Source organism: Labrys sp. E2SS-1L, from assembly GCF_057073705.1.
This window is the reverse complement of the sequence record NZ_CP172712.1, coordinates 4460808-4517724: the sequence shown is the minus strand read 5'-3', so window position 1 is coordinate 4517724 and position 56917 is coordinate 4460808. Positions and strand designations below refer to the sequence as shown.

Sequence of the window (56917 nt, the reverse complement as noted above, 5' to 3'; positions counted from 1 at the left end):
GGTGGTGGACCGTCGATCGGCTGATGCTGATGACGATCCTGGCTTTGATGCTGACCGGTATCGTCCTCCTGCTGGCGGCGAGCCCCGCCGTCGCCGAGCGTATCGGCATCTCCGACATGTTCCACTTCGTCAACCGCCAGGCGATGATGATCCCGGTGGCCCTGATGGTAATGATCGGGATTTCCTTCCTGTCGCCGCAGTCCATCCGTCGGCTGGCCCTGGTGATGTTCCTGATCTCGATCGCGCTTGTCGCGGCGACGCTGTTGTTCGGCGCTGAGGTGAAGGGTTCCAGGCGTTGGATCGCCGGTATCCAGCCTTCCGAGTTCCTCAAGCCCGCCTTCGTCGTGCTGGCGGCCTGGCTGTTTTCCGAAAACGTCAAGCGGCCGGACGTTCCCGCCAACATCCTCGCCATGCTGCTGCTGGCCTGCTCGGCGGGACTGCTCATCCTGCAACCCGACTTTGGCCAGACCATGCTGATCTCCATCGTCTGGGGTGCGCTGTTCTTCATGGCCGGGCTGCACTGGTTCTGGATGGTCGGGCTCGGAGGCGTCGGCGTCGTCGGCATCGTGGCCGCCTATCAGTTCATTCCACACGTCACCTCCCGCATCGACCGCTTTCTCAAGCCGGAGGGCACCGATACCTTCCAGGTCGACGTGGCGCGCGATGCCTTCCTCAGCGGCGGCTGGCTGGGCAAGGGGCCGGGCGAGGGTACCTACAAACTGATCCTGCCGGATTCCCACACCGATTTCATCATGGCGGTGACCGGCGAGGAATTCGGCCTTCTTTTCGTCATGGTGGTGGTGGCGATGTTCGCCCTCATCGTGCTGCGTGGCTTCTGGCACGCCTACAAGGTCGAAGATCCCTTCTGCCGCTTCGCCACCGCCGGCCTCACCCTCCTGTTCGGAATGCAGTCCTCGATCAATTTGATGGTCAATCTCCACATGATGCCCGCCAAGGGCATGACGCTGCCCTTCATCTCCTATGGCGGCTCCTCGCTGATCTCGGTGGCCTATGGCATGGGCATGGTGCTCGCGCTCACCCGCCGCCGCCCACGTACCGACATGCTCGAAAGCGCCTTCAGCTTCCGCGACCGCAGGGCCCAGGGCGCAGCTGGTATCGGATTGTCGTCGTGAGCGGCAAGATCGTACTGCTCTGTGCCGGCGGTACCGGCGGCCACCTGTTCCCGGCCGAAGCGCTGGCGGGAGCGCTCATGCCGCTCGGCTTTCGTCCGCATCTTGCCACCGACGAACGGGTGGAGCGCTATACCGGCACTTTTGCCTGGGAGGACATCCACGTCATCCCATCCGAGACCGTGCGTTCCCGCTCGCCGCTCGCCATGGCCAATACGCTCTGGCAGCTCGGCACGGGGACGTTTTCGGCCTGGCGCATGCTGGGGCGTCTGGCCCCCGCCGTGGTGGTGGGTTTCGGCGGGTATCCGACCCTGCCGCCGCTGACGGCTGCGGCTTGGCGCAAGATCCCCACCATGATCCACGAGGCCAATGCGGTGATGGGCAGGGCCAACCGCATGCTGGCACCCAAAGTGACGCGCATCGCCACCGGCTTTGCCGATGTGGCGATGATGGACAATGTGCCGAAATCGAAGCTCGTCCATACCGGCAACCCGGTCAGGCCGGCGGTGATGGAAGCGGCCAAGGTGCCCTATCCTGATCTGGACGGGCCCATCAACCTATTGGTCTTCGGCGGCAGCCAGGGCGCCGCTGTGATGTCGGCGATCGTGCCGTCGGCGATCGCGCGGCTGGACGAACCATTGCGCCGCCGGCTCAGGATCGTGCAGCAGGCGCGCCAGGAGGACCTTGCCGCCGTGCGTGAGACCTATGCCGGCCTCGGCGTTGCTGCGGACGTGCAGGATTTCTTCCGAGACTTGCCCGCCCGTATCGCGGGGGCTCATCTGGTGATCAGCCGCTCCGGTGCCTCGACCGTGGCCGAGCTTTCGGTCATCGGCCGCCCATCGATCCTCGTGCCGCTGCCGGGAGCGCTCGACCAGGACCAGGCTGCCAACGCCCGTACGCTCGCCAATGTCGATGGCGCCCGGATGGTGATGCAGCCGGACTTCACCGCGGAAACGCTGGCAGCCGATCTCACCGCGCTGCTCGCCGATCCGGTGGGGCTGCAGGCCATGGCCGCCAATGCCCGGAACGCCGGCATTCCCGACGCTGCCGATCGCCTCGCCGACTGGGTGGTGAAGCTGGCGGCGATGTGACGGGGGCGGGTCCTCGGAGCACGGACATCCTGTCCGCTCTTTGCAGTCTCGCAAGCGCGGCGTCTCCAAGAGGCGGACTGGAAGTCCGCGCTCCGAATTTTCTCCAAATTTGCCTCCCGGCCCTGTCGCCCCTATACGAACCGAAATCCCATCTTTTCGAGAGACCTCATGAAGCTGCCCCGTGAAATTGGCCCCATCCACTTTGTCGGCATCGGCGGTATCGGCATGTCCGGCATTGCCGAAGTGCTGGTCAATCTGGGCTACACGGTGCAGGGCTCGGACGCTGCCGACAATTACAACGTCAAGCGCCTGAAGGATAAGGGCGTGAAGACCTTCATCGGCCATGCCGCCGAGAATATCGGCGATGCCGAGGTGGTGGTGGTCTCCACCGCGATCAAGCGCGACAACCCGGAGCTCGTCGCTGCTCGTGAGATGCGCTTGCCGGTGGTGCGGCGTGCCGAGATGCTGGCCGAGCTGATGCGATTGAAGACCTGCGTCTCCATTGCCGGCACGCATGGCAAGACCACCACGACTTCGCTGGTGGCGACGCTGCTCGATGCCGGCGGTTTCGATCCCACCGTGATCAATGGCGGCATCATCAACGCCTATGGCACCAATGCACGGCTCGGTTCGAGCGACTGGATGGTGGTGGAGGCCGACGAGAGCGACGGCACCTTCCTCAAGCTGCCGACCGACGTCGCCATCGTCACCAATATCGATCCCGAGCATCTCGATCATTTCAAGACCTTCGATGCCATCAAGGATGCCTTCCGGACGTTCGTCGAGAACATCCCGTTCTACGGCTTTGCCGTGATGTGCCTCGATCATCCCGTGGTGCAGGAGCTGGTCGGCACCATCGAGGACCGCCGCGTCGTCACCTATGGCGAGAACCCGCAGTCCGATGTGCGCCTTCTCGATCTCGACCTCTCGGGAGGCCGTTCGCGCTTTCGTGTCGTCATTCGCGACCGCAAGACCGGCGCGGTGGTCGAGCTTCCCGATCTCGGCCTGCCCATGCCGGGCGGCCACAATGCCCTCAACGCGACCGCTGCGATCGCCGTTGCCCACAATCTCGGCATGGACGCCGAAGCGATCCGCAAGGGCCTGGAAGGCTTCGGCGGTGTCAAGCGGCGCTTCACGCGCACCGGGGAGTGGAACGGCGTCACCGTGTTCGACGATTACGGCCACCATCCCGTGGAGATCTCCGCCGTGCTCAAGGCGGCGCGGGCCTCGACCACCGGGCAGGTGATCGCGGTGGTGCAGCCGCATCGCTATAGCCGCCTGGCGAGCCTGTTCAACGAATTCTCCGCCTGCTTCAACGATGCCGACATGGTCGTGGTCGCCGATGTCTATGCGGCCGGCGAGGCCCCGATCCCGGGAGCCGACAAGGAAGGCCTCGTCGCCGGCATCCGGGCGCGCGGCCACCGCCATGTCGTCGCGCTCGATGGTCCCGGCTCGCTTGCCGGCCTGGTCGCTTCGGCGGCCAAGCCCGGTGACTACGTGATCTGCCTCGGTGCCGGTAACATCACGCAATGGGCCTATGCACTGCCGGGGGAACTGGCGGCGCTCGGGTGAGATGCAAACCGTAAGTGGGGTCTTGCACTTCGGTCGCGTTTTCATACCAAGAGGGGTTGGAGTGTCAGCCTCCCGGCTGACATCTTGAAAAGGAACGCTCGTCGGCAAGCGGGGTGTCAGCCGGGAGGTTGACACTCCACTGATCCGGCGTTCCCTCATGCAGCGCCGATGCGGTGCTGGGAGAATGGGCATGCGCCTGGCCGAGACGATCCGCGCACGTCTGGCGGCCGCTGCCGATCCCTCGCGTGCGCCGGGCATGCAAGCCTATATGAAATCGGCGATGCCCTATCTCGGTGTTTCCGCTGTGCCGCTCAGGCAGATCTGCAAGACCATCTTCGCAGATCTGCGCTTCGAGACCGCAGGGCACTGGCAGGCAGAGGTTCTCGCCATCTGGCGTGGCGCCCGTTTTCGCGAAGAGCGCTATGCCGCCATCGAGCTGACCGGCCTGCGGGCCGCCAGGGCGTTCCAGCGCTTCGACGTCCTGCCGATGTATGAGGAGCTGATCGTCACCGGCGCCTGGTGGGACTATGTCGATGCGATCGCCGCGCACCGTCTCCTGCCGATCCTGCGCAGTGACGGCGCGACGATGCGGCAGGCGATGCTCGCCTGGGCCGTCGATGCCGATATGTGGAAGCGCCGAAGCGCGATCCTCTGCCAGCTCGACGCCAAGGGGCAGACCGATCTCGATCTTCTCTACGCCTGCATCGCACCGTCGATCGGCTCCAAGGAATTTTTCCTGCGCAAGGCGATCGGCTGGGCTCTCAGGCATTATGCACGCATCGATCCCGCGGAGGTTGCCCGTTACGTCGACGAGCACCCCGAACTCAGCAATCTCAGCCGTCGCGAGGCCTTGAAGCATATCGCAGGGTGAGGTTGACCGGGGCTCATTAGTGGTTCCGAAGGGTCATTCCCTTTGCGCGATGGGAGCAGGGTAGCCGGCGGCGGCGAGGAGCACCTGGAGATGACCGTCCTCCCGTTGCCCGAGCTCGATCAGGGCCTGATAGGGATCGCCTTTCAGGCGCAGGGCCGCGGCGAAGGCGGGTTCGGTCTTCAGGCCGGCCCGGCGATGATGCATGACGCTGCTGCGGAAGGGCTCTCCTCCCAGCGTGAGCAAGCGCCGCTCTGCCAAATAATGGCGCCAGCCTGCCTGTTCGGCCACCGGTTGAATGGAGGCGAAGATCTCGAAGCACCAGCCCTGCGCCGTAAAGGTGGCGACCACCGGGCGCCCACCTGCGGTCCATTGATGGATGGAGAAGGCCGGCGCTTCAGCAAGAGCCTCCCAGACTGTCCGAGTGAAGGCGAGGGTATCCGGGGCGTGGCAGAGGATGTCGATGTCGCTGGCGGGCAGGTCGACGCCGAGAGGGGGCGTGCCCGCGACATGCGGATCATAGGCCTGCAACAATTCGAGCAGCCTGGTTGCCTGCAGGGCCTGCGCATAGCCCGGCCTTGCCGTCATGGCTGCAGATCCACCAGGCGCAGTTCGGGCCAGATCGCCTGGGCGCGTGCAGCCTTGGCGGACAGGCCCTTGTCACCCGGGCGCCCCGGATTGGGGCGGATGACCATGCCGAAGACGTCATCGAGGCCGAAGGGGGCGGCGATGTCGATCGTGTCGTCTTCTTCCAGCCGAATGCCGACCGCATGCACGATAGCGGCATAGTGCCCGAAGGCCTCGTCGGCCGAATGGAGTTGCGGATAGGGCAGGCCGAAACGCTGCTCGAACCACAGATGGACCCGGGCCTGGTTGCGGATCTCGACCGGCCAGCGCCCGTCGAAGAGGGGAGCAGCACGCCGGATCACGGCATCCTCGGCTTCCCAGCTCACATCGGTGGCGTCGAAATAGATGAGATCATAATCCTTGATGCCGGTGCCGGTGGATTTCCCGGTCAGGCTGTTCCACACGCTCTGGTAGACGCAGCCCGCCGCCAGCCGCCATTGCGGCAGACGCAGCGAGCGGGCGGCGACGAGAAAGGCCATGAGGTTCTCATCCGTGCGGACGATGGCGCGGAGGCGTTCTTCCGGGGAGGTGGACCGATCCGGCAATGTTCGCTCCAACTCGTTGGTTCGACACGTCTTTGCGCTTCCGCAAATCGCAAGACGCCTTGGCAGAATCGCTGGGCTTTTTAAGCGAATGTAGGCAATAAGGCCGGCATTCCAAATCCCTGATCCCGCTATGGGGCGATCAAGAAGACCCTGCAGGATTTTAAACACTTGCAGAATATCTCAATGCTGCCCATTCGTGGGCAACATTGAGATATTCCGCCATTGGATCTTTTCGGACCCCATGACCTTTCCCGACCTCATTCCCTCGCTTCGCCCACTCATGCCGGGATTGCGCGGTACGCTGGAAGCCAATGCGCCGATGGCGCCGCTCTCCTGGTTTCGCACCGGCGGTCCGGCGCAGCTGCTGTTCACGCCGGTGGACGAGGAGGATCTGGCGCAGTTCATGGCCGGCCTGCCCGCACAGACACCCTGGATGGTGGTAGGACTCGGCTCCAATCTTCTGGTCCGTGACGGCGGCGTCGAGGGCGTGGTGATCCGCCTCGGCAAGGGTTTCGGTGCTATCGCCGTCGATGGCCTCGCCATCACGGCCGGCGCGGGAGCCCCGGATGTCAAGGTGGCGCGTGCGGCAGCGGAAGCGGGCATCCAGGGCCTGTCCTTCCTGCGCGGCATTCCTGGCGCGATCGGTGGGGCGCTGCGCATGAATGGCGGCGCCTATGGTGGCGAGACCAAGGATGTCTTCGCCTCGGCGCGGGCGGTCGGCCGCGACGGCTCGATCTTGATCTATGACGCACCCGCCATGGGCTTCAGCTATCGTCGCTGTGCCGTGCCGACGGACGTCGTGTTCACGCAGGCGACATTCCGGGGCAGGCCGGGGGATCGCGAGGCGATCCTGGCGGAGATGCAGAAGATCACCGAGGCGCGTTCCTCGTCCCAGCCGGTCAATACCCGCACGGGTGGCTCGACCTTCAAGAACCCGCCCGGCCATTCGGCCTGGAAGCTGGTCGACGAGGCCGGTTGCCGCGGCTTGACCGTCGGCGGCGCCCAGGTCTCGCCGATGCACACCAATTTCCTGGTCAATCTTGGCACGGCCTCCTCGGCCGACATCGAAGCGCTGGGCGAGACCGTTCGCGAGCGCGTACGGAACCATGCGGGCATCGAGCTCGAATGGGAAATCAAGCGCGTGGGACGGGCGGCCTGACCCCGACCACGTTTCTCTCGATCGAGCCTCGGGCATGCCTGGGAGCAGCTCGCGAGACACGAACGTCCGTGGAAATTCCCGGCGTGATCCGGTCATGGGCCCTGCCGACAATCCCGGTTTGCCGGGTGCAGAGTGACCTTGCGGCATGTCGAGCCGGAAGTGGTGTCGATTTCTGAGCCGCGCCAGGGCCTAAAGCGGCAAAGCTGAAGCGCTGCTAACCGATTGTTTACTGATTTGTCCGAAAGCTAACCTTAATGGGGCATGAAGCATTTCCCGCTTGAGGGGGGTGGTCAGCTCCTGAGATCGCCCTTCAAAAGACCGTCCCAACCGGCGGTTCCTCAAGAGCGTTGGCTTCGAGCATATGCTGCGTTTGTTCAATCTGTCCTCCCTGCGCCAAGCCGGATTCACGACCAGGACGTTCGTGGATCAGCGCTCGTCGCGGCTGCAGCGTCTGCTGGCAAAGCCCCCGCGGGGACTGGGCCTCATGCTGTCGGCCGCCTTTCTGGTGGGAACCATCGTCTATGGTGCCCAGACCGGACCGGTCTGGCCGCAGATGAAGGTTCAGTATGGCGCGCCGCTCGACATGGCGGCCAATCTGTTCGGTTTCCGGGTCGAGACCGTCGCCGTCACCGGCCAGCGCGAGCTGACGGATCAGAAGATCTTCGCCGCTGCCGGGGTCACCAACACCTCGTCGCTGCTGTTTCTCGATGCCGAGGCGGCGCGCGAAGGGCTCGAGAAGCTGCCGCTGGTGAAATCGGCACAGGTCCGTAAGCTGTTTCCCTCCACGCTCTCGGTCACCATCGAGGAGCGCGCGCCCTACGCCCTGTGGCAGCGTGACGGCTCGGTCAGCGTGATCGCCGAAGACGGCGTCGTGATCGAGGATCATGTCGAGGCCCGTTTTGCCGCTCTGCCGCTGGTGGTGGGCGAGGGGGCCGAGAAGCGGGCCAGCGAAATCGTTGCGGCGGTTGCCGCCACGCCCGAACTGACCGGCCGGGTCAGAGGGGCAACGCTCGTTTCCCAGCGCCGCTGGAATCTCACGCTCGACAATGGCGTGGTCGTTCGCCTCCCCGAGGACAATCCGGACCAGGCCTTGAAGAGCCTGGCCGGCCTCGAGCGGAAGGGCAAGGTTTTGGAAAAGGATATTCTGGCAGTCGACATGCGTATGCCCGATCGCGCTACCTTTCGTTTGAGTGAGCAGGCCGCGGCTGCCCGGGCCGACGCGCTGTCCAAGAAGAAGGCAAAGGGGGGCAAGGCATGAGCCCCTTCGAGAATGGCCTGACCCCCAAGCTCAAGCCGTTGGCGCCACGTCGCACCACGGTGATGTCGGTGCTCGACGTCGGCACCAACAAGATCGTCTGCCTGATCGCGCGACTGCGTCCGCTCGAAGGGGCCGATCTTCTGCCGGGTCGCAGTCACCAGGCCCAGATCCTGGGTATCGGCCATCAGCGTTCGCGCGGGCTGAAGTCCGGCGCCGTCGTCGACATGGAGGCCGCCGAACAGGCGATCCGCCATGCGGTCGATGCCGCCGAGCGCATGGCCGGCGTGCGGGTGGACTCGGTGATCGTCAACATTTCCTGCGGGCGGGTGGCGAGCGAGCACTATTCGGCCACGGTGGAAGTCGGCGGCCATCAGGTCTGCGATCTCGACATTCATCGCGTTCTCGATGCCGGCGCCAGCCATTCGGTGCGTGACGGACGCGCCGTGCTGCATTCGCTGCCGATCGGCCACATGCTCGACGGCGTCGGCGGCATCTCCGATCCCCGAGGCATGCTGGGCCGCCAGCTCGGTGTCGACATGCATGTGGTGACGGCGGAGTCGACGCCGGCCAAGAATTTGATGCTCGCCATCGAGCGCTGCCATCTCCATGTCGAGGCGATGGTCGCTACGCCCTACGCCGCCGGCCTGTCGGCGCTCGTCGACGACGAGACCGAGATGGGCGTGACCCTGATCGACATGGGCGCTGGCACCACCTCTGTCGCCGTCTTCGCCAATCGTGCCTTCGTGCATGCCGACAGCCTGCCGGTGGGCGGGGCGCATGTCACGACCGACGTGGCGCGCGGCCTGTCGACCAAGCTGTCGGAAGCCGAGCGCCTGAAGGTTCTCTATGGCGCCACCATCGCCAGCCCCTCGGATGATCGCGAGACGATCGCCGTGCCGCCCGTCGGGGACGAGCAGGGCGACGGCATCCATCACGTGCCGCGTTCGCGGCTGGTGCGCATCATCCGCCCGCGCATCGAGGAGATCCTCGAAATGGTGCGCGACCGCCTGCGCGGGTCCGGTGCCTGGGCCGAGGCGGGCCGCCGTGTCGTACTGACCGGGGGCGCATGCCAGTTGACGGGCACGGTGGAACTGGCGCGCAAGATTTTGGATCGGCAGGTCCGCATCGGGCGTCCGCTCGGCATCGCCGGCATGCCCGAAGCCGCCAAGGGGCCACCTTTCGCTACGGCAGCTGGCCTGCTGGTCTATCCGCAAATCGCCGGAGTCGAGCATTTCGAACCGCAGGTTCGGACGCGTGCGCAGGCTACCGGAACAGACGGTTATTTCGGTCGGGTCGGGCGTTGGTTGAAACACAGTTTCTAAACTTCGATTTGCAAAAGGGAAATCGAGTTTCGAATCGCAAAGGTAACGTTGAGACATGAAGAATGGCCGGTTTTTCAAGGCCATTTTGACTAATTTTTCCGGTCAAATTTAACCGGATTACACAAATGCCTGCTTCGCAAATCAGTAACTTTCTGATTCAAAGGGCAGGAAGGGGTCGTAAGGCCTTGATGAAGGTCAATTAAGGGGCGCGGCGACGCGTCTTGCAAAAGAGGCGAACCATGACGATCAACCTCAAAATGCCGGATATCCGGGAGTTGAAGCCGCGTATCACCGTGTTCGGCGTTGGTGGGGCTGGCGGCAACGCCGTCAACAACATGATCGAGGCCGGACTGGAAGGCGTCGACTTCGTCGTCGCCAACACGGACGCGCAGGCGCTGACCCTTTCGAAGGCCGATCGTATCGTGCAGATGGGCATCCAGGTTACCGAGGGTCTCGGCGCGGGTTCGCAGCCTGAGGTCGGTCGCGCCGCCGCAGAGGAAGTGATCGACGAGATCCGCGATCATCTCAACGGCGTCCACATGGTTTTCGTCACCGCCGGCATGGGCGGCGGCACGGGTACTGGCGCTGCGCCGGTCATCGCCCGCGTCGCTCGTGAGGTCGGTATCCTCACCGTCGGCGTCGTCACCAAGCCCTTCCATTTCGAGGGCCTGCGCCGCATGCGCCTGGCCGAGTCCGGCATCGCCGAGCTCCAGAAGAGCGTCGATACCCTCATCGTCATTCCGAACCAAAACCTGTTCCGGGTCGCCAACGACAAGACCACCTTCGCCGACGCCTTCGCCATGGCCGACCAGGTGCTCTATTCGGGTGTCGCTTCGATCACCGACCTCATGGTCAAGCCCGGCCTGATCAATCTCGACTTTGCCGACGTGCGCGCCGTGATGCGCGAGATGGGCAAGGCGATGATGGGCACCGGCGAAGCGTCGGGTGAGCGCCGTGCGATCCTGGCCGCCGAGGCGGCGATCGCCAACCCGCTGCTCGACGACGTTTCGATGAAGGGCGCCCGCGGCCTGCTGATCTCGATCACCGGCGGCCCCGACATGATGCTCTACGAGCTCGACGAGGCGGCGACCCGCATTCGTGAAGAGGTCGATCCGGAAGCCAACATCATTCTGGGAGCGACCCAGGATCCGTCGCTGGAAGGCACGATGCGGGTGTCGGTGGTCGCCACCGGCATCGACTCGGCCATCCTGCCCCAGGCTTCGCCCTCCAAGGACGACATTCGCCTGGCGGAAATGACCCAGCGCGTGCGTGACCAGGCTGCAGCCCAGGCCGCTCAGGCTGCCCGCGTTGCCGCGCCGCGCAATGTCGCGCCGGCGGCTCCGGCCCCGGTGGCGGTCGAGCCCGCCCCGATCCAGCAGGAAATCGCCCAGCCGGTACCGGCCGCTCCGGTGGAGCCGGTGGCTGCCGCCAATGACGTGACGCTGCGCCCGCTGGCGCCCAAGCCGACCCTGTTCCGCGAGCCGGTGGTCGAAGAAGCCCAGCGTGCGCCCGAGCATCATCCCGAGCCCGAGCATTTCGTGCCGCCGGCGCCGGAGCGGGCCGTCGTTCGCCCGCCGCGCATGCCGCGCATCGAGGATCTGCCGATGCCGGCGCAGGCCCAGATTGCCGCCCAGCGTGGTCCGGAAGCCCCCCAGGCTGGCGACAAGAAGCGCATGACGCTGCTTCAACGCCTGGCTGCCGTCGGCCTCGGCCGTCCCGAGACGGATGAAGTCGAACATGAGCCGGCGCCCGTGGCGCGCCAGCCCGAGCCGCGCCCGGCTCCGCAGCGTCCGCCCGAAGCCCAGCGTCGTCCGCCGGCGCCGCGTCCGGCCCCGCAGCAGTCCCGCTCGATCGAGGACGATCAGCTCGAGATTCCGGCCTTCCTGCGCCGCCATTCGAATTGAGGCCGATTTCGCCTTCGTGACGAAATCGTAACCATAGTGCGGATCAATGACGGCCCGGGTCCATCGCCCGGGCCGTAATTTTTTGAAATGATTAAGGATTTTAAAACTAGGCTCACAAGCCGGAACTTGGCGAGCTTGTGTTACAGACCGTAAGAAAGCGTGATTTGGCTAAAGCTTTGGTTTTTGCTTTACGTATTTTCGAAGAAAGGTCCGAGTCCATGCCCCCGTGGCAGGGAATGAAAGGACCAAAGGGTCAAACAGAAAGCAGGCCGGTCTAGTTTCGGTTGGGTACCGCCACCCTGGCGGACGGCTTGTGGAATACGCACATGAAATCTGGTTTCCAGACGACTTTGAATGACCGTGTATCCCTCGAAGGGATCGGGGTCCATTCTGGCAAGCCTGTCTCCATCACACTGCATCCCAGCGAGGCCGACAGCGGCATCGTTTTCCTGCGCACGCATCTGGAGAACGGGCGCGAGCGGGAGATCCTCGCCCATTATCACAACGTCGTCGATACGCGCCTGTGCACGGTCGTCGGTGATGCCACGCGGGCTTCGGTTGCCACCATCGAGCATCTGATGGCGGCGCTGCGCGGCCTGGGCATCGACAATGTCACGGTTGAAGTCGACAGCGCCGAAATCCCGGTGATGGACGGTTCGTCCGCGCCCTTCATCGAGGCGATCGATCAGGTTGGCATCGCCACGCTACGGGCGCGCCGCCGGCAGATCAAGGTGCTCAAGCCGGTTCGCGTCGAAATGGGGCGCGCCTGGGCTGAGCTGACGCCCTGGGACAAGTCCGGCAATGCAGGCTTCCGCCTCGACGTCGAGATCGATTTCGAGACGCCCCTGATCGGCCGCCAGCGCCGCGCGCTCGACCTGACACCCGACAATTTCCGTCGTGAACTGTCGCGGGCCCGTACCTTCGGCTTCGTCAAGGATGTCGAACAGCTGTGGGAGAGGGGCCTTGCGCTCGGCTCCTCCCTGGAGAACTCGGTGGCCCTGAGCGAGGATCGCATCCTCAATCCGGAAGGTCTTCGCTATGCCGATGAATTCGTGCGTCACAAGATGCTCGATGCGGTGGGCGACCTGGCTCTTGCCGGTGCTCCGCTGATCGGCCAGTTCCGCTCCTATTGCGGCGGACATCGCGTCAACTACATGATGCTTCAGGCCCTGTTCGCCGATGACAGCGCCTGGACCATGGTCGATGCACCGGTACGTCGCGAGAGCGGCCATGCCGAGCTTTCCAGCGGCCTGGCCGCAGCGGCCTTCGCGCCCGATACCAATTGAGTGCGAAGGCTTTTGCCTCGCTTGACAGCGCCGCCGCAAAGCATTGTACAATTTTGCAGAGGCGGTGGCGCTTGGCCGGACAATCGGCTACAAGGGCCCCTGCATTGCCGCCGGTATAACGGCCTATCCGTCTGGACGGGCTGGTGCTGGCTGTGAATGTCGAACCACGAAGTCTTAACGTTGTGGTGCGAAGCTGATGGATGGGTTCATCCGCCGGAAACGCGCGACAATGCTGGTACTAGTCGAAGTAGAGGTCTGAGTGATGCCGCTGCGTTCCCTCTCGTCTTCCCGCACCGTCGCGACGCGGCTCGCGGTTCGTGCCGTCGCCATTGCGCTGATGGCGACGCCGCTGGCCGCCTGCGGTTTTTGGGATGACGATCCGGGCTACAAGACCCAGGCGACCGACCCGCCGGATCTTCTCTACAACCAGGGCCTCGTCGCCATGAAGGGCGGCGACTATTCCAAGGCCTCCAAGCGTTTCGAATCGCTCGACAAGCAATATCCGCAGACGGAATGGCAGAAGAAAGCCATTCTGATGATGGCTTATTCGAATTACACGTCCGGCAATTACGACGATGCCATTACCTCGTCGCGCCGTTACGTGACCCTGTGGCCGAACGACAAGGACGCGGCCTACATGACTTATATCTGGGCCAACTCCCAGTATAAGCAGATCCCCGACATCACGCGCGACCAGGACCGGGCCAGCCAGGCGCTTGCCGGTTTCCAGAAGGTCGTCACCGACTATCCCAAGTCGGAATATGTCAGCGACTCCAAGTTCAAGATCCAGGTCGTGCGCGACCAGCTCGCCGGCAAGGAAATGGAGATCGGCCGCTTCTACCAGAAGCAGCAGAACTATTCCGCTGCGGTCAACCGCTACAAGACCGTGGTGAAGGACTATGCCCAGACCCGGCAGATCGAAGAGGCGCTGAGCCGCCTGACGGAATGCTACATGGCGCTCGGCCTTTCCAGCGAGGCGCAGACCGCCGCTGCCATCCTGGGCCACAACTACCCCAACAGCCAGTGGTACAAGGATGCGTATACGCTGGTGAAATCGCACGGCCTGGAGCCGCGCGAGGATACCGATTCCTGGCTGAGCCGGACGTTCCGCAACGCGATCACGCTCTAAGGCGCTGGTAGCGACTGTCGAATTTGCAAAGGGCCGGTCGCAAGATCGGCCCTTTGCTTGTGAGCAGCCTCATGTTTTGTCATGCGGCGCAGGCGTAAGCCCGGTATAGATCTGTCATGCTCGTTCAACTCGCCATTCGCGATATCGTTCTGATCGATCGGCTCGACCTCGAATTCGTCGCGGGCCTGTCCGTGCTGACCGGCGAGACCGGCGCCGGCAAGTCGATCTTGCTCGACGCCTTTGCCCTTGCGTTGGGCGGACGTGGGGACGGCTCCCTGGTACGTCATGGTACGGGCCAGGGGCAGGTCAGTGCCGTCTTCGACGTTTCGGCCGATCATGCTGCCCGAGCCGTGCTGAAGGCCAACGACATTTCCGACGACGGCGACCTGATCCTGCGCCGTGTACAGATGGCGGACGGCCGCACGCGTGCCTTCATCAACGACCAGCCCGTCAGCGTGCAGGTGCTGCGCGCCACGGGGGCGGCCCTGGTCGAGATCCACGGCCAGCATGACGACCGGGCCCTGACCGATCCTGCTTCCCACCGCGCGCTCCTCGATGCCTTCGGGGGGCTGGAGGATCTGGCGGCGGAAGTGTCCGGCAAGCATGCGGCCTGGCGCAAGGCCACGCAGTCGCTGGCACAGCACCGGGCCCGGCTGGAAAAAGCCCGGGCGGAGGGCGACTGGCTGCGCCATTCCGTCGATGAACTCGGCAAGCTCGATGTCCAGCTCGGAGAGGAAGAAGCCCTGGCCGAGCGACGCACCCATATGATGCAGGCCGAGAAGATCGCCGTCGATCTCAAGGAGGCCTATGAGGGGGTCGGCGGCAACGGCTCTCCCACGCCGTCGCTGGCGGCCATCATCCGGCGCCTCGAGCGGCGGGGCGCCCAGGCGCCACGCCTGGTCGAACCGGCCATCGCCTCGCTGGACCAGGCGCTCAACGCCCTGGAAGAGGCCCGCATCGCGTTGCAGACGGCATTGGACGAGGCCGATTTCGACCCGGCGGAACTGGAGCGCCTGGAAGAGCGCCTGTTCGCCCTGCGCGCGGCAAGCCGCAAATATGATGTCTCCGTGGAAGACCTGCCGGCCCTGGCCGAGCGTTATACGGCCGACCTGGCCGCCCTGGACGAGGGGGAAGGGCAGCTCCAGGCCCTGGAGCAGGCAGACCGTGCCGCTCGTCTCGCCTATGAGGCCTCGGCTGCGGTGCTCTCCGACAAACGCAAAGCCACCGCCGGCCAGCTCGATGCTGCCGTCAACGGCGAATTGCCGCCGCTCAAGCTCGACAGGGCGAAGTTCACCACTTCGGTCGAAAGCGACAAGACCCTGGCCTCGCCCGACGGGTTCGACAGGGTCGAGTTCTGGGTCCAGACCAATCCCGGCACCCGGCCCGGGCCGATGATGAAGGTGGCGTCCGGCGGCGAGCTTTCGCGTTTCATGCTGGCCCTCAAGGTCGCGCTGGCCGATCGCGGTTCGGCGCCGACCCTGGTGTTCGACGAGATCGATTCCGGCGTGGGCGGCGCCGTCGCCGATGCCATCGGCCAGCGCCTGGCGCGGCTGGCGGGCAAGGTGCAGGTCATCAACGTCACCCATGCCCCGCAGGTGGCCGCCCGGGCAGCCACCCATTTCCTCATCGCCAAGCAGGCCGAGGGCAAGGACAGGGTCGCCACCCGCGTTTCTCCTCTCGACACCGAAAAGCGGCGTGAGGAAATCGCCCGCATGCTCGCCGGCGCGCATGTGACCGACGAGGCGAGGGCGGCGGCTGATCGGTTGTTGGGAGGAGGGCTTCAGATCTAGCCGCATCCGAGGGGAGAACGTTGGAGCGAAAATACAGCGCAAATAATCTGCCAATGGAAGGTGGAGGCCACCGTGGCTGGTACCAACCGCACGGTTTGCCGCACTTTGATACCCCTGAGATCGTGCAGTTCGTAACGTTCCGGCTGGCAGATAGCCTCCCCGCCTGGGTCGAAGATCGCCGCGAAACATCAGTGGAGATGCGACGGCGTGTGGAAAGTAAGCTCGACGAGGGGATGGGGACTTGTTGGTTGGCGAATACGGACATTGCTTTGCTGGTCGAGGGTGCGTTGCTTGCTTTCCACATGCAACGCTATCGTCTGTGGTCTTGGTGCATCATGCCCAATCACGTGCACTGTCTTTTCGACTTGAAGGATGGTTGGCGCCTGGCGGATGTGGTCAAGTCGTGGAAATCTTACACTGCTGCAAGGGCCAATCGAATTCTGGGGCGGCAGGGCGTTTTCTGGCAAGCCGACTATTTTGACCGTTACATGCGTAGTGAAGATCAAATGGCTCGAACGATTGATTATATCGAGCGCAATCCCGTTAAGGCAGGACTTTGCACCCATTGCACTGAATGGCGGTGGTCGAGCGCGCGCCGAAAATTGGGGGGCGGGTCTTCAGACCCGGCGTCTAACTTCATCACCGAGTAGTAGTCGCGGGTCTGAAGACCCGCCCCCCATCCTGGTCGCTCCCCTCTGCCTCGATTGGAATGGTTGTGTTAAGCCACAGCAAAGCAATGCATCGGTTGGCCTGTCATGAACACTCCCAAGCCCGTCTCCGACCTCTCGCTCAAGGAGGCCCGCGCTGACTACGAGGAACTCGCGGCGCGGTTGATCGAGGCCGACAAGGCCTATTACCAGGAAGATGCGCCTGACATCAGCGATGCGGACTATGATGTCCTGCGACGTCGCTACACGGCGATCGAGGAGCGCTTTCCTGAGCTCAAATCGGCTGAGAGCCTCTCGGACAGGGTCGGTGCGGCGCCGTCCGAGAAATTCGCCAAGGTGCGCCACCGCGTGCCGATGCTGTCCTTGTCCAACAGCTTTTCCGATGAGGATGTCGAGGAGTTCGTGGCCCGCATCCGCCGCTTCCTCGGTCTTGCAGAGAGCGATGACCTAGCGATCACGGCCGAACCCAAGATCGACGGCCTGTCCTGCTCGCTGCGCTACGAGAAGGGCAGGCTGGTGGTGGCGGCGACGCGCGGCGATGGCGCCGAGGGCGAGGACGTCACCGCCAATGTCCGCACCATCGGCGACATTCCCAATGTGCTGAAGGGCAATGTCCCCGAGATTTTCGAGGTGCGCGGCGAGGTCTATATGAGCCACGCCGATTTCAATGCCATGAATGAAAGGCAGGCGGCTCTCGGCAAGCCCCTGTTCGCCAATCCGCGCAATGCGGCCGCTGGCTCGCTGCGCCAGCTCGATGCCTCCATCACGGCGAGCCGCCCCCTGCGCTTCTTTGCCTATGCCTGGGGCGAGGCCAGCGCGCTGCCGGCCACCACGCAGTTCGAGGTGGTGCGGGCTTTCGCCGAGTGGGGTTTTGCGGTCAATCCCCTGATGGTGCGCTGCCACGACGCTGCCGACCTGCTCGCCCATTACCACCAGATCGAGGCGCAGCGCGCCACGCTAGGCTACGACATCGACGGCGTGGTCTACAAGGTCGACCGCCTCGATCTGCAGCAGCGGCTCGGCTTCGTCTCGCGCTCGCCGCGCTGGGCGACGGCGCACAAGTTCCCGGCCGAGAAGGCGACCACGCTGCTGCAGGGCATCGAGATCCAGGTAGGGCGCACCGGAGCCCTGACGCCGGTTGCCAAGCTGCAGCCGGTGACCGTGGGCGGCGTCGTCGTCTCCAACGCCACGTTGCACAATGAGGACGAGATCGCCCGCAAGGATGTGCGCATAGGCGATACCGTGATCGTGCAGCGCGCGGGGGACGTGATCCCGCAGATCCTCGGGGCGGTGCTGGAGAAGCGGCCGGCGGATGCCGTTCCCTATATCTTTCCCGAAACCTGTCCCTGTTCCCTGAAGACGCCGGTCATGCGCGAGGAGACGGTGACGGGCGGGGAGGGAGCGGTGCGGCGCTGCTCGGGCGAATTCGCCTGTCCCTTCCAGAAGATCGAGCATCTCAGGCATTTCGTCTCCCGCCGCGCCTTCGACATCGAGGGGCTGGGCGAGAAGCAGATCGCCTTCTTCTTCGAGAACGAGGACCTGCCGATCCGCGAGCCCGGTGACATCTTCACCCTGGCAGCCCGCGACGGCCAGAACTTCAAGAAATTGAAGGATCGCGAAGGTTTTGGCGCAACCTCCACGAAGAACCTGTTCGCCGCCATCGATGCCCGCCGAGAGATCGCGCTGGAACGCTTTCTCTATGCCCTCGGCATTCGTCATGTCGGCGAGACCACGGCCCGCCAACTCGCTCGCGCCTATGGCTCCTGGCAGGCCTTCGAGCAGGCGGCGCTGCGCATCGCCGCCAAGGACGAGGAGGCGGCCGCCGAGATGGATGCGATCGACCAGATCGGCGAGACGGTGGTCGAGGCCATCGGCGCCTATTTTGCGGAAGAGCACAACCTTGCCATCCTCGAGCGGTTGACGGCCGAAATCCGCATCCTCGATGCGGAAAAGCCACGTGCCGAAAGCCCTGTCGCCGGCAAGACGGTGGTGTTTACCGGGGCGCTGGAGCGCATGAGCCGCGACGAGGCCAAGGCCATGGCCGATCGGCTGGGCGCGAAGGTCTCAGGCTCCGTCTCCAAGAAGACCGATCTGGTGGTTGCCGGCCCCGGCGCCGGCTCGAAACTGGCGGATGCGCAAAAGCACGGCGTCAAGGTCATCAATGAGGATGAATGGTTCGAGCTCGTGAATGGAGCGGGGAGCACGAATGACCAGGATACGTGAACTGTGCCTTGGCCTTCTGCTGGCGTCGGGGCTGGCAGTGCAGGCATTGGCGGCTGAGGCCACGCCCGAGGCGGTGGTGAAGCAGATCTATTCGGGAAAGACGCCCGAGACAAAAGGCATCGACCTCATCGGCGATGCCAAGCTGCGTGCCAAATATCTCAGCAAGGACCTGGCGGCCGCGGTGAAGCGGGATATCGATGAATCTGCCAAGTCGGGCGAGGTGGGAGCACTCGATTTCGATCCGGTGAGCGATTCACAGGATCCGATGATCAAGGATCTGAAGATCGAGCCGGCAGCGGTGCAGGGCGACCGGGCCCAGGTGGGCGTGAGCTTCAACCGCGGCGACCCCAAGCGCGACGAGCTCGTCTACGACCTGGTGCAGGAAAACGGCCAGTGGCATGTCTCCAACATCTCCAAGAAAGGCACTGCCGAGGAAGCATGGTCCCTGCGCCAGATGCTGTCGCTGAAATAGAGGCCGCGCATCGCAGCGGATGCAACTTTCATCCAAGCAATTTGCGGGCAAGGAGACTATCTTAGACGCATGCCGTCTGAATCCAGCGCTTTCACCACCCTCGAGGATGCCGCCGAACGAGGCGATGCCGTCCGGTTCTGGCGCGAGCAGCGCTATGACGGGTTGGAGTGCCTGAGCGCGATCTTTCGCCGGCACCGCTATGTGCCCCATACCCACGAGACCTATGCCGTCGCCGCCGTGCTCGACGGTTGCGAGGCCTTCTCGCATCGAGGTAGCCGGCACTACGCCTCGCCGGGAAGTTTCGCGATGGTCTGTCCGGACGAACTCCATGATGGCGAGCCGGCAGGTGAGGGATTCGTCTATCGCGTGCTCTACCCCACCATTGATCTGATGCGCTCCGTTGCCGAGGATACCTTCGGGCGTCCTGCCGCCGGCACGCCCTGGTTCGAGCGTTCGGTGATCGAGGATCCCGCCCTGGCCGCCGATCTGGTGACGCTGCAGATTGCACTCAGCGACCCCGCGGTGACCCTGCTCGAACGCGATGCCAGGCTCAGCCGCTTCTTTTCGACCTTGCTCGGGCGCTGGGGCGGCCATGGCGAGCCGATCAGGCTCGGCGACGAGAGCGGGCCGCTCGCCAAGGCGCGGGCCTATCTCGACCAGCATTTCGAGCACGATGTCGGCCTCGACGAGCTTGCTGCCGTGGCGGGGCTCAATCGCAGCCACCTGGTGCGTTCCTTCCGCAAGGCGATGGGCACCACGCCCCATGCCTATCTCACCGACCGGCGCTACCGGGCGGCCCGGCGCCTGCTGGCGGCGGGCGAAGGGCCGGCGGAAGTGGCGGCAGCCTGCGGCTTCTACGACCAGAGCCACCTCAACCGGGTTTTCAAGGCGCGCATGGGCGTGACGCCGGGGGCTTTTCGCGGATGATGGAGTGTCGGCCGGAGGCTGACACTCTCGATGCAACTTTTGTCCAAGACCGGCGATTGCGTTGTGCCTAATCAGGGCGCTCCATCAGGAGTTGTCCTTTGTCCGCCCGTTCCGAAATCCGTTCCGCGCTGATCGATATCGCGCCGCCAGCCCTGGCGGCGATCCCGATCGGCTTCCTGTTCGGCGCCATCGCCGTCTCCAAGGGTCTGTCGCCGGCCGAGATTGCGCTGATGTCCTTCACCGTGTTTGCCGGCAGCGCGCAATTTGCGGCGCTCGAACAATGGGTGCAGCCGGTTTCCATCCTCACTTTGGCCTTCGGCACGCTGCTGATCAATTGCCGCCATATCCTGATGGGGGCCTCGCTAACGCCTAAGACGGCGCTGTTCTCGCCCGCCCAGCGTTTTCTCGGCTTCTTCATGATGGCCGACGAGAACTGGGCGATGTCCGAGCGCAGGGCTGCGCGGGCCGAGCTGACGCCGACCTATTATTTCGCCATGTCGGTGTTCTTCTATCTCAATTGGGCGCTGTGGAGCACGGCGGGCGGGCTCGTCGGCCAGCTTCTGGGCGATCCCGCCCGCTATGGCGCCGATTTCGCCTTCACGGCCCTGTTCATCGGGCTGATCGCCGGCTTTTGGGAAGGGCGCAGCTCGGCGGCGACCATCCTCACCAGCGCTGTGGTGGCGGCGCTGGTCTATCTGAAGGTGGGCGCGCCCTGGCATGTGCCAGCCGGGGCCCTGGCGGGCATTCTGGCTGCCTTCCTGACGGGCCATCCCGGCCGCAGCAAGCTCGACGCCAAGGAGGCCATCGATGTCGTTTGATCCCCATACGGTGGCAGCCATCCTCACCATGGCCTTGGTGACCTACGTCACCCGCATCGCCGGCATCTTCCTGGCCGGCCGCCTCGCTCTGGCGGGCCGCACCAAGGCTGCCTTCGACGCCATCCCGGCGGCAGTGCTGGTGTCGGTGATCGCTCCGGTAGCGCTGGCCACAGGGCCGGCCGAAACCATCGCCGCCGGCATCACCGCTGTCTCCGCCACCCGCATGCCGCTGCTCGTCACCATCGCGGTCGGCGTGGTCAGCGTGGTGCTGCTTCGCATGGCGATAGGGTAGGGGCGGATCTTCAGGATCGGCCTTATCCTGGGTTGTCAACGCCGGATGGAAGTCTCTTCAGTCGAGAGCGTCTGGGTGCCCGTCCGTCAAAGGGGAAAGGAACCGCCACACTATTCCCTGACATTGCCGCCGGAATCGATGTTTACTCCGGCCTCTTTATAGAAAGTCGGCAACAGCTCCTGCCATGCGGCGTAGCGGGAAGCTGTCTTCTTGGCAAGATCGAGGGCAGATTGCGAGGGACAGGGAAGACCCTTGCCATTGGCCTGTGCCCGACCTCTTGCCTCAGCGATCATGGACGGCACATTCAGGCGCACACCGACGCAGCGTGCCATGGCGGCTTGCGCCCCGTAGATCTTGGCGATGCCCGTAAAACCCATCTCAGCAAGTTTTCGTTCCGGCAGGCCGCAACGATTGAGGCTCTCGATGAAGATGGTCGCTTCCAGGATGTTCATTTTCATGCCCTCGGCACCAATGCAGGCACTGGTGAGCGTCTCACCAGTCTGATGCATGCACAAGGTTTGCAAAATGCGCTGTTGACCCTCCTTCGAGATCTTGCAGACAGGAGCTGCCAACGCCGCCCCGGGTAAAAGCAAGGCTATGATCGAGACCATGGGCCGCAGATATCGAATCTGCCTGAACATGTAGGTTCTCCGTCGCGGAATCTTGGAGCAGATGGTTCACCCGATCGCCTGCGTCACCTCATCCAGCCACTGGCGTTCCGGCTCGTCGAGCAGGGGGCCGAGCGTCTCGCGCACTTGGGCGTGATAGGCGTTGAGCCAATCGATTTCCCGCTGCGTAAGCAGGGACAGCTCGATCGGCCTCACGTCAATGGGCGCCAAAGTGAGCGTCTCGAAGCCGTACATCGTGCGTTCGGCCCCCTCGATGGTGATCTCTTCGACCAGGACGAGGTTTTCGATGCGGATGCCGAAGGCGCCGACCCGGTAATAGCCCGGCTCGTTGGACAGGATCATGCCCGGTTCGAGCGGCGTGGTGCCGAGCTTGGAGATGCGCTGCGGCCCTTCATGCACGGAGAGATAGGAGCCGACGCCATGGCCGGTGCCGTGGTCGAAATCGGTGCCGATCTCCCAGAGCGCAGCGCGGGCGAAGCTGTCGAGCTGGGCGCCCGAGGCCCCCTTGGGGAAGCGCGCCAGGGAGATGGCGATGTGGCCTTTCAGCACGCGGGTGTAGCGGTCCTTCATCTCGGGCGAGACGTCGCCCACCGCGATGGTGCGGGTGATGTCGGTGGTGCCGTCGACATATTGCGCGCCGGAATCGATCAGGAAGAAGCCCGGCGTCACGGCTCGGTTGCTGGCGTGGCTGACGCGGTAATGCGGCAGGGCGGCGTTCGGCCCGGCCGAGGAGATCGAGGGGAAGGAGAGATCCTTCAGGACGCCCGTACCTTCGCGGAAGCGCTCCAGGGCCTCCGCCACCGAGATCTCGGTTTCCCTAGCCCCGGGCACGGTGCGTTCGAACCAGGCGAGGAAGTTCACGAAGGCGACTCCATCGCGGATATGGGCGGCCCTGGCGCCGGCGCGCTCGGCTTCGTTCTTGACGGCGCGCAGCAGCGCCACGGGATCGCCGCCCTTCTGCACCTTGCCGCCGGCCTGCTCGACCAGCGTGGCGAAGTGTTCGACCACCATGGCGGGGTCGAGCCTGACGGCCTTGCCTTTCACGCTGCCGGCCAGCACGGCCTCGATCTGGCGCGGCTCGGCGATCGCCATGTGCTGGGAGAGTTCGTCCCTGACGGCATTGGAGAATTTGCGGCCGTCGGCGAACAGGGTCGGTTGTCCCTCTGCCGGCACCAGGGCGTAGGAAAGCGGCAGGGGCGTGTGGGAGACGTCGCCGCCGCGGATGTTGAACAGCCAGGCGGAGGCATGGGCGTCGTTGGTGAAGACGGCGTCGAGCTTCTGCTCGCGCAGCTTGGCCTGCAGGCGCTCGATCTTGGAGGCGACACTCTCGCCGGCCAGGGCCACATCATGCAGGACGATCTGGGCCAGCGGCGGTGCCGGCCTGTCCGTCCAGATGGCGTCAACCGGATTTTCCTTGACGGCAACAAAACTTGCGCCGGCCTTCTCGCAGGCGGCACGAAGGCGCTCGACCTCGTTCATCGATTGAAGGCGCGGGTCGTAGCCGAGCTTCATGCCGGGCTTAAGCACGCTGCCTAGCCATTTCTCAGGCGGCTCCTCGATGAGATGGCGGGGGGTGTATGTCGAGGTGTCGACCTGCTCGCGCACCTGCACGGTATAGCGGCCGTCGACGAAAATCGAAGCCTCGTCCTTCAGGACGATGGCGATGCCGGCGGATCCCGCAAAACCGGTGAGCCAGGCGAGGCGCTCTTCCGAGGGCGGGCAATATTCGTTCTGGTGTTCGTCGGAGCGAGGGACCACGAAGCCGTCGAGCCCCAGTTCGGCGAGCTTGCCGCGCAAGGCCGTCGCACGAGACGGGCCGAGGCTGGGCTGGGAAATTTCGTCGAAGGACTGAAAAGCCATTTGATCACCCTTGAAGTATGAATGCCTTCTCCCCTTGCGGGTGTCGTCAACTCTCTTGAGTTGACTAGAGGTCCCGGCAGGGGGATGAGGGGAGAAACGCGTCTTTGCAGACTTGGCGCCAACACCCCTCATCCGGCTGCCGCCACCTTCTCCCGCAAGGGGAGAAGGGAATAGTCTTGTTCGCTCAAAGTTTCTTGGGCTTGCCACCGCCATAGGACAGCACCAGCGTCGTCCATTCGTCGATCTTGATCTGGCGGATGAGATGCAGGCCCTGGGCGCGATAGGCCGCCAGGGCCGCATTGGCGTGGGAGTGGAGCAGGCCGGACAGGATCACCGTGGCCCCGGGCGCCAGCAGCCGGCTCATCGGTGCCGCCAGACGCACCAGCGGACCCATCAGGATGTTGGCAAAGACCAGGTCGAACGGCTTGTTGGTCTGCATGGCCCGGGCAGTGGTGCCGCGCGCCACGAAGCTCTCGACATAGGCGCCGGCCTTGTTGAAGCGGATATTGTTGCGCGCGGTGGCGATGGCGATCGGATCGATATCGGAGGCGAGGACCCGAAGGCGCAGGGCGCGTGCGGCCGCGATGGCCAGCACGCCGGTGCCGGTGCCGATATCGAGCGGCCGATTGGGGCGCTTGCGCTTGAGGAGATCGTCCAGAGCGAGGAGGCAGCCGCGCGTGGTGCCGTGATGGCCGGTACCGAAGGCGAGCGCCGCCTCGATCTCGATGCCGATGCTGTTGGCCGGGACCTGCTGGCGGTCATGGCTGCCATGGACGGTAAAGCGGCCCGCCCGCACGGGCACCAGGCCCTCCAGCGAGGCCGCCACCCAGTCCTTGTCGCCGAAGCTGTCGAAGATCACTTCGATGTCGGGACCGGCCGCCAATGCGATCAGGTCCCGTACGGAGGCTTCGTCCGGCTCGGTCCGGAAATAGACCTCGACCAGCCAGGGTGGCTTGGCCGTGCCGTCTTCCTTCTCGAAGGCGGCGATCGCCGTTTCCGTGGGGTCGAAACTCTCGCCGAGCAGGTCGGCGATGCGACGCGCACGCATCTCGTCGGTGACGATGCGCGCGACATGGGTGGGATTGTTGGGATGAAGACCTTCGAGCATATCGCTTGGCTATCGCGCCCGCCGCCGAAGGGCAACGGAAATCGCGCTTACCCGCCGAAACGCTGGAAGCGTTCGCGCAGGGCCTGCAGCTGCTCCACGCCGGCATTGGCGAAGGCGACCCGCATATGCCCTTCCAGGCCGGGGCCGAAATAGGGACCGGGCAGGCAGAGCACGCCGGCCTTCTCCACCAGTTCCTTGACCACGCTCGCCGCGGTATGGCCATGGAAGGGATGGTGCAGGAAGGCGAAATAGGCACCCATCGCATCGATCCGCCAGCCATTGATGCCCTCGAAGGCCGCGCGGAAGCTGGCTGCCCGCCTGTCGATCTCCAGGCGGTTGGCCTCGCGCCATTCGGTCAGTCCGTCGATGGCCCAGGCGACGGGGGCCTGGGCGGTGCGAGGCGCGCAGATCTGCAGCGTGTCGAGGACCTTGCCGACCTCGGCCGCCACGGCGGGGGCGGCGACGAGTGCGCCAAGCCGATGGCCGGGAATGCAGTAGCTCTTCGAGAAGGAATAGAGGTAGATCAAGGTGTTGTCGAAATCACCGGAAGCGATGAGTCCGTGCGGCCGGCCGGTGACGAAGTCGCGATAGGTCTCGTCCAGGATGAGGAAGAGGCCGCGATCCCGGCACAGGCGGGCAAAGGCTTCGATCGTTTCGGGCGGGTAGACGGCGCCGGTCGGATTGTTGGGCGTGACCAGCAGGATAGCCCGCGTGGTGGGATCGATCAGTTCGGCAGCGCTCTCGACATCCGGCACGAAGCCGTTCTCGGGCGGGCAGGACAAGGCCCTTGCCTCGATGCCGAGCATGTCGAGCGTCATCTTGTGGTTGAAATACCAGGGGCTCGGCAGCAGGATGGAATCCCCCGCCTTGGCCACCGCCAGGGCCGCGACGAAGAACGCCTGGTTGCAGCCGGTGGTGATCGAGACGGTCTGCCAGTCGACCTTGCCGCCATAGAGGCTGGAAACATGCGCGGCATAGGCCTGGCGCAGCACGGTGTCGCCCTCGATCGGGCCATAGCTGGCGCTCGCCGCCGCGCTGGCATTGCGGCCGAGCCGTTCCAGCAGCTCCGCATGCGGCGGGTAGCCTGGAACCGCTTGCGAGAGGTCGATCAGCGGGCCGGCCGCACCGTTATAGGCGCGTGCCCAGGCCTGCGCCTCCGGGATCGGCGGGGTGGCGGTGTCGAGGAGATTGGGATTGATCGCGGGCTGGCTGCTCATGCGCCCCTAAATGCCTGCGGCGTCTTGCTCTGACAAGGGGATTTCCGGTAGCTGTGGCGATGACATTGTCGCAGGAATCTCCTACCCCTTCATTCATGTCTTTGCCATCAAGCCTCAGGATCGATGCCGCCCGTGCGGTCGTATCGCTCAGCCCCACCGATGCGGCCTTCGTGCAGCATCCCTATCCCGCCTATCAGGCCATCCGCGACGCCTGCCCGCTGTTCTTCTGGGAGGAATATGGCTGCTGGTGCGCGGTCTCGCACCAGGCGGTGTTCGACCTCTTTCGCGACAGGCGCTTCGGGCGTGAGGTGCTGCATGTGGCCAGCCGTGCCGAACTCGGCTGGCCGGAGCCGCAGGCCCACCTGGCACCCTTCGATGCGGTCGACGCCCATTCCATGCTGGAGCGCGAGCCGCCGGTTCATACAAGGCTGCGCACTTTGGTCAACCGCGCTTTCGTCACCCGGCAGGTCGAGCGTCTGAGGCCGCGGATCGCAGCGCTTGCCAACCAATTGATCGATGGTTTCAAGGGGCAGGGCAGGGTCGACCTGATCGAAGCCTTCGCCACGCCGATCCCGGTGATCCTGATCGCCGAACTCCTGGGTGTGCCGGTCGAGATGGCCCCGCAACTGCTCGACTGGTCGCATCGCATGGTGGCGATGTATCAGTTCAGCCGGAGCCGCAGTATCGAGGACCAAGCCGTTGCAGCTGCTGAGGATTTCTCCCGGTTCCTGCGCGGCTATGTCGAGCGGCGGCGAGCCGAACCGCGCGACGATCTCATAAGCCATCTCATCGCCGTCGAAGCCGAGGGCGACCGGCTCAGCGAGGAGGAACTGATCTCCACCTGCATCCTGCTGCTCAATGCCGGCCATGAGGCGACGGTGCACGCCATCGGCAATGGCGTGAAGTCCATCCTGCAGGCCGGTCTTGATCGCGAGGCGGTGCTGGCGAGCGGCGAGGGCTTGGTGGAGGAAATGCTGCGCTTCGATCCGCCGCTCCACATGTTCAAGCGCTATGCGCTGGAGGACGTCACGCTGGGGCCGGCCACCTTCCGCAAGGGCGATGAGATCGGCCTGCTGCTCGGTGCCGCTAACCACGACCCAGCCCGCTTCGAGGAGCCCGAGCGTTTCCTGACGACGCGGCAGCGCCCGCCTCATGTCAGCTTCGGCGGCGGCATCCATTTCTGCGTGGGTGCGCCCCTGGCGCGGCTGGAGCTGGAAGTGGCGGTGCCGATCCTGTTCGAACGGCTGCCCGGCCTGCGGCTGGAAGGGATGCCGGTTTATGCCGACACCTACCATTTCCACGGGCTGAAGGCGCTGGAGTTGAGTTGGTAACCCTGGGATCGCAGGCGTCCTCGCCTGCACCTTCCTTTCCGGCCACGCGGTGGGTCCAAGAGCAGGCGAGGACGCCTGCGATCCCGGGGACGAGCCCTGCATGAGGGGCGCCCCTGCTTTGTTTCGACTGTGGTTCTCTTTCAAATCCGCCCATGGTATGGATATTGAAAGTGTATAACATATATTTTGTGTTATATTATTGTCGGCACATCGCAAGAGAATGACCATGGCAACCCCTTCCGGCCCACAAGCGACGGCAGCTAAGCCCTTCTATGCCTCCTTCGGTTTTCAAGTGCTCGCCGCCATGGTGGTGGGACTGCTGCTTGGTCTTTACGCCCGCTCCCTCGGGCCAGACGCGGCGGGTAATCCGAATTGGCTGGTGCAGACGCTGACGACCATCGCCTCGATCTTCGTCCAGTTGCTCTATGCCCTGGTGCCGCCTTTAGTCTTCACCGCCATCGTCGCCTCGATCGGCAATCTGCGCAAATTGTCGAATGCCGCGGCCCTGGTCTGGCAGACGCTCCTATGGTTTGCCATCACCGCCTTGATCGCCGTGCTGATCGGCATCACCCTCGGCCTGGTCATCCAGCCGGGCCTGCATTCGAGTGTGCTGGCGGAGACCGCCAAGGCGCCGGCCACCACCGGCTCCTGGCTCGATTTCCTCAAGGGCCTGGTGCCCGCCAACGTCTTCGGCATCCAGGCCTCGACCAAGCTCGTCGATGGTGCCGCCTCCACGTCGCTGCAGTTCAACGTGCTGCAGATCCTGGTGATCGCCATTGCCGTCGGTGTGGCTGCCCTGAGCGTCGGCGAGCGGGCCAATGCCTTCCTCACCTTCAACGAGTCGCTGCTCGCCATCGTGCGCAAGATCCTGTGGTGGGTCATCCGCCTCACCCCGGTCGGCACGATCGGCCTGCTCGGCAAGGCTGTGGCGCAATATGGCTGGCAGACGCTGGGGCAGCTGACCTGGTATGCGCTCGCCATCTATATCGGCCTCGCCATCGTCCTGCTGATCGTCTACCCGCTGCTCCTGATCCTGCACGGGCTGAGCCCGGCCCGCTTCTTTGCGGGCGCCTGGCCGGCGATCCAGCTTGCCTTCGTCTCGCGCTCCTCGGTCGGCACCATGCCGGTCACCGAGGCGGTGACGGAGCGCAGCCTCGGCGTGCCCCGGGAATATGCCGCCTTCGCCGTGCCCTTGGGATCAACCACCAAGATGGATGGCTGCGCGGCGATCTATCCGGCGATTTCGGCGATCTTCGTGGCTCAGTTCTACCAGATCCCGCTTGGCATCGAGCATTACGCGCTGATCGTGTTCGTCTCGGTAATCGGTTCGGCCGCCACCGCGGGCCTCACCGGTGCCACCGTGATGCTGACCCTGACGCTGTCGACCCTGGGCCTGCCACTCTCCGGCGTCGGTCTGCTGCTCGCCATCGACCCGATCCTCGACATGGGCCGCACTGCGGTCAACGTCGCCGGCCAGGCCCTGGTGCCGCTGCTCGTCTCCAAACGTCAGGGCATCCTCGACGAGGCCCGCTACAACCAGGCCGGCGGCATCGACAATCTCGACGCCGGCGTGCCGGCCAAGGGGTGAGGGGGCTTTCGAAGCCTTTTTCAACGCTCGGCGCAATCGTCTTCCCCACTTCGTGGAGAAGGCTGGCTGCGTCTCACTGTTCTTGCAGCAGTGTCTTCCTTCAGGCTGCCTCGACGAAGCTGTCGACCACGCGCTTGCGGCCGGCCTTGTCGAAATCGACGGTGAGCTTGTTGCCGTCGACTTCGGCCACCTCGCCATAGCCGAACTTCAGGTGGAAGACGCGGGCGCCCACCTTGTAGGCCGAGGCCGTGCCGGTGGAGCGGGCCACCAATTCTCCCTCGATGGTCAGGGGCTCGCGGCGGAGCGGGGCCTGGGTGGTACGGAACCCGGAAGCCATGTTGCTCTGGGCCCGCTGCCAGCCGGGCGTCGAATAGTTCGAGCCGGAAAAAGGCTGCGCCTTGTCGAAGCGGCTCATGCCGAGTGAGCCGCCGGAGCCGTAGGAATTGGAAGCCTCCATCACCTCGACATGGGCGGCTGGCAGTTCGTCGACGAAACGCGACGGCATGGTCGATTGCCACAGGCCGTGGATGCGGCGGTTGGAGGCGAACCAGACCTTGGCGCGGCGGCGGGCGCGGGTGAGGCCGACATAGGCGAGGCGCCGCTCCTCCTCCAGGCCGGCGCGGCCGTTCTCGTCGAGCGAACGCTGGTGCGGGAACAGGCCTTCCTCCCAGCCGGGCAGGAACACCGTCTCATATTCCAGGCCCTTGGCGCCGTGCAGGGTCAGGATCGAGACTTTGTCCTCGCTGGCGCCTTCCTCGCTGGCATCCATCACCAGCGAGATATGCTCGAGGAAGCCGGCCATATTCTCGAAGCCCTCCATCGAGCGCACGAGTTCCTTGAGGTTTTCCAGCCGGCCCGCGGCCTCGGCCGTGCGATCCTTCTGCCACATGTCGGTGTAGCCGGATTCCTCCAGGATCAATTCCGCCAGTTCCTGATGGCCGAGCACCTCGCTCTGGGCGGCCCAGCGCGAAAAGGAGGCCATCAAGTCGCGCAGTGTCTGGCGCGGCTTGGGCTTGAGTTCCTCTGTCTCGACCAGCACCCGCGTGGCCTGCATCATCGGCACGCCGTTGTGGCGGGCATAGTCGTGCAGGATCTGTACGGTGGCGTCGCCGAGGCCGCGCTTGGGCACGTTGACGATGCGCTCGAAGGCGAGATCGTCGGCTGGCTGCATGGTGGCGCGAAAATAAGCGAGGGCGTCGCGGATTTCGGCGCGCTCGTAGAAGCGGGGGCCGCCGATGACGCGATAGGGCAGGCCGAGCGTGACGAAGCGATCCTCGAATTCGCGCATCTGGAACGAGGCGCGCACCAGGATGGCGATGTCGTTGAGGGCGTGGCCCTTGTGCTGCAGTGCCTCGATCTCGTCGCCGATGGCCCGGGCTTCCTCGCCCGAATCCCAGGAACCGGCGACGGTGACGCGCTCGCCCTCCTCGTCGTCGGTGAACAGGGTCTTGCCGAGGCGTCCCTCATTATTGGCGATCAGGTGCCCGGCCGCGCCGAGAATATGGCCGGTGGAGCGGTAATTGCGCTCGAGCCGGATCACGGTGGCACCCGGAAAATCCTTCTCGAAGCGCAGGATGTTGTCGACCTCCGCGCCGCGCCAGCCATAGATCGACTGATCGTCGTCGCCGACGCAGCACAAATTCGGCTTTTCGCCCGCCGGCGTCTGGGCCAGCAGGCGCAGCCAGAGATATTGCGCGACGTTGGTGTCCTGGTACTCGTCCACCAGCATGAAGCGGAAACGGCGGTGATATTCGGCCAGGACGCCCGGATTCTCGCGGAACAGGCGGATCGATTCCAGCAGGAGATCACCGAAATCGGCGGCGTTCAGGGTCTTGAGCCGGGCCTGGTAGGCGGCATAGAGCTCGCCGCCTTTGCCATTGGCAAAGGACATGGCCTCGCCGGCGGGTACCTGCGCCGGCGTCAGGCCGCGGTTCTTCCAGCCGTCGATGGCATTGGCGAGCTGGCGGGCCGGCCAGCGCTTTTCGTCGATCCCGGCGGCGGAGATCACCTGCTTCATCAGGCGGACCTGATCATCGGTGTCGAGGATGGTGAAATTGGATTTCAGGTCGACCAGCTCGGCGTGGCGGCGCAGGATCTTCACGCCGATGGCATGGAAGGTGCCGAGCCAGGGCATGCCCTCCACGCTCTGGCCGATCAGCACGCCGATGCGCTCGCGCATTTCCCGTGCTGCCTTGTTGGTGAAGGTGACGGCGAGGATCTGGTGGGGCGCGGCGCGGCCGGTGGCGAGGATATGGGCGATACGGGTGGTCAGCACGCGCGTCTTGCCGGTTCCGGCGCCCGCCAGCACGAGTACGGGGCCGTCCAATGTCTCCACCGCCGCGCGTTGTTCCGGGTTCAGGCCGGTGAGATAGGCGGCAGGCCTTGCGGCGGCCATGGCACGCGCAGCAATGCCGCCGGCGGCCGGCTGATGGGCAAGGGAAGGGGAGCGTGGATCGGACAAATCGAGTTTTCGCGTGATTCTGGACGGCCGGATAATGGCTTAGATGGGGAGCCGCGTCGAGATTGCGAGCGGCAGGCGGTGCTTTGCGTCAACAGGCAAGGACATCCGGTCGTCTGTCTCATTGCCCCGGAGCGCGCTGGGCGATGGTGGTGACGATCACCCCGGCGGCGATCACCCCGGCGCCGAGCCAGGTCAGCCAGTGATAATGCTCTCCCAGCAGGAAGGTGCCGACACCGAGGCCCAGGGCGGCGGCGACGTAGCCGATCTGGGAAAGATAGACCGGCCCGCCCGCCATTTGCAGGCGAAAGAAGAAGGCAAGCATGGCGGCGCTTGCCGCGACCTGGGCCGTGCTGACCAGCGGAGCGTTGGCGAGTGTCCCGAGGCCGAGCTCTCCGCTCGTGGCGAGCAGGGCTGCCGACATCACAAGGGCGGCGGCAAGATTGCTGCCTGCCGCCAGAGCCAGGGGCCGGGCGCCCGGCGGCCAATCCAGAGTGCGGTAGACATTGCCGCTTGCCAGCGTGAGCGGAATGAGGAAGCCGATGGCGATCCAGAGGAAATTGACTTCGCCGACGCGGCCCTTGCCAAGCACGATGAGCATGGCTCCGAGGAAACCGATCAGGATACCGCAGATGCCGAGCAGATTGGGGCGCCGCGCATTCAAGGCGGTCGCCAGGATCGTGGTGATGATCGGCGACAGCGTGTACATGATCGAGGTGTAGCCCGAGCCCAGGTGCGGAATGATCAGGTAGACCAGGAAATTGGGCAGGGCGTAGGAAATGATGCCGCCTATCGCGTAAAAGCGCAGAAAGGGCGACGTCAGGGGCAAGGCCTCCCGGCGGAGGACCAGCACGGCGCCGATGACCAGGGCGCTGCCCGCCGAGATCAGCAGCGTCCATACGGCCGGCGGAATGCCAGCCGCGCCCGACAACTTGCCGAGCGGAAAATACAGACCGAGAAATGCGCCGGTCACGAGAAGCAGAAAGACAGGTGCCGGTGTGTTGGAAGCGGGCATGGATGGGCTTGTGCGGGCTTGATGGAAAGGAAACGCATGCCCGCTTGCGCCGGGACGCCGGCCGTGCAGCAATGGCAAATCCCTTCGCCGCCGGGCCGATTCCCATGTTCGATGTTTCCCTGCTTGCCGCAACCTTTTTTGCCGGCTTCCTCTATACGATCTCACCCGGACCGGCCTTCCTGGCTTTGTTCGCGCTCGGCGCGGCGAAGGGGCGCACGCCCGGCGCCTGGTTCATGACCGGCCATCTCGTCGGCGACATCCTGTGGTCGGTGGCGGCCTTGGCGGCGATCGTCGGGGTGAGCCAGATCGGTCCGACCCTGTTCGACATTCTCGGCATCGGCTGCGGGCTCTATCTGATCTATATGGGCGCGCGGGCCGTGATGACCCGGCGGGACGGCAAGGCGGCCGTGATCGGTGCCGACCGGCCGCTGGTCAACGGGGTGATCTTCGGCATCACCAATCCGAAATCCTATCCGGTGGCGCTCGCCACCTTCGGGGCCCTGGTGGCGCCCTATGGCGATCACATCACCTGGGCTGCAACGCCGGGCCTGATCGTGGCCGCCTTCCTCGGCTTTGTGGCGGCGGATTTCATCCTCTATGTCGCCATCGGCCTCAGGCCGGTGCGGGCCTTCTTTGCCCGTTATGGCCTGTGGGTGACGCGGATCGTCGGCGTCGTCTTCATCGGCTTCGGCCTGAAGTCGCTGCTCGACGGCGCGCGGGGGCTGGCGAGTTCGGCACGGTGACGAGCGGCTTTTTGAGCGGATCTCTGGATAATTGCCACCGGGGGCGTGCTGCCCCTCAGCGAGAAGGTACGAATTCGAACCAATCACCCCAAACGCTGGCGTGCCTTGGCGCTGGCGCCGCCGATCAGGCGGTCGGCGATGATGCCGATGAAGGCGATGGCGAGGCCGGCGACGATGCCGCGGCCGGCATCCGCCTTGGCGAGGGCGATGAAGACCTCCTGGCCGAGATCGCGCGTGCCGATCATCGCGCAGATGATGATCATGCTCAGCGAGAGCAGGATGGTCTGGTTGATGCCGAGCATGATTTCCGGCAGCGCCATCGGCCATTGCACCAGGCGGAAGGTCTGCCAGCGCGTGCAGCCGGCCGTCTTGGCTGCCTCGATCAGGGTCGGCGGTACCTGGCGCAGGCCGTGATTGGTGTAGCGGATGGCCGGTACGATGGCGAAGGAGACCGTTGCGATCAGGGCGGTGACGTCGCCGACCCGGAACAGCATGACGATCGGGATGATGAAGCAGAAGGACGGCAGGGTCTGCAGGGTGTCGACGACAGGCTCGATGATGCGGAACACCCGATCGCTGCGCGAAGCCCAGACGCCGATCGGCATGCCGATCAGCATGGCGAGGACGGCCGAGACGCCACAGAGATAGACGGTCGACATCGTCTTCTGCCACAGCCCGGACGAGGCGCAGAACAGCACGAGCAGGCCGACGAGGAGGGCAAGGCGCCAGCCTGCCAGGCGGTATCCGGCCAGCACCAGCAGCACCAGGGCGGCGAACCAGGGAATGGCTTCGCAGAAGGCCCTGATAGGATTGAGCACATAGACCAGCAGCCCGACGCGCAGGGTTTCGATCAGGTCGAAGAAATGCACGGTGATCCAGTCGACGCCGGCCTTCCACCAGGGCGCGGTCGACAGGGTCCAGCCCGCCGGGATCTTGGCGAGAGCCGGCAGGACGAGGCTGGCCAGCGTGGTCGCAGCCAGCAAGGCCAGGGCCAGGACAAGATGGGGATGGCGGGCGACAAGCCCGACACCCTCGTGATGCACGGGCCGGCCGCCACGATAAGCGAAGGCCTGCGAGAGACGGTCGAGCGCGATGGCGAGCACCACGATGGCGAAACCCGCCTCCATGCCCTGGCCGATCTTGAGGGCCCGGAGGGCGAGCAGCACGTCATAGCCGAGCCCGCCCGCGCCGATCATCGAGGAGATGATCACCATGTTGAGCGCCAGCATGATCACCTGGTTCACGCCGACCATCAGCAGGGGACGCGCGGTGGGGATCAGCACGCGCCAGAGCTTCTGGCGCGGCGTGCAGCCCGCCATCACGGCAAAATCGGCGATCTCGGAGGGAATACGCGACAGCGCCACCATGGTGGCCCGCACCATCGGCGGCGTGGCGAAGATCGAGGTGGCGATCATCGCCGAGACCGGGCTGTTGCCGAACAGGATCAGCATGGGGATGAGATAGGCGAAGGTCGGGATCGTTTGCATCAGGTCGAGCGCCGGCGTGACCGCCAGCCGTTCGAGCTTCGGAAAGCGCCAGGCGGCGACGCCGAGCAGCAGGCCTGTCAGCACGCAAAGCGGCACCGAGATCAGGATCAAAGCGAGGGTGAGCATGGCCCCCTGCCACTGGCCGAAGAGCGCGATATACCCAAAGCAGGCTGCCATCAGTGCTGCGAGCCGCAGGCCACCCGCTGCGTGGCCAGCAATGATCGCCGCCGAAATCACGCCGAGCCAGGATAGCGTCGGCAACGGGATGCCCCACAGTTTCAAAGGCTTGGCCAGCAATCCGAAAGCGATCTGGAGCGGAAGGTCGAGAACGGAGGCGATTGCTCGCGTCAGCCAGCTCAGATTGGTTTTCATCCAGGCCATGAGGGCCGACATCCAGCTCGCGAAGGGCACGATCCAGTCGTCGGGCCAAGCAGACAGCCAACCCGTATTCGATCTCAAGAGGTAGAGCGTGACGGCGAGCAGGAAGGCGAGGCTCCAAATCGCCGCCCAGGCCGTTACCCGGCCGCCATGCGGTGCCTGCGGTTGAGCAAGGGAAAGGGGGGCTGGCTTGCTCAAGCGGCGGTCCTGCGCTGATCGCTGCCGGTCAGGATGTCGAGCACGGCATTGGGCGAGACCTCGCCGAGTAGAGTGCCGGTGAGATCACGGACCGCAAAGGGCGCGGCGGCGCCGATGACGTCGGCGGCAAAAGAGGAAACCTTGTCCGTCGGAGCGAGATTGCCGGCATAGGCGGAGCCTGGCTGGGGAGGGCGCATGAGGCCATGGGCCGAGACCACCTTGGCCCGCTGGACGTCACGGGTAAATTCGGCAACGTAATCGGTCGCTGGCCGCGTAACGAGTTCCTCGGGCGTACCGGTCTGGATGATGGCACCGTCTTTCATGATGGCAACGCGATCGGCAAGGCGGATCGCCTCGTCGAAGTCATGCGTGATGAAGACGATGGTCTTGTGCAGTACCTTCTGCAGCCGGACGAGCTCGTCCTGCATCTCCCGGCGGATCAGCGGATCGAGCGCGGAGAAAGGTTCGTCGAGGAACCAGAGTTCGGGCTTGGTGGCGAGGCTGCGCGCGATGCCGACACGCTGCTGCTGGCCGCCCGAAAGCTCGCGCGGATAGAAGCCCTCGCGGCCGCGCAGGCCGACGAGGTCCACCATGTCCTGGGCCCGTTTCAGCCGCTCGGCCTGGGCGACACCCTGGACCGCCAGCGGGAAGGCGACGTTCTCGATCACGCTCAGATGCGGCAGCAGGGCGAAGTTCTGGAACACCATGCCCATCTTGTGCCGGCGAAGCTCGATCATCTCCGCTTCGCTGGCCTTGAGCAGATCCATGCCGTCGAACTCGACCGTGCCGGCGGTCGGTTCGATCAACCGGGCCAGGCAGCGCAGCAGCGTGGATTTGCCCGAACCGGACAGCCCCATGATGATGAAGATCTCACCCTCATGCACAGTCAGGCTGGCCTCGCGCACGGCGGCGATCAGGCTCGCCTTGGCAAGGTCCTCATCCGTCGGTCGCTGGCCATGCCGGGCCAGCTCGCGGGCAGCATTGGGGCCGAAGACCTTCCAGACGTCACGGCAGGCGAGCTTCACGGCTCGCATGGTGGCGTCCGAGCCCGGCGAAGCGATCGCGCCTTGCATCGGTGCCTCTTGAATGCATCGGGTAGCCGACGGACGGATTTTCGGATCCGCCCGCAACGACGGCGTCAGCCAGGGAGCAGGGCAGGTTGGTCACCCCCTGCCATCGCGATTCACTGCGCCCAGGCTTTCCAGGTCGCTTCGTGATCGGTGACCCACTTGGCCGCGACCTCGTCCAGGCTCTTGCCTTCCAGATCGACCTGGCCGCTCAGCTTGTTGAGCTCGTCGGTTTCGATCGTGTAGGCCTTGGCGACCTTGTAGGCCACGGGCCATTTGTCCTTCATGCCGGACCAGGCATATTTCCAGATCTCGCCATGCGGCTTGCCGCAATCATATTTGGCATCGGGGTTGGTGCCCCATTTCGGATCGGTATAGCAGGCCGGCTCATATTCGGGGAATTGCACCCACTCGCCCTGATATTTCGCCGTGGCCCAATGGGGCGAATAGATCCACAGCATGATCGGCGCCTTGCGCTGATAGGCGGAATCGAGTTCGGCGAACATGGCGCCATCAGTGCCGGCATGAATGACCGTGAAGGGCAGCTTCAGCGCTGCCACGCGTTCGTCATCGAAGCCTTCCCAGGTCACGGGCCCGCCGAGATAGCGGCCCTTGGGCGCGGTATCGGGCGTGGAGAAGGCTTCGGCGCATTTCGGGTCCAGCAGGGCCTTCCAATCGGGCAGGCCGGGGCATTTCTCCTTCATGTAGATCGGGTACCACCACTCCTCCTTGGCCTTGGGGCCGAGCTTGCCCAGGCGTTCGGTCTGCTTGGTGGCATCGGAAGCCTTCATGGCCTCGCCGGCGGTGGTGTCCCAGAATTCGACGCCGAGGGTGAGATCGCCATTGGTGAGGCCGGTTGTCAGGCTGGAGAGATAGTCGGCAGTCGGATATTCGACGGTGTATCCGAGCTTTTCGAGGATGCCGCCCAGGATCTTGGCGTTGAGATTGACGCTGGTCCAGTCGAACAAGGCAATCTTGATGGGATCAGAGGATTCCGGCGACGCCGCCGAGGCCGGCGAAATCCCCACGAGCAAAGCGAGCGCCGCGGCCGCAAAGCCGCTGCGTTGAAATACTTTCAGGCAGTCCATGATTGGCACCCTTCCGTCTCTCTGAATGGCCGGCCGGCGCTTGTGCCTCTTGTGGGCGAGTCTGTCGCCCTGGGTCTGTCGCCACTGCCGATCGTGAAAGTGTGGCCCAGAGATCGCTCTTGGGCAAGTTATTTTCGTACCAAGAATATTGGCTATATTTCAGGACGTTACTGATACTTCTTTGGGCGCTTTGCTCGAAAAGGCGGCGCCCGCTTCATGCCGAGTTCTTGCGTAGTGTCGCCCGATCCTGCACCGGGATTTCACGGTGGGACCAATGCGCCTGCATCGAGGCTGCAAATGCGCCTGCGAGGATTGGGCATGGCAATGTTCAGGCTCTTCCTTCGCGAATTCTGGTTGTTCGGCCTCAAGCAGGCCTGGGCCTGCCTGTTCGGCGGTTCCTTCCTCGCCCTGATCCTGGTAACGCGCTTCTACTATCCGGAGGGGGCCTGGCTCGGCCGCTACGACTTCCTCTGCTTTGCAGCGCTGGGCATCCAAGGCCTGCTGCTCGCGCTCAAGCTCGAGACCTGGGAAGAGGCCGCCGTGATCGCGGTCTTCCATGTCGTCGGTACCATCATGGAGATCTACAAGACCCAGGCCGGTTCCTGGGCCTATCCCGAGCCGAGCCTGCTCAGGATCGGCGAAGTGCCCCTGTTCTCGGGCTTCATGTATTCGGCCGTCGGCAGCTACATCGCCCGCGCGGCCCGCTTGTTCGACTTCCGCTACAGTTCCTATCCCCGCATGCGCTGGACGATCCTGCTGGCAGCACTGATCTATGTGAATTTCTTCACCCACCATTTCCTGCCGGATATTCGCCTCGGCCTGTTCGCAGCCATTGCCATCCTGTTCTGGCGTACGCGGATCTACTTCACGGTCGACCGGGAGCCACGCTCCATGCCGCTGCTGCTCGGCTTCCTCCTGGTCGCCTTCTTCATCTGGATCGCCGAGAACATCGGCAGTTTCGGCCAGGTCTGGATCTACCCCAACCAGCGTCACGGTTTCGCCCTGGTTTCGCTCGGCAAGCTCGGCGCCTGGTATCTGTTGATGATCGTCAGCTTCGTGCTGGTGTCGCTGGTGCACCGGCCGGTGTTGCTGAAACGTGCTTCCCGCCGACCGGCGCCTATTGCCGGCTGAGCGGCGCCGGGGTGCGTATGGCCCGGCCGACGATTTCGGGGGTAGGCAGATAGCCGTGCGAGGTGCGCATCTCGGCAAGATTGTCGATGATGTCGCAGGGGAACGGGGCCACCCGCCGGGTCGCCATGTCGATGTTGAGGGAAATCAGCTCACAAGTCGCCGACACCCAGCCTTCGGTGGCGTGGCAGAGTTCCTCATAGATGTGCAGGCGCTTTTCGTCATAGCCGACCAGTTGCAGGCGCACCCGCACGGGATCGTCGAGGTGAAGTTCACGCTTGTAGATGACATGCACTTCGCCTGTGAAGAACGACATGCCGCGCTCGCGGATGTAATCCTCGCCCAGACCGACGAGCGACAGCGCCTCGCCAAGGGCGTTGTCGAACAGCACGTGATAATAGGCCATGTTCAGATGGCCGTTATAGTCGATCCAATGCGGTTCGATGCGCATCTGCGAGGATACGAACGGCGCGAAGAACAATGCCGGCAATTTGCTGGTGTCAAACATCTCCGCCCCCACGCCACAAAGTCTTCTGCCCTCTCACCCACTTCAAACTGAATATCCGAACCTGTTGGGCAGGCTCGGATATTCAGTTCGTTTCAGAACTGTCCGCACCGAACGGGGGCCGATCGATCACGATCGCGATACCCTCTGGCGCAGGCCTTTCAAGTCAGTGTATGCCAAATGGCTCATACCTCAAGACAAAGTAACATATTATGGTCAATCCCGGCGCAAATTCCCGGCGCTACCAGCCCGAAGATCTGTCCGCCGTCCGCGATGCCCTTGCCGGGCAATTCGGTCCGCGCTTTTCTGCAGGCCAGGCCCTGCGCGATCAGCATGCGAGCACGCTGACCTGGCTGCCCGCCCAGGCGCCGGATGCCGTGGTCTTTCCGGACAATGAGAGCGAAGTGGCCGACATCGTCCGGCTGTGCGCCCTCCATGGCGTGCCCATCATTCCCTATGGCACCGGGACTGGCCTGGAGGGGCATGTCAATGCGCCGGAAGGCGGCATTTCCGTCGACACCAGCCGCATGAACGCCATCGTGGCCGTGCATGCCGAGGACCTCGATGCCGTGGTGCAGCCGGGGGTCACGCGCAAGCAGCTCAACGACTATCTGCGCGACCAAGGATTGTTCTTCCCCATCGATCCCGGCGCAGACGCGTCGCTGGGGGGCATGGCGGCGACGCGCGCTTCGGGCACCAATGCCGTGCGCTACGGCACCATGAAGGACAACGTCCTTTCGCTGCGGGCGGTGCTGGCCAATGGCGAGATCATCTCGACGGCGAGCCGTGCCAAGAAGAGCTCGGCCGGCTATGATCTCACCCGCTTGCTCGTCGGTTCGGAGGGAACGCTCGGCCTCATCACCGAAGTGACCCTGCGCCTGCACGGCATTCCCGAGGCCATCAGTGCGGGTATCTGCCCCTTCGGCAGCGAGAAGGCCGCCTGCGATGCGGTGATCGCCACCATCCAGTCCGGGCTTGCCGTGGCGCGCATCGAATTGCTCGACACGTTGATGGTGAAGGCAGCCAATGCCTATTCCGGTCTCGGCCTGCCGGAGACCCCGATGCTGTTCCTGGAATTTCACGGCAGCGATGCCGGCGTGGCCGAGCAGGCCGAACGCTTCGGCGAAATCGCCGCCGAATTCGGCGGCGGTCCCTTCACCTGGGCCACCAAGCCCGAGGAGCGCACCAGGCTATGGGCGGCGCGCCACAATGCCTATTGGGCGGTCAAGTCCATGTGGCAGGGGGCCGAGATCGTCGCCACCGATGTTTGCGTGCCGCTGTCGCGTCTGGCCGAATGCGTCGCCGAAACACGCCGGGATATCGATGCCACCGGCCTGATCGCCCCGATCGTCGGCCATGTCGGCGACGGCAATTTCCATGTGCAGCCGATGATCGACATGAGCGATCCCCACGAGGTTGCCGCCTGCGAGGGCTTTCTAGAACGGCTGGTGGAGCGGGCGCTGGCCATGGAAGGCACCTGCACGGGCGAGCATGGCGTGGGGCAGGGCAAGCGCAAATATCTCAAAGCCGAACATGGGGCTCCGGCCCTGGCGGCGATGCGGGCGATCAAGCAGGCCCTCGATCCGGCAGGCATCATGAATCCAGGCAAGATCTTTCCCGATTGAGCGGGCAAGCCGAGGCGGATCCCCGTTCGACGTAGCGGCTTTCCGGGCCACTGCAAAAAGCGACAGGCGGATGCTTCCCCTGGAAACATCCGCCTGTCGTCTTCATTCATCTTGGGCACCCGTCCCGGATGCCTGTCGAGCCTTGCCTGCGGCCAGGCCCAGCTCTGGTTGTTCAAGGACAATTCCGGCCCGGTCCCTCCCAGCCGTGGAACCTGTCCTCTCCTATGGCGTCACCACCACCGGCTGACCAGCGGCCTTTCCTTCAGTAGCGTCCTTGGGTTTGACACGGACGATGATCGGCATCGTCAAACCGGAAGGGACGGGCCGACCATCGAGATAGCCAGCCTGTTGTGTTTGCTTGTCCACCGAAAGAAATACCAGCATGTTTGCGGCTGCTACACGGCTTGTCGGCTCGCTACGGGCCAACGGAGACTGCCCCGTGCTAGTCCCAACCGTATAAAAGCCTGCGCCGAAGACACCTAACGCCAATACGACTCCGACGGAGCTGATCAAGCGTAACATTGTGTACCCACCTCACTGAAAGCGAGAGATACCGTTCCTCTATTGACGCGACGCTGTTGTGACGAACGGCCAGGAATTCGACCGCCCTTTTTGCCCGCCGCTCATTCTTTTGTGTGGAGCATCCAGGCACAGCACAGCCGGCTCATGCTTTAGCATTTATCCCGGCGGAGGATGTCATAGCACAAATTTTGTACGGGTCTTAATGAAATCTAAAGAATTGGTGAAAATGTGAATATGCAGGGTCGTTCGTAAGACAATTGCCGCCGAATCTGTTCATACTGAGATTTTTGCGCGCGATTTCGGCCTCAAAGGCTACCCGTTCGCTGCCTTGTGCGGTGACCCGGGACCACAGTTTCTCCCTGTTCCCGGTTTCGTCTCGCCTTGGTTTTCGCGTATGGTCGGAGCTGGTAGGGGAGGAGCTTCGAAACCGGATTCACCACGCCGCGATTGGTCGGAATGGAAGGTTTTCCGGCTCGGGAGCAAAGCGCGTTCCGACAGAACGCATTTTGCTCCAATGCTTTGTTTGGACGCGTTTTTGCGATTCGTGACGACAGGAATGGATCGCAAAAGGCTTTGGAAAGGACGTGCGGCGTGCGCGAGGCGCTCACCGTTATCGGTTTTTTGTTGATCGTGGCGTTTGCGGCCGTGTTCACCGCGCCCCTCTACGTCGACTGGAACGCTTGGCGCGAGGACATTGGTGACCGCCTCACGCAGCATTTCGGCACGCCCGTCATCATTCGCGGCCCGATCGAAGCGCGCCTCCTGCCTCAGCCTTGGCTCTCCTTGTCCGATGTCAGCATCGGCGACCCCTATGGCACCACCAGGTTGAACGTTGCCCGCATCGACGGAGACGTCAGTCTCGGCGGCCTGTTGCGTGGCGACGTCGATCTTTCCAATGTCGTGGTACGTGATCCGGCCTTGTCGGTGACGGCCGATGACGAGGGCACGATCGCCCCTCTCTCGAAATATCCGGTGTCTCTCGGGGCGGCGGTCGAGAGCTTCGAGGTCAGCGGTGGCTCGCTTCATTATGTGAACAAGGTCGACGGCCAGGACATCAGTCTCACCGGCATCAATCTGGTCGGTGAATCCGGCTCGGTGCTCGGTCCCTACAAGGCCGAGGGCGGGATCAAGATCGCCGGCGTGCCGCATACGGTGAAGATCGCCACGGGCGTCGCCGAGAAGGGCAGCCTCAATCTGCGTGTCACGGCGGTGCCGGCGGACAAGCCGGTAACGCTCGATCTCGACGGCCAGGTCAAGCTTCAAGGGGGGAAGCCGACATTCGTGGGCGCGGCAACGCTGCTGCGTCCAACTTTCGCCGCGAAGGCAGCGGGGGAGGGAAGCGCCGATGATCAGGGAGCCAGCGAGCAACAGGCCTGGAGCATGTCGGGGCCGGTGACGGCGACGCCGGCAGGGGTGGTCTCCGACAAGGTGGCGATCCAACTGGGGCCGGACGAGCGTGCCCTCAAGCTCACCGGAAGCGTGAACCTGGCTTTCGGCACCACGCCGGTGCTGGAGGCGAACCTCGTCGGCAAGCAGCTCGAGCTCGATCGTTTCGTCGGTATCGGCCCCGACAAGCGCCAACCACCGGCTGCAGTGCTGGCCAGGCTTGCCAGGGTCGTGCCCGTGCTGGCGGGTGCGGCCACCAACGCTCAGATCGATCTGGCCGCCGACGGCCTCATGCTGGGCGGCGAGTTGACCCAGAATGCCCGGGCGAGCATCCGGGTGGCCGACGGGAAACTGCAGGTTGATCGCCTCGAGGCGGACCTGCCGGGCAACAGCCATCTCTTGCTGGCCGGTGACGTCAATGACGAAGGCGGCGGTTTCAAGGGCAATCTCGACCTCAAATCGGATCGGGCCACCGGCCTGATCGGCTGGCTGCAGGGCCAACCCGTCCTGGGACGGCCGGATGCTGCCCGCAAATTGTCCCTGAAGGCTGCTCTCGAAGCCGACGCCGACAAGGTCGATTTTTCGCAGCTGACCCTTGCCATCGACGATGCCGCGGTCAGGGGCAGGCTGGCCTGGAACCGCTTGGCGCAGGGCCGTTCCGCCGGACGGGTCGAAGCCAATCTCGCCGCGCAACGCATCGATCTCGACGTGCTGCCATCGGTGGCCGCTCTTCTGCCTGGCAGCAGCGATCTGTTCAGTGAAGCCGATGTCCGCTTGAAGGCCGAGGCTTTGGCCCTGTCCGGAATCGAGGCCAAGTCGGTCAGCGGGCATATCAAGGCCGGCGGCAAGCTGATCGCCTTGGAGGACGTGGTCGTCAGCGACCTCGGCGGTGCCAATCTCACGGCCAATGGCCGTATCGACAATATCGGCGCCGAGCCCCAGGGCGAAATCCGCATCGTGCTGAACGGCAAGGACCTTTCAGGGCTGGCGACAGCGCTCAAGCGCAGCACGCTGCCGGCTTTCTGGGTCGACGCCTTTGCGGCCCGCGCGGCAGCGCTCTCGCCGGCCAATGCCAGCCTTTCCGTCGCCTTCGGCGCGGCGCGGCGTTACTCGGTCGACGGCAAGTTCGGTGGCAGCGTCCTGCAACTCGACACGCAATTCGCAGGCAAGGGGACAGGGGAGAGTGCCGATATCAGGGTGAAGGCCGACAGCCTCGACGTGGCCACGCTGATGCGCCAGGCCGGGTTCGATTACAGGGCGGGTTCCGTGCCCGGGCGCGCCTCGCTGGAAATGGCTTTGTCGGGCCCGCTCAATGGCGCGATGCGTTGGAACGGCAGTTTCGGTGGAGCGGGGCTGCAGCTTTCCGGTACCGGCAAGATGACCGGCTCATTCGAGGCACCAGCCTTTGACGGACGTTTGACGGCCAGCACCGACGATGCGCTGGTACCCGCCCAGCTCCTGGGTCTGCCGCTTCCCGGCGTGGTCCCGTCTCAGGGCGCCACGCTGGATTCCGGCTTTCGTGCCAGGGCAGGACGCTACGTCTTCGACGACCTGACGGGGACCGTGCTCGGCATGCCGGTCAGTGGTGCGCTCACCGTCAGTGCCGGCAGGCCGGCACGCCTCGACGGGCGGCTGAATTTTCTCAAGGCCGACGGCCAATTGCTCGGCTCGCTGTTCTCAGGAGCGGATCTGAGCGCCGGAAATACCAATGGCAATGCCTTTTCCGATGAGACCTTCGGCCCGGGAACCTTCGATGCCCTGGCCGGTCGGCTCGCCATCTCGGCCAAGACGTTGCGCCTGTCGCGGCGCTTGCCGGAGCTCGACGATGCGCGTGCGGTGCTGAATTTCGGCGCCGGCAAGGTCGCCGTGGACGATTTTGCGGCGAAACTCGCCGGTGGCGACGTCAGCGGTGCCCTCCAGCTTTCGCATGCCGCCCTCGATACCGCGGCGAGCGGGCGTTTCTCGCTGCGCAGGGTGGCGCTGCAAGGACATCAGCTCTCGGGCGAGTTGGCCATGGGGATGGAATTCCAGGGCAATGGCCGTTCGCCCGATGCCGTGATGTCCTCCCTCACCGGTGGCGGAACTGCCGAACTCGCCGAGGCATCGCTGGCCGGGCTTTCGGAAAAGGCCTTCGACCAAACGGTGGCGGCGGTGGATGGCGGGCTTTCCGGCGATGCCAGTCACGTCCGGGAAGCCTTCGAACGCAGTCTCGACGAGGCGCCGCTGCAGACCGGCGCGATCAATGGCAATCTCTCCCTCGCGGGCGGCGTCCTTCGCCTCTCCTCGACGAGGGCGACCTCGGCCCAGGGCAGCGTTGCCCTTTCCGGCCTGCTGGATCTGTCGGACCTGACGGTGAAGGCGGATATCGCCCTCTCGCCTACCAACCCTGCCGATGGTTTTGGCGGCCCGGCCCCGACAATTCCGGTGCAATTGCGCGGCACTATCGACGCCCCGCAAAAGCAGGTCGACGTGTCGAGCCTTGTCGCCTGGCTCAGCATCCGCGGCGTCGAGCAGCAAGCCCGCAAGCTCGAGGCGCTGGAGGCCCAGCGGCGGATCGAGGAGAAGGCGCAGGAAGATGCCCGACGCGCCGAAGCCCTGAAGATGCAGAAGGCAATCGAGGATGCCCGTCGGAAGGCACTGCCGCCGCTGCAATTGGGGCCGGTCGCGCCGGCAACCGGCGGGGCGGGCGTGCCGCTCGCGCCGTCGTCCGGCCTTCCCGGCGCGCCGCCGGTGAAACTGCCTGCGCTCGAAAACCTGCCTGTCTCGCCGGTGACACCCGGGCATACCACGGTGGTGCCGGCCCCGCTTCTGCCGAATGCCGGGCCGGCCTTGCCGCAGGCACCCATCGAGTCCCCGCCCGTTGGTCCCTGAGACGAGGCTGGAAGCCTGGCTTCCCGCTCTCTTGGTTGAAATGAATGTTCAAGACCGCGAGTGGTATTATAACGCCGGCAATTCTGGGCCGCGAAATGAGCCGGCTGGACCAACCATGGTGGCAGGGCTGAGTCCGAAGGAGGCCGTGTCTGCTCGCTTGAAGGGAAAAATGGCCGTTGCCGTAAAGGCAGTCCTTATAACTCGACGACAAACAGCGGACAGGGGCCAAGCCGGTCTTGGTAGCTGTGCATGCTTTTCAAGCAATCGGGCGAATATGATTGCCGCCCGTGTCAAATCATCTCGCGCCTCATCCTCGGCGTACATTCTCCAGGACGAAGAGCCGGATTGCGGAAGACAGATTTCCTTGGGCGCGCGTGGCATCGATCTCGGCAACGACGTCCGAGAGCGTGAGATCGCGCTTGGCGGCCAGTTCCTTCAACGTTTCCCAAAAGGCGTCCTCGAGGGATACGCTCGTCTTGTGGCCGGCAATGACGATCGAACGTTTAACGACTTTGCTTTTCATGGCAGCCCATCACTCTACATTATTGGGCTCCAGGCGGTGTCTGTCGAGGTGCCTTTCGGCCTCCTGCTTGTCCGCCTGCAGCCTTTCCCTATCGATGCGCGAGAGTCCATGGATCGAGCGTTTCCGGGCGGCCTCCTGCCCGGCTTCGGCCCTTGCCCGAGCCTTGCGTACTCTCCTCAAATTCACGATCTCAGCCATCAGCTTACCGGAAAGGAACTTTCTCTCAAGTGAACAACTTCAATATCGACTTGAGGCTCGATTGGGTTGCATCTTGTAAGACATATGCGTTGGTTAGAAAACAACGTTCCTGTCATTCTTTATCTGGCGTGATCATCCGTGCAAGGCTCATCGCACTTTCAAAAGCTCTTTCGTCCATTATTTTTGCCGCCAATATTTCCTGAAGTAGAGTGGTACCGTTACGGTGCGCCGTCTTGGCAATATAAGCTGCCTTATCATAACCTATGACAGGTGTTAGCGCGGTCACCAGCATCAAGGAACGCGCTACGAGATCGCTGATTCGCGACGTGTCGGCCTCGATGCCGCTGACGCAGTGATCGGTAAAGCTGTTGGTTGCGTCGGCAAGCAACCGGACCGATTGCAGCACGGCGTCGGCGATCACCGGCTTGAATACGTTCAGTTCCAGATGTCCCTGGCTGCCGGCAAAGGTGACGGTACTCTGATTGCCGAACACCCGGGTGCAGACCATGGTCATCGCCTCGCACTGCGTCGGGTTGACCTTGCCGGGCATGATGGAGGAGCCCGGCTCGTTTTCGGGCAGTATCAATTCGCCGAGCCCGGCCCTGGGCCCCGAACCGAGCAGGCGGATGTCGCTGGCGATCTTGAACAGGCTGACGGCCAGGGTATTGAGCGCACCATGGGCCGACACCAGGGCGTCGTGGGTGGCGAGGGCTTCGAACTTGTTGGGCGCGGTGACGAAGGGCAGGCCGGTCAGGGCGGCAAGCTCGGCTGCGATTCGCTCCGCAAAGCCCTCGCGGGTGTTGAGGCCGGTGCCGACCGCGGTGCCGCCCTGCGCCAGCGGCATCAATTCGGCGAGGCCGGCCTCGACCCGCCGGATGCCTTGCTGCAACTGTGTGACATAGCCCGAGAACTCCTGGCCGAGCGAGAGCGGGGTGGCATCCTGCAAATGGGTGCGCCCGATCTTGATGATGTCCTTGAAGGTCTCGGCCTTGTGCTCCAAGGCGGAGGCAAGATGGCGCAGTGCCGGCAGCAGGCGGTCGTGGATCTCGCGGGCTGCAGCCACGTGCATGGCGGTGGGGAAGGTATCGTTCGAAGACTGGCCGCGATTGACATGGTCGTTGGGGTGAACGGGCTTCTTGGAACCCATGGCGCCGCCGAGCATCTCGATGGCGCGGTTGGAGATCACCTCATTGGCATTCATGTTGCTCTGCGTGCCCGAGCCGGTTTGCCAGACGACCAGAGGAAATTCATCGTCGAGCCTGCCGTCGGCGACTTCGCGGGCGGCGCGCTCGATGGTGTCCGCCAGAGCGGGGTCAAGCACACCGAGCTCGCGGTTGGCGCGAGCTGCCGCCAGCTTGATCAGTCCGAGGGCGTGAATCAGCGGGCGAGGCATCTTTTCGGCGCCGATACGGAAATTCTCGAGCGAGCGCTGGGTCTGGGCCCCCCAATAATGTCCGGCCGGCACGTCGATCGGCCCGAAGGAGTCGCTTTCCTGGCGGGTGGCGGGGGTGGCTTCGATCATGATGGTCTCCTGCAACTGGCCCTGTGCGTTCATGCCCGGATTCGGGGCTCGCATGGCAGCTCATACTCGGCATTTCCGTGGATCACCTATGGCCGCCATTATGCGCCGGACATGGATGACACAGGCAGGGCAAGATGCCCTCATCCTCAAATAAGGCATGCCAAGCCTGAGGAAAGCTCCGTCAAACCGCAATCGCCTCTTTTTTCTGCCGAACAGGCAGCTTATATTCAGTTTGCCGGCTCGCGCCGGCTATGGCGATAAATGGTCATCGAAATAAACCTATCGGACCCGGGGGCAGTACCCGGCGCCTCCACCAGAGCCCGTCAGGGCGGGCTGCGGCGGGGGCGAAACAGGATCGACGAGGGTGTAAAGGGTGTGCTTTCGCTCGGCATGGTTCCGCCGATATCGGGCCTTTTTTATAGTTGCCAACGACAACTATGCTCCGGTTGCGGTTGCCGCGTAAGCGGTAACTAGACCGAAATCAAGTCCTGACGGGTAGCACCGGCAGGCGGGGTCCGGAGGCACCTGGCAACAGAAGCCTCCACTTCATTCCGGTCTGCCTGCAGGCCATCCGAGATGCGGTCTGCGAGGCGTATGCACGTGCCAGCGGGCCCGACCTAATAAGAGCTGGCCTGGTAAGAAATTGCGCGATGAGTATTGACCATATCCGTTATGATCTTCTCACTCAGGATGCGCTGCGCGGCATGGTTCGCCGCGTATTGGCCGATGCTGCGCGCGTCGGACTGCCTGGCGACCATCATTTTTTCATCTCCTTCAAGACCCAGTTCCCCGGCGTCAGTATTCCGGCGCGCTTGGCGGAAAAGTTTCCGGAGGAGATCACCATCGTTCTCCAGCATCAGTTCTGGGACCTTACCGTCAGCGACTACGGCTTCGAGGTCGGATTGTCCTTCGGCAATGCTCCCGAACGGCTGATCGTACCGTTCGCCGCCATGACGGCCTTCTTTGATCCGTCGGTCGATTTCGGCGTGAAGTTCGAAGTCGACGAGGGCGAGTCGGAAGAGGAGGCCGCGCCCACGCCGGCGCCGGCTGCGATCCGTGCGGTTCCGCGTGGCGACGAGGGCGAAGCCGGCAAGGGTGCGCCGACCAAGGAGGCCGGGGCCAAAGAGATGGCAGCCAAGCCCGCTCGCAAGAAAGCCAGTCCGCCTGTGGAAGAGCCGGTGGCGGCGGATGAGGGCGGTGAGGACGACCGGCCCGCCGAGAGCGAGAAGATCGTCAGCCTCGATCATTTCCGCAAAAAGAAGTAGGCGCGCTTTCCCGCATTTTTGCCGGTGAGCCGCGCGTCGCGGATCTGCGCGGTACGTCAGCTCTTATCGATCTCCGCGACAGCGATGTTCGCGACCTCGAGGGTTCGCGCCACATGCTCGTCCTCGCCATCCTCGATCAGCCAGGTCGCTGAAAGCCCTGCCCAAGCCAGGATCCAGTGAAGCAGGCGGCCGCGCTCCAGCTGCGCAGCCCGAGCGACCACTTCGACCTGCCGCGCAAGGCGTCCCCGCGCGGTGGCGACCGTATGGTCCGGATTGCAGAAGAGATTGGCGTAGTCGAAACCCCGCTCGCCCTTCAGGCGTTTGGGGGCGATGGCAAGCCAGCCTCGCTCGCCGAAATCGAGAATGTTGGCGTGATGAATGTCGCCATGAAGGGTGACGACATCGCGCGGATTGGCGAGAAGCGCTCTGGCAGCGACGGCAGATCGCGCAAAAATCTCCCCTTCGAGTGCAGCCTCCAGTGCCTGAAACCGCTGTTCGAGCGGGATCAAGTCAAGCGGAGGCATCGCGCGCGCCTCATGCAACGCACCGACGACTTTGCAGATGATGCGGCTGGCCTCGTCATCCGCTCCGTTTTTGGCCATGTGGACCAGCGAATGGCGGCCGGTGGCGCGCTCGAGCAGGATGGCCCGGTCGTCATGCGCAAGGACACGGGCAGCGCCACGCCCGCCCCACCAAATCATCAGGCCGGCACCCCAGCGTTCTTCCGCCTCAGTGGCGACCTTCAGCATGGCCGGCGCGCCAGCGTGCAGAACCGGCAGAAGGCGGCTCGAATGGGTCACGATCGGATCACCGTCGGGAACCAGCGCCCATCGTCGGACATAGGGGGCGAAATCAGTGGCCGTCGCCATGCCGTCTCACAGGGTATGCTCCCGCTTTTCCTGCCCGGCCATGACGGTCGCCCGATGCGGATTCGCAAAACCCCCTTTGCCGGAGCCGGAAAGGGGGTTTTTTTGCTCTCTTGAACGCTCAAGAAGTCCGCGAGCGGCTCAGTTCAGCGCCAGCGCTACGAAGCGCAGCTCACCCTGGGTGTTCGACAGCAGCAGCAGGGCCTGCTTGGTGCCGGACTTCTTCAACTCCTCGATGCGCTTGCTCACATCCTCGGGATTGGAGACCGCCTGCTGGCCAACCTGCAGGATGACGTCGCCGACCTTGACCTGCTTGTCCTCGGCCGAGGAGCCATTGTCCACCTTGGTGACCACCACGCCCTTGGCGTCGTTGGCAAGCTTGTACTTGTCGCGCAGCTCCTTGGTGATGCCGGACATTTCCAGGCCGAGCGCCTTGGTGATCTTCGGCTTTTCGGGCGTTTCGGTGCCGCGGGTGGATGCCTTGATCGCCCCGTCGCTCTCATCGAGCCGGGCGACGGTCACGGTCTTGGTCAGGGTCTGGCCCTTGCGCAGGATCACCACCTCGACCTTCTTGTCCACCGGCGTGTCGGCGACGAGACGGGGCAGGTCCCGCATTTCCTTGATGTCGTGGCCGTCGAATTTCAGGATCACGTCGCCCGGTTCGAGGCCTGCCGGCTTGGCAGGTCCCTTGTCGTCGACGCCGGCGATCAGCGCGCCCTGGGCCTTCTGCATGCCGAGACTCTCGGCGATGTCGTCGCTGACGCCCTGGATCCGCACGCCCAGCCAGCCGCGCCGCGTCTCGCCATAGAGCCGGAGCTGCTCGATCACCGGCTGCACGGTCGCCGACGGCATGGAGAAGCCGAGGCCGATCGAGCCGCCCGTCGGCGAGATGATGGCGGTGTTGATGCCGATGACGCCGCCGTCCATGTCGAACAGCGGCCCGCCGGAATTGCCCTTGTTGATGGCAGCGTCCGTTTGCAGGTAGTTGTCGTAGGGTCCCGAATTGATGTCGCGGTTGCGGGCCGAGATGATGCCCAGCGTCACCGTGCTCGACAGGCCGAACGGGTTGCCGATCGCCATCGCCCAATCGCCCACGCGGACCTTGTCGCTATCAGCGAACTTCACGGCCTTCAGCGGCTTGGGCGGATCGACCTTCAGCACGGCGACGTCGACTTTCTTGTCGCGACCGAGCAGCTTGGCCTTGAGCTTGGAACCATCGTTGAAATTGACCTCGATGTCGTCGGCATCGTCGATGACGTGGTTGTTGGTGACGATGATGCCGCTGGGGTCGATGACGAAGCCCGAGCCGAGCGCCTCGGTTTTTCGCGGTCGCTGCAGGCCCTTGCCGTCCTTGTTGTTGAAGAACTGGTTGAAGAATTCTTCGAAAGGCGATCCGGGCGGCAGCTTGGGCATGGGCTGCTTGGGCGCATCCTCGTCGTCATCGTCATTGCTGCCGGCGGCAACCGTCTGCGACGTCGAGATGTTGACGACGGCATCGATCAGCTCGGCCGAGAGATCGGCGACGGAAGGCGGACCTGCCGCAGCCATGGCCGGCGGCGCTACCAGCGTGACCGGGCTCGCGGCAAGGAGGGCGGCGATGGCAACGGCGCCGCTGCGGCGCATCAGGGTGTTGAGTTGAATCGGCATCAAGTCCTCGGATGGTCACCCGCATCGGTGTTGATGTGGGGCGCGGTCGGATTGAATTTCAAGTGCGGAATGCGGCGCGAGCGTGACGTACTCGCAAGTTCACGCAAAGTTGGGGCTTGTCAGTTTCACCCGCAACAGGATGGGACGGTGCATCGGGCCCCGAGGTGTCCGGCTACCGAGCCGACGACGTCACATGCCCCTTACGGCCCAGATTATGATGATACCGATGATGGCGGAAATGAATCCGGCGAGGCGGAGCTGCGCATTGGGGGAGTTGGCGACCGAGACCATCATGCGCCGTACCGGATCGGGAAAGGCCAGGAAGAACAACCCTTCGATCGCAAAGGCCAGTCCGAGCGCAGTGATGAAATCACCGAAAGAGAAACTATCCATCCGCCCCACACATTATGTGAACCGCACCCGAACCTTCCGACGGTTTGCGATCCTGGAGCAAAATGCGTTCATGTCTGAACGCTTGTTCGCTCCAGCTCCTTGTTTTCAGCCAATCCAACCGATTGGCCAGAGCGTTTTTGCGATTCTTGGTGAACCCGTCAAATCGCAAGACGCTTTTGGCAAGGGCAGCCGTCAGAATGTTCACGGCGGTCCTAAGAAAAACGCCGGCCGCAATGAAGCGGTCGGCGCAATGGAGCTTTATATAGGGCCGGCGTCAAGCCTATTGCGCCGGAGGAGCCGGGGGAGAGGCTGCCGGGGCCGGTGCTCCCGTAGGGGCGGCCGGCGAACGCAGATAACGGAAATAATCCCAGTCCGGGCTGATGAAGACCTGCGTGTTGTCGGGCTTCATCGCATCGACGTAGTTCCGCATCGATAGGTAGAACTGGAAGAATTCCGGATCCTTGTTGTAGGCATCCGCCAGGATCTTGATGCGGGCCGAGTCGGCCTGGCCGGTCGTCTCCGCCGCCTTACCGCGTGCCTCACCGAGGATCTTGGCGACCTGACGGTCGGCATCCGAGCGGATGATCTGAGCCTGCTGCGTGCCCTGCGAGCGAATCTGCTGAGCCTCGGTCTGGCGCTGCGACTGCATCCGCTTGTAGACGGCCTCGGAGTTGGCCTGCGGCAGGTCGGCGCCGCGGATACGCACGTCGACCACCTCGATGCCGAGGCCGCCGGCTTCACGATTCACCTCGGCGCGAATCTTCTCCATCAGCGCGGTACGCTGGTCACGTACGACGGCGGCGAAGGTCGATTGGCCGAGAACGCGGCGAACCGCCGAGGACAGGATCGAGGAAAGCTGCAGTTCCGCACCCTTCTCCGACCGCGAGGTCTGGAAGAAGCGCAGCGGATCGGAGACGCGATAGCGGGCGAAGGCGTCGACCTTCAGGCGCTTCTGGTCACTGGCGATGACTTCCTGCGGCAGGCTGTCGAGGTCCAGCACCTGCTTGTTGATGTACTCGACATTCTCGATGAACGGCCATTTCCAGTACAGACCGGGTTGGGTCTTGGCCGGCTGCGGTTCGCCGAAGCGCAGGGGCAGGGCGTAGTCGCGCGGCGTCACCGTATAGGCCGACAGATAGACCAGGACCAGGATGGCACCGGTCGCGATCAGGGCGATGGTTCCGAGCGGGGATCTCATTGTGCCGCTCCCTGCTGGGGTTGTGCCGTGCCGGCCGGTCGCTTGAGCAGACGGTCGAGCGGCAGATAGGGCACCACACCCTGGCCTTGCGTCTTCGAGTCCAGGATCACCTTGTTCGTATCGGTGAGGATGGAGGTCATGGCTTCCAGATACATGCGTTCGCGGGTGACCACAGGAGCCTTCTGATAGGCGCTGTAGACTTCGTTGAAGCGCGACGCCTCACCGGTGGCTTCGGCAACGGTACGCGCACGATAGGCCTCGGCCGCCTGGGTGATACGAGCGGCTTCACCGCCTGCTTCCGGGATCACTTTGTTGGCATAGACCTGCGCCTGGTTGATGGTGTTTTCCTGGTCGGCGCGCGCGGCCTGGACGTCACGGAAGGCATCGATCACCTGGGGCGGCGGATCGACATTCTGCAACTGCACCAGGCGAACCAGCACGCCAGCCCGGTAGCTGTCGAGGGCTCGCTGCATCTCGCCTTGCACCTGCTGCTCGATCGCCTGGCGATCGCCGGTCAGGATCGGCGTGATGTTGCGCTGGCCGATGGCTTCGCGCATGGCGCTCTCTGCGACGGCCCGGATCGTGCCACGGGGATTGGCCAGGTTGAAGGCGTAATCCTGCGGCGCGGCCGGGTTGATCTGCCACTGCACCGTGAAGCCGATATTGACGAGGTTCTCGTCGCCGGTCAGCATTTCATTGGCGCTGTCGCTGTCGCCACGCGTGCCGACATTGATGGTCTCGACATTGGTCACGGTGGGCTTTTCGACCGTGCCGATCGGATAGGGCACATTGTAGCGCAGGCCCGGCGGGCTCAGCGAAACATATTTGCCAAAGACGAGATTGAGGCCGACCTCATTGGGCTGCACGCGATAGAAGCCGGTGAGGAGCCACAGGCCGATCAGCGCCACCGCGCCGATGGCGATGTTGCGCGGCGTGAAACCGCCGCCGCCCTGGAGATTTTTGAGGCCGTCCTTGCTGCGGCGAAGCCAGTCTTCGAGATCCGGAGGCTGCGAACCGCCGGATGGACCACCACCCCAGGGGCCACCGCCCCCCGGACGCCCGCCCCCGCTGTTGCCGCCGCCGCTACCCCAGGGGCCACCACCGCCGCTCTGGTTACTCCAAGGCATGTCTTGGTCCTTTGATTGTTCGTCTGCCCAAAGCAGGACGAAAGCCCATTCCAAAGAACGGAATAAGCTGGAGAGAAGCTGCATATAGGAATGCAACCCCCCCGATCAATCCGAAACCATGTTTGAAAACAAGCCTCTAAATCGACGAAACGGCGTTCGAACGAAGCTGTCTCCACATGGCAAAGCTGCGGAAACTCCTATGCAGCCCCTTGAAATTCCTATGTAAACCCGGCGTCGGGCCGCAATTGGCGAACATCGCGACGGGCACGTGTTAAATTTCGTTCATCAGCGCATCCGAAGCAACCGCAAGTGCTTGAGCAGGCTCGACGAAGCGCCAGCCCGGCATCTGGTGGCGGAACCAGGTGAATTGGCGTTTCGCATAATGGCGGGTGTCAGCCTTGGCACCGGCTATGGCCTCCCCGAGCCCGATTTCCCCGGCGAGGTAGCGGCAGAGCCCGGGCACGCCATGGGCCCGCATCACGGGCAGGGCCGGATCGAGGCCGCGCCGGGAGAGCGCGCGAACCTCCTCGATCGCGCCTTGCCCGACCATCAGGTCGAAGCGGTGATCGATCCTGGCATAGAGCTCGGCGCGCTGCGGGCTGAGAAAGAGGCGCAGGCATTTGCCGGCATCGAGCAGGGGGGGCGAATGGGGTTCGCTCTGCCATTCCGACAGGGAGCGGCCGGTTGCTTCGAAGATTTCGAGAGCGCGGATCAGGCGCTGGCGATCACTGGGTCGCAGGCGATTCGCCATGGCAGGATCCTTCTGGCTCAGCCAGCCATGCAAAGCCTGCGTCTCCAGGCCCTCGGCCTTGGCGCGTACAGTGTCGCGCACGCTGTCGGGAACGGCGGGCATTTCGGCCAGCCCCCGCTCCAGCGCCTTGAAATAGAGGCCGGTACCGCCGATCACGATGGGCAGGCGTTGCTGCCGGCGGACGTCATCGAGCGCGGCTGCCGCGTCCGCGCGCCAGCGTCCCACCGAATAATTGACGGCGCCATCGACGTGGCCATAGAGCAAATGAGGTGCGCGCGCCGTCTCGCTGGCATCCGGGCGAGCACTGAGCACGGCAAGATCGCGGTAGACCTGCATGGAATCGGCGTTGATGATGGTGCCGGTGAAGCGCTCGGCGAGAGCCAGGGCCAAAGCCGACTTGCCGCTCGCCGTCGGACCTGCGAGAAGCACGGCGTCATATTGAATGGCTGTCACTCCGGATACCTGTCCTCATGTCCCTTGTCGCCACGCTGATCTCCCATCCGGACCGTCCCGCCGTCGACGCGGCCGCTTTGTCGCGCGCGGTCGAGGCGCTGGCTGCACCGGGGAAGCCCAGCGTTCTGGCTCCCGGCGTGGCCGTCGACATCGCCTGTACAGCCGATGCGCCGATCGTCGAGATCGAGGCTCGTCTGCGCGAGGCTCTCGCGGGGACTACCGTCGATCTGGTGGTGCAGGAAGCCGAGGGGCGGCGCAAGCATCTTTTCCTCGCCGACATGGACTCCACCATGATCGGCCAGGAATGCATCGACGAGTTGGCCGATTTCGTCGGTGCCAAGGCGATGGTGGCCGAGATCACCGAGCGTGCCATGCGCGGCGAGATCGCCTTCGAACCGGCTCTGCGCGAACGCGTGGCCCTGCTGAAGGGATTGCCCGAGAGCATCGCCGACGAGGTCATCCGCGACCGCCTGACACTGACCTCGGGCGGGCCGGAACTGGTGCGCACCATGCGGGCGAACGGGGCTCATACGGCGCTCGTCTCGGGCGGCTTCACCTTGTTTACCGCCAAGATCGGCGCGATGGTCGGCTTCGATGAGCATCACTCCAATCTCCTGGTGGTCAGGGATGGTTACCTCACTGGCGAGGTCGCCGAGCCGATTCTCGGCAAGGAGGCCAAGCGCGCCAATCTCGAGCGCCTGAGGCAGGCGAGGGGCCTGGCAGCCTCCGATACGATGGCAGTGGGCGATGGCGCCAACGATCTCGCCATGCTGGGCGAAGCCGGCCTCGGCGTGGCCTATCGCGCCAAGCCCGCGGTCGCCGCGGCAGCCCGCATGCGGGTGGAACATGGCGACCTGACGGCGCTGCTTTATGCGCAGGGATATCACGGCGAGGATTTCGCACACTAGATATCGGGCACCAAGGACGAGACCACACCTATCGACGGGAAGCGGGAGCGCCAGATGAGCAAGAACGGTAGCCAGTACTTGTTGGATGTGCTGAAGGCTCGCTTCGATGCCAATATGAAGCGCCACAAGGGCTTCGAATGGGCCAAGGTGCAGGCGCGCCTGGAGGCCAATCCCGAGAAATTGCGCTCCCTCGGCGAAATGGAGCGGACGGGTGGCGAACCGGATGTGATCGGCGAGGATCCGGCAACCGGTGACTATGTCTTCTGCGATTGTGCGGCGGAAACACCCAAGGGCCGCAGGAGCCTCTGCTATGACCGCCAGGCGCTCGACGAGCGTAAGGAGCACAAGCCGGAGGGCAGTGCAGTCGACCTGGCCGCCGCCATCGGCGTCGATCTCCTCACGGAAGAACAATATCGCGCCTTGCAGGAGCTTGGGGAGTTCGACTTGAAAACCTCGAGCTGGGTGAAGACGCCGACCGAAATCAGGAAGAGAGGCGGAGCGCTGTTTTGCGATCGCCGCTACGACCATGTCTTCACCTACCACAACGGCGCATCCTCCTATTATGCCGTAAGGGGATTTCGAGGGCGCTTGAAGGTTTAACCCTGCGAGTGGCCGGATATCGTGGCCGGAGCGACAGCTCGGTCATGGTTTGGCAGGAAATCCGCGCTAGTCTTTCAAAGACTGGTGCACAATCTTTTTTGGGAGTCGCGGAATCGCATGCCGCGGCTAAGATCAGGCCATGCTCGACCGCACCCATAAGCCGCATCCCGAACAGGGTTAC

At 64.1% G+C, this 56917-nt stretch carries 49 protein-coding genes and 1 other RNA gene (2 of these 50 only partly in view); 28 read left to right on the top strand and 22 right to left on the bottom strand.

Features of this window, described 5'->3' with window-relative positions:
* The 4 genes from ACIGJE_RS21075 to ACIGJE_RS21060 all read left to right on the top strand — a co-directional run.
* Positions 1–1133 carry the 3' portion of an FtsW/RodA/SpoVE family cell cycle protein gene (locus ACIGJE_RS21075; protein ID WP_311941699.1) on the top strand. Its footprint begins 37 nt before the window's first position, so only the last 1133 of its 1170 coding nucleotides appear in the window; the start codon falls outside the window, past its left edge; the stop codon is at positions 1131–1133.
* On the top strand, positions 1130–2221 hold the full coding sequence (murG, locus tag ACIGJE_RS21070) for an undecaprenyldiphospho-muramoylpentapeptide beta-N-acetylglucosaminyltransferase (protein ID WP_415081496.1): 1092 nt from the start codon (positions 1130–1132) through the stop codon (positions 2219–2221). Before ACIGJE_RS21075 ends, murG begins: the two co-directional genes overlap by 4 nt.
* Before the next feature lie 168 nt (positions 2222–2389).
* Positions 2390–3793: a UDP-N-acetylmuramate--L-alanine ligase gene (murC, locus tag ACIGJE_RS21065; RefSeq protein ID WP_311941693.1), complete on the top strand. Its 1404-nt coding sequence runs from the start codon at positions 2390–2392 to the stop codon at positions 3791–3793.
* A gap of 190 nt (positions 3794–3983) precedes the next feature.
* A complete protein-coding gene (locus tag ACIGJE_RS21060) occupies positions 3984–4664 on the top strand; it encodes a DNA alkylation repair protein (protein WP_311941689.1) in 681 nt (226 codons plus the stop codon).
* Between the two features lie 33 nt (positions 4665–4697).
* On the opposite strand, the gene ACIGJE_RS21055 is transcribed toward ACIGJE_RS21060, so the two are convergent.
* Positions 4698–5249: a DUF4269 domain-containing protein gene (locus ACIGJE_RS21055; protein ID WP_415081499.1), complete on the bottom strand. Its 552-nt coding sequence runs from the start codon at positions 5247–5249 to the stop codon at positions 4698–4700.
* On the bottom strand, positions 5246–5767 hold the full coding sequence (locus ACIGJE_RS21050) for a nucleotidyltransferase family protein (RefSeq protein ID WP_415081501.1): 522 nt from the start codon (positions 5765–5767) through the stop codon (positions 5246–5248). Before ACIGJE_RS21050 ends, ACIGJE_RS21055 begins: the two co-directional genes overlap by 4 nt.
* A 307-nt stretch (positions 5768–6074) precedes the next feature.
* Here ACIGJE_RS21050 and murB point away from each other — a divergent pair, with 307 nt between their 5' ends.
* From murB to ACIGJE_RS20985, 13 genes are all read left to right on the top strand, one after another.
* Entirely contained in the window at positions 6075–6992 is a 918-nt protein-coding gene (murB, locus tag ACIGJE_RS21045) for a UDP-N-acetylmuramate dehydrogenase (RefSeq protein WP_394308039.1), read from the top strand.
* 361 nt (positions 6993–7353) lie between these two features.
* Positions 7354–8250, top strand: coding sequence for a cell division protein FtsQ/DivIB (locus tag ACIGJE_RS21040; protein ID WP_415081503.1), 897 nt, complete (start codon positions 7354–7356; stop codon positions 8248–8250).
* On the top strand, positions 8247–9572 hold the full coding sequence (ftsA, locus tag ACIGJE_RS21035) for a cell division protein FtsA (protein ID WP_068282115.1): 1326 nt from the start codon (positions 8247–8249) through the stop codon (positions 9570–9572). Before ACIGJE_RS21040 ends, ftsA begins: the two co-directional genes overlap by 4 nt.
* Positions 9573–9811: 239 nt before the next feature.
* Positions 9812–11476 carry a cell division protein FtsZ gene (gene ftsZ / locus ACIGJE_RS21030; RefSeq protein ID WP_415081506.1) on the top strand — a complete coding sequence of 555 codons (1665 nt, stop codon included), beginning with the start codon at positions 9812–9814 and terminating at the stop codon, positions 11474–11476.
* A 326-nt stretch (positions 11477–11802) separates the two neighbouring features.
* Positions 11803–12762 carry a UDP-3-O-acyl-N-acetylglucosamine deacetylase gene (lpxC, locus tag ACIGJE_RS21025; RefSeq protein WP_311941670.1) on the top strand — a complete coding sequence of 320 codons (960 nt, stop codon included), beginning with the start codon at positions 11803–11805 and terminating at the stop codon, positions 12760–12762.
* A 262-nt stretch (positions 12763–13024) separates the two neighbouring features.
* Positions 13025–13891, top strand: coding sequence for an outer membrane protein assembly factor BamD (locus tag ACIGJE_RS21020; protein ID WP_311941667.1), 867 nt, complete (start codon positions 13025–13027; stop codon positions 13889–13891).
* A 116-nt stretch (positions 13892–14007) separates the two neighbouring features.
* Positions 14008–15681 carry a DNA repair protein RecN gene (gene recN, locus ACIGJE_RS21015; RefSeq protein WP_367623225.1) on the top strand — a complete coding sequence of 558 codons (1674 nt, stop codon included), beginning with the start codon at positions 14008–14010 and terminating at the stop codon, positions 15679–15681.
* A 20-nt stretch (positions 15682–15701) separates the two neighbouring features.
* The gene (locus tag ACIGJE_RS21010; protein ID WP_415081509.1) at positions 15702–16331 is read left to right on the top strand and encodes an REP-associated tyrosine transposase; all 630 of its coding nucleotides are present in this window, start codon (positions 15702–15704) and stop codon (positions 16329–16331) included.
* Positions 16332–16436: 105 nt separating this feature from the next.
* Positions 16437–18572, top strand: a complete 2136-nt coding sequence (gene ligA / locus ACIGJE_RS21005) for an NAD-dependent DNA ligase LigA (protein ID WP_415081511.1) — start codon at positions 16437–16439, stop codon at positions 18570–18572.
* Positions 18556–19044, top strand: a complete 489-nt coding sequence (locus ACIGJE_RS21000) for a DUF3828 domain-containing protein (RefSeq protein ID WP_415081513.1) — start codon at positions 18556–18558, stop codon at positions 19042–19044. The genes ligA and ACIGJE_RS21000 overlap by 17 nt, the downstream gene beginning before the upstream one ends.
* Before the next feature lie 69 nt (positions 19045–19113).
* The gene (locus tag ACIGJE_RS20995; protein ID WP_415081515.1) at positions 19114–19971 is read left to right on the top strand and encodes a helix-turn-helix transcriptional regulator; all 858 of its coding nucleotides are present in this window, start codon (positions 19114–19116) and stop codon (positions 19969–19971) included.
* Positions 19972–20069: 98 nt separating this feature from the next.
* The gene (locus tag ACIGJE_RS20990; protein ID WP_246683796.1) at positions 20070–20789 is read left to right on the top strand and encodes an AzlC family ABC transporter permease; all 720 of its coding nucleotides are present in this window, start codon (positions 20070–20072) and stop codon (positions 20787–20789) included.
* The gene (locus ACIGJE_RS20985; protein WP_415081518.1) at positions 20779–21081 is read left to right on the top strand and encodes an AzlD family protein; all 303 of its coding nucleotides are present in this window, start codon (positions 20779–20781) and stop codon (positions 21079–21081) included. Before ACIGJE_RS20990 ends, ACIGJE_RS20985 begins: the two co-directional genes overlap by 11 nt.
* Before the next feature lie 110 nt (positions 21082–21191).
* Here ACIGJE_RS20985 and ACIGJE_RS20980 read toward each other — a convergent pair whose 3' ends face one another.
* From ACIGJE_RS20980 to ACIGJE_RS20965, 4 genes are all read right to left on the bottom strand, one after another.
* Positions 21192–21722 (bottom strand): hypothetical protein, encoded by a 531-nt coding sequence (locus ACIGJE_RS20980; RefSeq protein ID WP_415081520.1) that lies wholly within the window; start codon positions 21720–21722, stop codon positions 21192–21194.
* Between the two features lie 36 nt (positions 21723–21758).
* Positions 21759–23570, bottom strand: coding sequence for an aminopeptidase P family protein (locus tag ACIGJE_RS20975; protein WP_415081522.1), 1812 nt, complete (start codon positions 23568–23570; stop codon positions 21759–21761).
* Between the two features lie 184 nt (positions 23571–23754).
* On the bottom strand, positions 23755–24678 hold the full coding sequence (locus tag ACIGJE_RS20970) for a 50S ribosomal protein L11 methyltransferase (RefSeq protein WP_311941643.1): 924 nt from the start codon (positions 24676–24678) through the stop codon (positions 23755–23757).
* 47 nt (positions 24679–24725) lie between these two features.
* Positions 24726–25895, bottom strand: coding sequence for an aminotransferase (locus ACIGJE_RS20965; RefSeq protein WP_415081524.1), 1170 nt, complete (start codon positions 25893–25895; stop codon positions 24726–24728).
* A 95-nt stretch (positions 25896–25990) separates the two neighbouring features.
* Here ACIGJE_RS20965 and ACIGJE_RS20960 point away from each other — a divergent pair, with 95 nt between their 5' ends.
* A complete protein-coding gene (locus tag ACIGJE_RS20960) occupies positions 25991–27226 on the top strand; it encodes a cytochrome P450 (RefSeq protein ID WP_311941637.1) in 1236 nt (411 codons plus the stop codon).
* A gap of 220 nt (positions 27227–27446) precedes the next feature.
* Positions 27447–28814 (top strand): dicarboxylate/amino acid:cation symporter, encoded by a 1368-nt coding sequence (locus ACIGJE_RS20955; protein WP_367623216.1) that lies wholly within the window; start codon positions 27447–27449, stop codon positions 28812–28814.
* Positions 28815–28914: 100 nt separating this feature from the next.
* On the opposite strand, the gene ACIGJE_RS20950 is transcribed toward ACIGJE_RS20955, so the two are convergent.
* Together ACIGJE_RS20950 and ACIGJE_RS20945 are read right to left on the bottom strand one after the other, a co-directional pair.
* Complete coding sequence (locus ACIGJE_RS20950) at positions 28915–31275, bottom strand: ATP-dependent helicase (protein WP_415081527.1); 2361 nt, start codon at positions 31273–31275, stop codon at positions 28915–28917.
* A gap of 118 nt (positions 31276–31393) precedes the next feature.
* Positions 31394–32287: a DMT family transporter gene (locus tag ACIGJE_RS20945; protein WP_415081529.1), complete on the bottom strand. Its 894-nt coding sequence runs from the start codon at positions 32285–32287 to the stop codon at positions 31394–31396.
* 104 nt (positions 32288–32391) lie between these two features.
* Between ACIGJE_RS20945 and ACIGJE_RS20940 the strand changes: the two genes are divergently transcribed.
* Positions 32392–33030, top strand: a complete 639-nt coding sequence (locus tag ACIGJE_RS20940; RefSeq protein ID WP_415081531.1) for a LysE family translocator — start codon at positions 32392–32394, stop codon at positions 33028–33030.
* Between the two features lie 83 nt (positions 33031–33113).
* Here the strand turns inward: ACIGJE_RS20940 and ACIGJE_RS20935 are convergent, their stop codons facing one another.
* From ACIGJE_RS20935 to ACIGJE_RS20925, 3 genes are all read right to left on the bottom strand, one after another.
* Entirely contained in the window at positions 33114–35093 is a 1980-nt protein-coding gene (locus tag ACIGJE_RS20935; protein ID WP_415081533.1) for an ABC transporter permease, read from the bottom strand.
* A complete protein-coding gene (locus tag ACIGJE_RS20930) occupies positions 35090–36166 on the bottom strand; it encodes a quaternary amine ABC transporter ATP-binding protein (protein ID WP_415081535.1) in 1077 nt (358 codons plus the stop codon). The genes ACIGJE_RS20935 and ACIGJE_RS20930 overlap by 4 nt, the downstream gene beginning before the upstream one ends.
* Positions 36167–36276: 110 nt before the next feature.
* On the bottom strand, positions 36277–37248 hold the full coding sequence (locus ACIGJE_RS20925) for an ABC transporter substrate-binding protein (protein ID WP_082979403.1): 972 nt from the start codon (positions 37246–37248) through the stop codon (positions 36277–36279).
* Positions 37249–37566: 318 nt separating this feature from the next.
* On the opposite strand from ACIGJE_RS20925, the gene ACIGJE_RS20920 reads away from it, so the two are divergent.
* Complete coding sequence (locus tag ACIGJE_RS20920) at positions 37567–38379, top strand: DUF817 domain-containing protein (RefSeq protein ID WP_415081538.1); 813 nt, start codon at positions 37567–37569, stop codon at positions 38377–38379.
* Here the strand turns inward: ACIGJE_RS20920 and ACIGJE_RS20915 are convergent.
* A complete protein-coding gene (locus ACIGJE_RS20915) occupies positions 38366–38884 on the bottom strand; it encodes a thioesterase family protein (protein ID WP_311941611.1) in 519 nt (172 codons plus the stop codon). The genes ACIGJE_RS20920 and ACIGJE_RS20915 overlap by 14 nt on opposite strands.
* Before the next feature lie 209 nt (positions 38885–39093).
* On the opposite strand from ACIGJE_RS20915, the gene ACIGJE_RS20910 reads away from it, so the two are divergent.
* Entirely contained in the window at positions 39094–40506 is a 1413-nt protein-coding gene (locus ACIGJE_RS20910; RefSeq protein WP_311941608.1) for an FAD-binding oxidoreductase, read from the top strand.
* A gap of 222 nt (positions 40507–40728) precedes the next feature.
* Here ACIGJE_RS20910 and ACIGJE_RS20905 read toward each other — a convergent pair whose 3' ends face one another.
* Positions 40729–40890: a hypothetical protein gene (locus ACIGJE_RS20905; protein ID WP_156771335.1), complete on the bottom strand. Its 162-nt coding sequence runs from the start codon at positions 40888–40890 to the stop codon at positions 40729–40731.
* Positions 40891–41619: 729 nt separating this feature from the next.
* On the opposite strand from ACIGJE_RS20905, the gene ACIGJE_RS20900 reads away from it, so the two are divergent.
* Positions 41620–45285 (top strand): AsmA family protein, encoded by a 3666-nt coding sequence (locus tag ACIGJE_RS20900; RefSeq protein WP_415081541.1) that lies wholly within the window; start codon positions 41620–41622, stop codon positions 45283–45285.
* 307 nt (positions 45286–45592) lie between these two features.
* Here ACIGJE_RS20900 and ACIGJE_RS20895 read toward each other — a convergent pair whose 3' ends face one another.
* The 3 genes from ACIGJE_RS20895 to fumC all read right to left on the bottom strand — a co-directional run bounded on the left by ACIGJE_RS20895 (position 45593) and on the right by fumC (position 47528).
* Entirely contained in the window at positions 45593–45808 is a 216-nt protein-coding gene (locus ACIGJE_RS20895; protein ID WP_068282176.1) for a ribbon-helix-helix domain-containing protein, read from the bottom strand.
* A 9-nt stretch (positions 45809–45817) separates the two neighbouring features.
* Positions 45818–46006 carry a DUF4169 family protein gene (locus ACIGJE_RS20890; RefSeq protein WP_311941598.1) on the bottom strand — a complete coding sequence of 63 codons (189 nt, stop codon included), beginning with the start codon at positions 46004–46006 and terminating at the stop codon, positions 45818–45820.
* 112 nt (positions 46007–46118) lie between these two features.
* A complete protein-coding gene (gene fumC, locus ACIGJE_RS20885) occupies positions 46119–47528 on the bottom strand; it encodes a class II fumarate hydratase (RefSeq protein WP_415081544.1) in 1410 nt (469 codons plus the stop codon).
* Between the two features lie 195 nt (positions 47529–47723).
* On the opposite strand from fumC, the gene ssrA reads away from it, so the two are divergent.
* Positions 47724–48074: a transfer-messenger RNA gene (ssrA, locus tag ACIGJE_RS20880) on the top strand.
* 104 nt (positions 48075–48178) lie between these two features.
* Positions 48179–48793: an SspB family protein gene (locus ACIGJE_RS20875; protein WP_415081546.1), complete on the top strand. Its 615-nt coding sequence runs from the start codon at positions 48179–48181 to the stop codon at positions 48791–48793.
* Positions 48794–48849: 56 nt separating this feature from the next.
* On the opposite strand, the gene ACIGJE_RS20870 is transcribed toward ACIGJE_RS20875, so the two are convergent.
* From ACIGJE_RS20870 to miaA, 6 genes are all read right to left on the bottom strand, one after another.
* Entirely contained in the window at positions 48850–49662 is an 813-nt protein-coding gene (locus tag ACIGJE_RS20870) for an aminoglycoside phosphotransferase family protein (protein WP_415081548.1), read from the bottom strand.
* A 138-nt stretch (positions 49663–49800) separates the two neighbouring features.
* Positions 49801–51306, bottom strand: coding sequence for a Do family serine endopeptidase (locus ACIGJE_RS20865; protein WP_415081550.1), 1506 nt, complete (start codon positions 51304–51306; stop codon positions 49801–49803).
* A 189-nt stretch (positions 51307–51495) separates the two neighbouring features.
* Entirely contained in the window at positions 51496–51699 is a 204-nt protein-coding gene (locus tag ACIGJE_RS20860) for a DUF2065 domain-containing protein (protein WP_105862061.1), read from the bottom strand.
* Between the two features lie 280 nt (positions 51700–51979).
* Positions 51980–52897 carry a protease modulator HflC gene (hflC, locus tag ACIGJE_RS20855; protein ID WP_311941583.1) on the bottom strand — a complete coding sequence of 306 codons (918 nt, stop codon included), beginning with the start codon at positions 52895–52897 and terminating at the stop codon, positions 51980–51982.
* Positions 52894–54024, bottom strand: a complete 1131-nt coding sequence (gene hflK, locus ACIGJE_RS20850; protein WP_311941581.1) for an FtsH protease activity modulator HflK — start codon at positions 54022–54024, stop codon at positions 52894–52896. Before hflK ends, hflC begins: the two co-directional genes overlap by 4 nt.
* A gap of 271 nt (positions 54025–54295) precedes the next feature.
* On the bottom strand, positions 54296–55228 hold the full coding sequence (miaA, locus tag ACIGJE_RS20845; protein WP_394308079.1) for a tRNA (adenosine(37)-N6)-dimethylallyltransferase MiaA: 933 nt from the start codon (positions 55226–55228) through the stop codon (positions 54296–54298).
* Positions 55229–55245: 17 nt separating this feature from the next.
* On the opposite strand from miaA, the gene serB reads away from it, so the two are divergent.
* The 3 genes from serB to ACIGJE_RS20830 form a co-directional block, all read left to right on the top strand.
* Positions 55246–56136, top strand: a complete 891-nt coding sequence (gene serB / locus ACIGJE_RS20840; RefSeq protein ID WP_415081554.1) for a phosphoserine phosphatase SerB — start codon at positions 55246–55248, stop codon at positions 56134–56136.
* A 54-nt stretch (positions 56137–56190) separates the two neighbouring features.
* Positions 56191–56736: a DUF4256 domain-containing protein gene (locus tag ACIGJE_RS20835; RefSeq protein ID WP_367623205.1), complete on the top strand. Its 546-nt coding sequence runs from the start codon at positions 56191–56193 to the stop codon at positions 56734–56736.
* A gap of 139 nt (positions 56737–56875) precedes the next feature.
* A protein-coding gene (locus ACIGJE_RS20830; RefSeq protein ID WP_367623204.1) for a thymidylate synthase crosses the window boundary here: on the top strand, positions 56876–56917 show its start. It continues 912 nt past the right edge of the window; the window shows 42 of its 954 coding nt (coding positions 1–42); it begins with the start codon at positions 56876–56878; the stop codon falls past the right edge of the window.

Bases quoted from the DNA above. Each gene is read 5' to 3' on its own strand.
- murC (WP_311941693.1), top strand. From the start codon at position 2,390: ATGAAGCTGCCCCGTGAAATTGGCCCCATCCACTTTGTCGGCATCGGC.
- ACIGJE_RS21060 (WP_311941689.1), top strand. From the start codon at position 3,984: ATGCGCCTGGCCGAGACGATCCGCGCACGTCTGGCGGCCGCTGCCGAT.
- ACIGJE_RS21055 (WP_415081499.1), bottom strand. From the start codon at position 5,249: ATGACGGCAAGGCCGGGCTATGCGCAGGCCCTGCAGGCAACCAGGCTG.
- ACIGJE_RS21050 (WP_415081501.1), bottom strand. From the start codon at position 5,767: ATGGCCTTTCTCGTCGCCGCCCGCTCGCTGCGTCTGCCGCAATGGCGG.
- murB (WP_394308039.1), top strand. From the start codon at position 6,075: ATGACCTTTCCCGACCTCATTCCCTCGCTTCGCCCACTCATGCCGGGA.
- ACIGJE_RS21040 (WP_415081503.1), top strand. From the start codon at position 7,354: ATGCTGCGTTTGTTCAATCTGTCCTCCCTGCGCCAAGCCGGATTCACG.
- ftsA (WP_068282115.1), top strand. From the start codon at position 8,247: ATGAGCCCCTTCGAGAATGGCCTGACCCCCAAGCTCAAGCCGTTGGCG.
- ftsZ (WP_415081506.1), top strand. From the start codon at position 9,812: ATGACGATCAACCTCAAAATGCCGGATATCCGGGAGTTGAAGCCGCGT.
- lpxC (WP_311941670.1), top strand. From the start codon at position 11,803: ATGAAATCTGGTTTCCAGACGACTTTGAATGACCGTGTATCCCTCGAA.
- ACIGJE_RS21020 (WP_311941667.1), top strand. From the start codon at position 13,025: ATGCCGCTGCGTTCCCTCTCGTCTTCCCGCACCGTCGCGACGCGGCTC.
- recN (WP_367623225.1), top strand. From the start codon at position 14,008: ATGCTCGTTCAACTCGCCATTCGCGATATCGTTCTGATCGATCGGCTC.
- ligA (WP_415081511.1), top strand. From the start codon at position 16,437: ATGAACACTCCCAAGCCCGTCTCCGACCTCTCGCTCAAGGAGGCCCGC.
- ACIGJE_RS21000 (WP_415081513.1), top strand. From the start codon at position 18,556: ATGACCAGGATACGTGAACTGTGCCTTGGCCTTCTGCTGGCGTCGGGG.
- ACIGJE_RS20995 (WP_415081515.1), top strand. From the start codon at position 19,114: ATGCCGTCTGAATCCAGCGCTTTCACCACCCTCGAGGATGCCGCCGAA.
- ACIGJE_RS20985 (WP_415081518.1), top strand. From the start codon at position 20,779: ATGTCGTTTGATCCCCATACGGTGGCAGCCATCCTCACCATGGCCTTG.
- ACIGJE_RS20980 (WP_415081520.1), bottom strand. From the start codon at position 21,722: ATGTTCAGGCAGATTCGATATCTGCGGCCCATGGTCTCGATCATAGCC.
- ACIGJE_RS20975 (WP_415081522.1), bottom strand. From the start codon at position 23,570: ATGGCTTTTCAGTCCTTCGACGAAATTTCCCAGCCCAGCCTCGGCCCG.
- ACIGJE_RS20970 (WP_311941643.1), bottom strand. From the start codon at position 24,678: ATGCTCGAAGGTCTTCATCCCAACAATCCCACCCATGTCGCGCGCATC.
- ACIGJE_RS20965 (WP_415081524.1), bottom strand. From the start codon at position 25,895: ATGAGCAGCCAGCCCGCGATCAATCCCAATCTCCTCGACACCGCCACC.
- ACIGJE_RS20960 (WP_311941637.1), top strand. From the start codon at position 25,991: ATGTCTTTGCCATCAAGCCTCAGGATCGATGCCGCCCGTGCGGTCGTA.
- ACIGJE_RS20955 (WP_367623216.1), top strand. From the start codon at position 27,447: ATGACCATGGCAACCCCTTCCGGCCCACAAGCGACGGCAGCTAAGCCC.
- ACIGJE_RS20945 (WP_415081529.1), bottom strand. From the start codon at position 32,287: ATGCCCGCTTCCAACACACCGGCACCTGTCTTTCTGCTTCTCGTGACC.
- ACIGJE_RS20940 (WP_415081531.1), top strand. From the start codon at position 32,392: ATGTTCGATGTTTCCCTGCTTGCCGCAACCTTTTTTGCCGGCTTCCTC.
- ACIGJE_RS20930 (WP_415081535.1), bottom strand. From the start codon at position 36,166: ATGCAAGGCGCGATCGCTTCGCCGGGCTCGGACGCCACCATGCGAGCC.
- ACIGJE_RS20925 (WP_082979403.1), bottom strand. From the start codon at position 37,248: ATGGACTGCCTGAAAGTATTTCAACGCAGCGGCTTTGCGGCCGCGGCG.
- ACIGJE_RS20920 (WP_415081538.1), top strand. From the start codon at position 37,567: ATGGCAATGTTCAGGCTCTTCCTTCGCGAATTCTGGTTGTTCGGCCTC.
- ACIGJE_RS20915 (WP_311941611.1), bottom strand. From the start codon at position 38,884: ATGTTTGACACCAGCAAATTGCCGGCATTGTTCTTCGCGCCGTTCGTA.
- ACIGJE_RS20910 (WP_311941608.1), top strand. From the start codon at position 39,094: ATGGTCAATCCCGGCGCAAATTCCCGGCGCTACCAGCCCGAAGATCTG.
- ACIGJE_RS20905 (WP_156771335.1), bottom strand. From the start codon at position 40,890: ATGCTGGTATTTCTTTCGGTGGACAAGCAAACACAACAGGCTGGCTAT.
- ACIGJE_RS20895 (WP_068282176.1), bottom strand. From the start codon at position 45,808: ATGAAAAGCAAAGTCGTTAAACGTTCGATCGTCATTGCCGGCCACAAG.
- ACIGJE_RS20890 (WP_311941598.1), bottom strand. From the start codon at position 46,006: ATGGCTGAGATCGTGAATTTGAGGAGAGTACGCAAGGCTCGGGCAAGG.
- fumC (WP_415081544.1), bottom strand. From the start codon at position 47,528: ATGATCGAAGCCACCCCCGCCACCCGCCAGGAAAGCGACTCCTTCGGG.
- ACIGJE_RS20875 (WP_415081546.1), top strand. From the start codon at position 48,179: ATGAGTATTGACCATATCCGTTATGATCTTCTCACTCAGGATGCGCTG.
- ACIGJE_RS20870 (WP_415081548.1), bottom strand. From the start codon at position 49,662: ATGGCGACGGCCACTGATTTCGCCCCCTATGTCCGACGATGGGCGCTG.
- ACIGJE_RS20865 (WP_415081550.1), bottom strand. From the start codon at position 51,306: ATGCCGATTCAACTCAACACCCTGATGCGCCGCAGCGGCGCCGTTGCC.
- ACIGJE_RS20860 (WP_105862061.1), bottom strand. From the start codon at position 51,699: ATGGATAGTTTCTCTTTCGGTGATTTCATCACTGCGCTCGGACTGGCC.
- hflC (WP_311941583.1), bottom strand. From the start codon at position 52,897: ATGAGATCCCCGCTCGGAACCATCGCCCTGATCGCGACCGGTGCCATC.
- hflK (WP_311941581.1), bottom strand. From the start codon at position 54,024: ATGCCTTGGAGTAACCAGAGCGGCGGTGGTGGCCCCTGGGGTAGCGGC.
- serB (WP_415081554.1), top strand. From the start codon at position 55,246: ATGTCCCTTGTCGCCACGCTGATCTCCCATCCGGACCGTCCCGCCGTC.
- ACIGJE_RS20835 (WP_367623205.1), top strand. From the start codon at position 56,191: ATGAGCAAGAACGGTAGCCAGTACTTGTTGGATGTGCTGAAGGCTCGC.